Below are 57,096 nucleotides of genomic sequence, written 5' to 3' on the forward strand. Positions count from 1 at the left end.
CGTTCGGTCCCGTCCGGTCGGCCGCCCGCGCTGTCCGGCCCATCGCCCGCACCCCGCGATTCCCCGGTTTCGCCGCCCTGAGGTGCGCCGTCACCGCTGTCCGTCATGCCGCCTCCTTCGACCCACAACCCCGTCCGTCGTGGCGTGAAGCGCGTACGCGGTGCGGCAGTCGCTCGCTCTGCGCACCTCGCGCGCACGCGCGACCCCTGCATCCCCCTATTCGCCTCAAGTTACACATTTCCAACCGAAGATGACCGGCCAGCGCGACAGACTGTCGGATTACGCATTCCAGCCCCGCCCCTCCCCGCTCGCCGTAAGGGAGGGCGGAGCCCAGGAACCGCAGAGACCCGGAACGGTGATACGGCCGCGGAAGGGCCCCTTACGGAACCCCGCAGGACCTCATGGGTCAGGACACCGCCCCCCGCGACGGGCCGGCACGGGCTTTCACCGCGCCTCAGGGCACGCGCCCGCGTCCGGCCGTCGACTTCCAATGACCTCGAAGCGCCGCCCAGGACCCCCGCCCCTCGCCCCACCCCTCACCTCGTCGGCATCCACGGGGACGCCGTGGGCGCCGACGACCCGCTCCGCCCCTAACGGGGCAGCGTCACCCACGACTTGGTCCCGTGATGCGGTGGCACCGCCTCCCTGGAACCCCACTCCCCGCCCCAGTCGTCCACGACGGCCGCCAGCAGCCACAGCGCCCGACGCCGCCGCGCCTCGCAGAGCGTGGCCACATGGGGCCGGTCGTGCCGTACGTGCTGGTCCCAGACCAGGAGGCGCATCGCATCCTCCCGCTGACGCAGTGACACGTAGATCTCCCGTCCCGGACTGATCCGGGCACTGACGGCCACCAGCTCATGCACCACATGCGTCGCGGGCCAGACGTACCGCCCGAGCACCATGCGCCTGGAGTGCGGCGGCGACCAGCGTGCGCCCGATGAACGGACTGCGGGAGTCGCCCGGCACCGTGAAACTCAGCCCGAGCCCGAGCCGACCCACCCCTTCCCGAAACGGTGCGGCCCGAAGGTACGGGGCCGACGCACCGACCTCCGCGACAACCGGGCAGATCGGGGCGAGAGAAGCTGCGGGCATGACTGACTCCCTTACATGAACGACAAGTTGACGTGTCTCTTCTTCACGTGGGCGCGCACGGATGGCTCACGACGACGCAGCGGCGGACGAGTGGTGGCCTTGTCTCCCCGGCACGGAACCGCCCCTCCCGGGACAGGAGGTTGCGGGCAGGACCGCGCGATGCACTTCCGACTCGACGACCTTGTGTGAGCGGTTCGTGACCTACCGTAGCGCAGCAAGGGTAAATTTACCCTCCAAGGTTGGGCGATGAACCCTTTCGTGGCAGTCGGGCGCGGATACGCGGCAGACTGCCGGTACTGCGTGCGGAAAGGAACGACATGGCAGCAAGGACATCCCCCACTGAACGCCAGAAGCGTCTCGGCACCGAGATCCGGAGAATCCGCACGTCAGCCAATGTGTCCGCCGAATCCGCCGCCAAGATGCTCGGCTTGGACCGAGGGAAGATCTCAAACGTCGAGTCCGGCACGCGCCCCATCAGCTCCGAGCGCCTGCGCACCCTGGCCCGCAATTGCGCCTGCACCGATGAGTCGTACGTCGAGGCGCTGGTCGAGATGGCCCACCCGAGCGGTCGCGGATGGTGGGAGAGATACAAGGGACTACTACCTCAAGGGCTGCTCGACATCGCGGAGCTGGAGGAGTACGCAGCGGGCATGAGGGCCGCCTACTCCTTGCACGTGCCCGGACTCCTCCAGACTTCGGAGCACGCCCTGGCTCTCTTCCGCGTCGTGATCCCCCAGCTGCCCGAGCGAGAGATCGCCCTCCGTCTGGCACATCGCATGGAACGCCAGGAAGTCCTGGAGAGGAACAGCCCGCCTCCTTACACAGCGATCGTTCACGAAGCGGCCCTCCGCATGCAGTTCGGCGGGCGCAAGGTCGCACAAGCTCAACTCGAACATCTGCTGGAAAAATCTGAGCGCCCCAACATCACGCTTCGAGTCATCCCTTTCGAAGCGGGTGCCTTCCCCGGCGCCGGACAGACCGTTCTGTACGCAGAGGGACCAGTCCCCCAACTCGACACAGCACAGATCGACAACTCGCACGGGCCCTTGTTCATCCATTCCGAGGAGCAACTCGCCAAATACCGAGCGCACTTGAACTGGATGGAAAACATTGCGCTGCCCCCGAACGAGTCGCGGGCCTTCATTCACGCCATCGCAAGCCACCTCTGAGGAGATGACGGATGCCAGACGTCAACTGGGAAGACGCCTTCTGTGGCGAGGGGAACTCCTGCTACCGAATAGGCACCGACTCACAGGGCAGCAGCTACATCGCCATCAACGGTGCGGAGGACCACTACCTCACCGACACCCGCGAAGCTCTGAGGCAGATGATCCTCGACATCAAGGCCGGCAAGGCCGACCACCTCCTGTAGACGGAACACCGCGGCGGCCCCGGGGCAGCCCGCCCCGTCAGTGCTGGAGCAGCCAGAACACGCGGTCGTAGGCGGCCAGGTGATAGAGCACCAGCACGCCGAGGAACCAGTGGGCGGCCCGGCGCATGCCGGAGTGGCGCAGGGCCGCCCACGCCCCGCCGAAAACGGCCAGCTCCAGCAGCAGGCGCAGCGGGCCGGGGATGTCGAAGGTCGTTTCGCCCGAGCGGGCCGCGTCGCCCGCCGTGGCGAAGTCGCCCCACGCGAACGCCACGGCCAGGGGTATCGCGATCACCGCGAGGTACCGCATCCTGCTGGGCACCTTGCTCCAGCCCCACAGCCCGAAACAGGCCAGTGCGGAGACTTCGAGCAGGAAGCGCAGCCCCAGAAAGAGTGGGTTGTAGGCCAGGGCCAGGTCCATCGCGCCCACGGTCCGTCCCTCCACAGTCCTCGGTGCGCGGGTCGTTCGTGGGGAGCCACGGGCGTCGGCCGGGGCGGCCACGGAGAACTCCGCCCGCCCCGCCCGACCCCGCCGTCAGCGCGTGAACGCGGCCGCCCCCACCCGCCATGCCTCGTCCAGATCCGCGCCGCCCGGGAACCGCCCGTCCAGCTCCAGCGCCACCATCCCGTGCGCGAAGGCCCACGCCGCACGTCCCGTGTGCTCGTCCATGCCGAGTTCGCGGAAGAGCGGCGCGGCGGCCCGATCCTCCAGGCCCGGCGGCAGCGACTCACGGGGGAGCGGCTTCTGCGTGGCCAGGCGGTAGAGGCCGGGGTGGTCGAGGGCGTAGCGGCGGTACGCCTCGAAGAGCGCCCGCAGCGAACCGGGCACCGCTGCTTCCGCCTCCTCCAGCACGGCGGCGAGCTCGGCGAGCATCAGCGCCATGAGCTGCGCTTCCACCGCCGCCTTGTCCGGGAAGTGCTTGTAGAGGGAGGGGGCCTTGATCCCGACGCTGTCCGCGATGCGGCGCATCGTCAGCGCTTCCGCTCCCTCGCTCTCCAACAGGTCGCGGGCGGCGGCGACGATCTGCTGGGCACGGGGGCCGAGTCGCCCGGTGGCCGGGTCAGTCACGCTGGAGTCCTTCCTTCGTCCGCAGACCGTAGCCGAGGGCGCGGTCCAGCGAGATATGGGCCGTCCAGCCGCACAGGCCCGCGAAGAGCGGCGCCCAGGAATCCGGAGTGACGACGCACACCACCATCAGCACGACCGGGACGAGGGCCCGGTGGGCGGCGTTGTAGTACGGCACCGCACGTGCGGGCAGCTGACCGGGCCGGGTGGCGTGTGCGTCGCGGGCGGCGACGAGGAACGTCAGGTCCGGGGCGATGAAGAACGCGACGGCGAAGAGGCCAGCGACCACGCCGTGGTTGACCGCCTCCAGCGCCGCGAAGGCACCCCAGAAAACGGCACCCGCGGCCCACCCGAGACGGACGGCGCGCCTGATGCCCTTGCGGGCAATGGGGCGGGTCCCGGCATCCATGACCGTCATCTCGTCCTCCTGGATCGCGCTCGGCTAACGGCGTTCGCCGAACGTATGGCTAACACCGCTAGCCGTCAAGGGCCGGAAACGCGGCGATGCCCACCTCCGCGTGGGAGGTGGGCATCGCTCGGGTTTCTCGGTAATGCCTGGACTTCTCAGGAAGAGGCACCGCGCGGGAAGGAGACCTCCACACGCCGGTTCTTCTTCCGGCCTTCCTCGGTGCTGTTGTCGGCGATCGGGTACTGCTCGCCGTAACCGCGGATCTCGAAGCTGATGCCCGGCAGATCCTTGGCCAGTACCGCGTGCACGGCGTTGGCGCGCTGCTTGGACAGCACGTCGCCGTGGGCCGACGAACCGAGGTTGTCGGTGAAGCCGAAGACGCGCACCTTGGTGGCGTTCTGCTTCTTGACCTCGGCCGCGATGGCCGCGATACGGGAGTTGGCCGCGGAGCTCAGCTTGGCGCTGTCCTTGCCGAAGAGGACTTCGGCCTGGAGCGCGAACTTGACGTTCGCGTTGCTGTCCTCGCGACGCTCCTCACCGCCCATGTCCTCGACGACCTGGACGATGTCGAGGACCCGCGCGGGGGCGAGCGTGGCACCGTCGACCATCTTGAGGTCGGGATCCTTGCCGTCCACCGGGACGGGTGGCGTCTCGGACGCCTCGGTGCCCGGCGGCACACTCGGACCGTCGTCCGCCAAGGCGGACGACGCCCCCATGATGGATGTCCCGGCCATCAGCACGACAGCCGCGACCGCCATGCCCGTCAGTTGAATCGGACCGCGTCGCTTGCTGGTGTTGGTCATCGCGACGTCACCCGGAGATCTTCAGCGACGTCGTGGCGAACGTCGGCAGGTTGAAGTCGACCTCGGTCGTCGCGGCCGGCGGTGCCGGGAACTGCATGAATACCGGTACGGACGCGCCAGGTTGGACGGCGGACATGCCAGTCGTGCACAGGCAACGACCGTCGGTGTCCCGCAGGATGTAGTAGCGCTTCTTGCCGACCTTGTCGACGAGCGTCGCACCACCGACGGAGTTGAGGTTCTTGCTGGTGATGACCGGCTCGCTGCCGGCCCAGGCAGAAGGGTTGACCGGGGCCTGACCCTGGTTCTTCAACTCCGCCTGGACCGTAACGAAACCACCCGCGTCCCTCTTCACCTGGTTCACGACGAGGAGCATGCCCTTGTCGCCCCTGGCTTCTGCGAGTTTCACATTCGGGTCCACGTTCTCCCCGGCCGCAGTGTCCTCCTGCTTCTCCCCCTTGTCCCCTTCGGAGGGCTTGGGAGACGCGTCGGAGGACGGCGCTGCGGGGTCCTTCGCCCCTCCGCCGTCATCAGCACCACAGCCGGTGACGACCAGGGCCAGGGCCGCCGCCAATGAGGCGGCTGCCACTGCCCTTCGGGACTTGATGGAGCGCCGAATGCTCATCGCTTCTGATTCCTTTACTCGTCGTTCACTGTCAGCGGTCGACCAGATGCACGTCAAAGAGGATCTTGCTCACCCTCGGCCAGTCCAAGGGCCCCTCGGTGGCGATCGTGAGCATCTCGCCACCTCGGCACGTGAAGTAGTACATGTCCTGAATGCCGTCGTCGGTGTAGTCGACGGACTTCCAACTAGGACAGCGCCACTCAAGGACGGCAGTCGCGTGGCCGTTGGAGAATGTGCGGTCCATGCCGGGAACCACGGACGCGCCCACGGGCTTGAGGGACTTGACGTCGACGCTGATCTCGTCCCGACCACCTCCGGACGAAACCTGGCAACCGCCGATGAGTTCCGCCTCATTGGCCGCGGCGAACGAGTGGGCGGCAGGGCATCCGAGAACCGGGTGCTTCTGGGAGAACATGTCCACCGTGTCGACGGGCAACGAAGCGCGGAAGGCGGCTTCGAGCATCTCGCGGGACTGCTGAGCAGCGGCCAGCGCGGCGGAGTCCGCCGCGCCCTGGGCGCCATTGCGCAAGGCGGATGCCTTGCCGACGGTAAAGAAGGCAAACGCGAGGAAGAGCAGGCCCGCCACCATCACTACATAGATGGGGAAAGCCTGCCCTGCCTCGCCGCGAAGCTTCGCGGTCATTAGCCGGCCTTGATCTGCGAAACCAGGTCGGAGATCTTGCCCGAGATCGAGCCACCGATGCCCGAGGCCGCGATCGCACCGATGATCGCCACGACGACCAGGATGATGCCCAGGTACTCGAACGCCGTCTGGCCGCGATCCTTGTTCTCGAAGCGCTTCTGGATGGCGCTGACCGTCGTGTTGGCCCAGCCGTTGACGCGAACGGCGGTCTTCAGGGTGATGTTCGACATGGGGTTCCCCTCCGGGTTCGGCCGACCGGTAGCCGGCCGACTCGCAAGTTTCTTGGGTGTCGCCCGCGGAACCGGCTTCCTCCTGGCCGGTGCCGCTGGCGACATGAGAAACATACGGCGACGTGCCCCGCCCACCTGAGGGTCCCAGGGCCCATTCCCGGGCCCAAAGCGTCAGTTGGGTCTGCGGCCCCGCTCCGCGCCGCCAGGGCCCACGCCCGGCCGCCGACCCGTTCCCACTCCTGTTCCCGCGCTGCCGCTGCTCAGCCACGACGACCACCGGTCCCGTGTGCCCCGTTGCCCGTGATGGGCGCCGTGCCGAGCCAGCGGGCGATGGCCTCGCTGCGGCTGGTGCTGTGCAGCTTGGTGAAGATGCGGTTGATGTGGTTCTTGACCGTCTTCTCGCTGATGAAGCAGGTGGCGGCGATCTGCTGATTGCTCATGCCGGACGCGATCAGCTCCATGACCTCCACCTCCCGTGAACTCAGCCCGTACTGCTGCCTGTTGGCCGAGGCATCCGTTTTCCCGGCCAGGGAAGACTGTGCCACAACTGGTTGCATCTGCGAAAGACCTTGCGGTGTACGGGCCGGTCGCGGCGCAGGTGGCACCGGTTCGGGCCGGAGCGTGTGCGCCGGCGCGGAATGTTGCTGAACGGAACTCGGGGCGTGGCCGTCGTAGCCGGGTATCTGGTACGGAACGCCGGTGCTCAGCGCCGTTCCGAGCCCTTCGGGCAGAGGTCCCGAAGTCGCTCCGGGCCCTTGGCGCATATGGGCGAGGAGGGCGTTGGCCGCGGTGGCGGTGAAGTGGGCCCGGCCGTCCCTGGTGTCGCGTACGGCCTGCACCAGCTGGTCGGCGGTGAACTCGCCGTGGACGAGGTAGCCGCTCGCGCCGAGCCGGAGCGCCTCATGGACGATCTCGTTCTCACGGCTGTAGGTCAGCATCATCACGGGTGCAACCTGCACCAGGTGCGGAAGTGCCGATATGCCGTCGACGCCCGGCATGCGGACGTCGAGCAGGACGACGTCCGGGCGGTGCCGGACGGCCATGTCGTAGGCCTGCCGGCCGTCCATGGCCTCCGCGACGACCTCGATGTCCTCGCGGCCGGAGAGCAGAACGCCGAGACCGGCCCGGACCACGGGGTTGTCGTCCGCGACGACGACCCGCAGGGCGCTCGGGCCCGCCGGGGGCGCGGCCGTGGGGAAGGGAGGCAGGGACTGGGATGCCGCGGACTGCTGGGGAACGGGGAAGGACGGGGAGCTGGGCTCCGAGGTGGGTGGTGTGACGTGCGAGGACGTGTGCTGGGACGCGTGGTGCGGTGCGGTCCAGTTCTGGCCCGAGGCGCGGGAGACGTCGTCCGGCATCTGCGACCTCCTCTCAGGGGTCTGTGGGTCTATGGGGGGTGAGTGCGGAATGCGGACGGTTCACTGGGGTGGCTCAGCTCCGGAGGGCGCGAGCAGAGCGGCGATCGGGAGTTCCAGGCGGACCTCGGTGCCCTTGGCCGCCTGGCCCTTGCCGATACGGATACGGGCGCCGATGGAGGCGGCGCGCTCGACCATGCCGACGAGGCCGAAGTGCCCGGCGTGCCGGAGGTCGTCGAGGGTCGTGCCCGGGGGCAGTCCGCGCCCGTCGTCGTAGACGCTGACGCGCAGCACGTCGCCCTTCACGCCGACGAGTGCGACGAGGTAGGTGGGGTGGGCGTGGCGGTGGGCGTTCTCCATGGCCTCGGAGGCGATGGTGAGCAGTTGACGGGCGACGACCTGGGGTACGGGCGGGATCGGTACGTCGTTGAGGAGACGGAAGGTGGCGGCGAGGTCGTGGCGCTTGGTGAAGTCCTTGACCCGGGCGCGAAGTTCGCCGACGACGTCGACGCCGCCGTCCAGTCCGGACTCGCGGCGCAGGTCGGAGAGGAGTTCGCGGGATTCCGCCGCGGCGCGGCGGGCGGAGCGGGCGACCAGTTCCGCCTGCTGCTTGACGGTGAGCGGGTCCATCCGGTCGGAGGAGGCCGCCAGTCCGTCGGCGGCCAGGGCCAGCCCGTGCAGCGTCTTGGCCACCGAGTCGTGCATCTCCCGGGCCAGGCGGGCCCGTTCGCCCTCCACGGCCTCGCTGACGGCGAGCCGGGCCCGCGTCTCGGTGAGGGCCTGGCTGGCGGAGCCGAAGCGGAGGAGCAGGTTGCGCAGGGTGACGCCGACCGCTCCTGCGATCACGCAGAAGCCGGGGAGGAGGTACGCCGTCGCGTTTCCGGCCTCCAGTTTCGGGTCGGTCCCGTACACGCCGAGGACGATCGCGGTCTGGAGCGCCGCGAAGACGGCGGCGCCCCGCCAGCCGTATACCAGGCCGGCCAGCAGCGGCGTACAGACCGTGACATACGCGAGGGTGGACTCGGGACCGGCCGTGACCAGCAGCAGCGCGCCGAAGAAGGCGTCTATGCCGAGCAGCCAGGGGTGGCGGAGCAGGACCGGGCCGAAACGTTCCCAGTCGCGGAAGAGGACGTAGCTGCCCATGAACGTGACGAGTACGGCGGCGCCGATCAGCCAGGTGGCAAGACCCGAGGCCGTGTGGTTGATCGCGAACGGCGTCGCCATGGCGATCATGGCGAGCCGGAAGCCGAAGACCTGGCGGCACATCGCCTGGAGCGCGTTCAGCTGGATCGCGAACGCCGGGCGGGCGCCGGGGTCCGCGATCGCCTGGCGCACCTGTGCGTTCAGTCCGGCGTGGATGCTGCCGAGCTGGAAAGACACGGGTCTGTCACCTCCCTCCCATGGACCTGCCACCGCCCGCCACGTTCACGTCATCCGCCGATGAGGGTGCTGAAGTCGACGTTGACGCCGTAGACGAAGCCGACCGTCAGCATCACGAGCGTGCCGGGGAGCAGGAACGTGGTGACCGCGAAGGTCGCCTTGGGCACTGCCCTGGCCGCCTTCCGGCGGGCGTTCTGGGCGTCGGTGCGCCGCATGTCGTTGGCGATCTGGATCAGCGTCTCGACGATCGGGGCGCCGAGTTCCTCGCCCTGCTGGAGCGTGGTGACGAACATCGCGACCTGCTCCGAGTCGTTGCGCTTGCGCAGCTGGTCGAAGGCCTCGCGTCGGCTGACACCCATGTCCATCTGGCGCAGCGTGATGCGCAGCTCGTCGGCCCAGGGCCCTTCGTACTTGTCGGCGACCCTTGCCAGCGCCTGGCGGAAGCCGAGCCCGGCGGAGACGACGACGGCGAGCACGTCGAGGAAGTCCGGAAGGGTCCGGTCGATGTGGTCGCGGCGGATACGGACCGCGGACCAGAGCCCGGCCTCGACCCAGAACAGTCCGAAGGCGATCAGTACCAGAGCGAGGATGACCTGGCCGCGCATGAGCATCGTGAGTGCGCCGAGCGCGCCGAGGCCGCCGTAGACGGCGCGGCGGGCGGCGTAGCGGTCGATGGTCAGACCGCCCGGGTTACCGGCCATGTCGATCTGCCGGCGCTTCTTGTTGACGGCCTTGGGGCCCATCATCCGAAGCACCGACGGGGCCCAGCGCATACCGAGCCGGTCGATGCCGGAGCCCACCGCGCTGGTGCGGGTGGAGCCGACTTCCAGCGCGATCGCGAGGTCGCCGGGAAGCTTCGCATCGGCCCGGTACATGCGGATTCCCGCGATGGCTCCGAAGACCGCGAGACCGATGACACCTGCCAACAACAGATTCATGTGCGCGTCGCCCTTCAGACGTCGATCTTGGAGAGGCGGCGGATCACGATGAATCCGATCGCGTACAGGCCCAGGGAGACGATCACCGCGATCTGGCCGATGAGCGCACCGGTCATGCGGTCGAGCGCACCAGGCATGACCCCGTTCATCAGGAGCATGGCGCCCAGGCCGAAGGCCGGAACGGCGTAGGCGGTGACGGTGACCTGGGACAGCTGGGTCTTGACCTCGCGCCGGGTCTCCTTGCGCTCCTCCAGCGTCTCGGTGAGGTTGCGCAGCGAGCTGACGACCGTACCGCCGGCCCGGTTGGACAGGACGAGCGTGGTGACGAGTACGACGAGTTCGCGGGAGGGGAGCCGGTCGGTCAGCTCGCTCATCGCGTCCTCCAGCGGCTCACCGACGGCGAGGCGCCGGGAGACCCGGGCCAGTTCCTCGCCGGCCGGGTTCTCCATCTCGTCGGCCGCCATGCCGATGGAGGTGCGCAGTGCCAGGCCCGCCTGGGTGGCGTTGGCGAGGATGCGGGCGAGTTCGGGGAGTTGGTTGATGAAGTGCTCGGTGCGTTTGGTCCGCTGCCAGTTGAGGAAGGCGTTGGTTCCCCAGAGGCCGATCAGCGCGGCGACCGGGCCGAAGAAGCTGGCGAGCATGGACGACGCGATCATCCACAGGCCCGCCATGGCGATGATGGAGTAGACGAAGAACTCGCCGGGGGTGATCTCCAGACCGGTGGCGGCCAGTTTCAGTTCGAGTTTCCGGCCCAGGCCGGTCTTGCGCAGTCTGCGGTCCAACGCGCGGAACCGGCGTCGGCGGCCGGTCTCCGGTATGTGCCCGGTGTGCGAGAGGCGGTCCACCAGGGCGTCGCGGTCGGCCTTGCCGCCGCTGTAGGCGTGCAGGCCCGCGACGCCGGTGACACCGGCGAGCAGCGTCACACCGATGGTGAGGAGGGGGAGATTGGTCATGGCTCGGTACCTAGTTGGCCTCTCGGGTGGCGAGCTGTTCGGCGGATTCGGCGACCCCGAAGGCCTGCGGGACGGGCTGGCTGGCCATGTAGAGGCGCTCGGCGATCTTGCGTGGGAGCGGGAGGTACGAGAACTCGCCGTTGATCCGCCCCTCGGCGTCCATCGGCCGGGCGTTGAACTTCGCGACGGTGACGATGCGGTAGGGGTCGCGCCCGTGCGAGTCGAGGACGGCGATCTCGGTGATCTTTCGGGAACCGTCGGCGTGCCGGGTGAGCTGGACGATCACGTCGACGGCGCTGTTGATCTGGTCGTGCAGGGCTTCGAAGGGGATCTCGATCTCGGACATCGAGGCGAGGGTCTGCAGACGCATCAGCGCGTCCTCGGCGTTGTTGGCGTGGACGGTCGCGAGCGATCCGTCGTGACCGGTGGACATCGCCTGGAGCATGTCGAGCGACTCGCCGCCACGGACCTCACCGACGACGATGCGGTCAGGACGCATACGCAGGGAGTTGCGGACCAGGTCACGGATGGTGATCTGGCCCTTGCCCTCGACGTTCGCCGGGCGGGACTCCAGCCGGATGACGTGGCTCTGCTGGAGCTGGAGTTCGGCGGAGTCCTCGATGGTGACGATGCGCTCACTGTTGGGGATGAGGCCCGAGAGCGCGTTGAGGAGCGTGGTCTTCCCGGTGCCGGTGGCGCCGGAGACGATGATGTTGAGCTTGGCCTGGACGAGTCCGGACAGCAGGATCAGCATCTGGTCGTCGAGCGAACCGACGTTGATCATTTCCTGGAGCGTGAAGGCCCGGGGGAACCGTCGGATGGTGAGCGTCGCGCCGGTCAGGGAGAGCGGCGGGATGATCACGTTGACACGTTCACCACTGGGTAGACGCGCGTCGACCATCGGGTTCGACTCGTCGACGCGGCGGTTGACCGTCGACACGATGCGCTCGATGGTCTGCATCAGCTGCTCGTGCGAGCTGAACCGCATCGGCAGCTGCTCGACCCGTCCGCTGCGCTCCACGAAGATCTGGTCGGGTCCGTTCACCATGATCTCGGTGATGGACGCGTCCTCCAGGAGCGGTTCCAGGATGCCGAGCCCGAGGGCCTCGTCGACGACCCGGCGGATCAGCTGGGTGCGTTCGACGGTGGAGAGGACGGGCCCCTCGCGGCTGATGATGTGGCTGAGTACGCGCTCCAGCCTCGCCCGCCGGTCTGCGGCGGCGAGCGAGGACATCTCGGCCAGGTCGATCTCTTCGAGCAGCTTGGCGCGGTAGACGGCCACCATGTGGCTGTCCTCCCGCGCCCCGCCGTTCTTCTCGGGGGCGGTCATGCGTGCCCGCAGACTCATTGCGTAACTCCTCGTTCAGAAAGGCGGTGGTGCCCGGATCGTGCGGTGCGGGCGCCGATCAGCCTCTCGGCATGGTGGAACTGCGCTCGGCCCAGCCCCAGTCGTCGATCCCGGGCACGACGGAGGGAATCCTCACGCGGGTGGTGTACGTGACTTCGCCGTACCCGCCGCTGCTCCTGAACCTCGAGTTCTTGTGGCTGCCCAGCCAGTCGCTCATCGCGTCGCGGCCCGCCCGCTCGGAGTCCCCGCGCGGTACGTCCTGGGTGGCGGTGCGGGCCGCCGCGCGGGCACCGGTGCCCGCCTGGTTGGCGGCGTACGCGGCGACGCCCAGCTGAATCGCGAAGAGGCCCACCAGAAGCAGCAGCGGGATGAAGCCCATGTACTCGATGGCGACCTGGCCGCGGTCGCGGCGGGACGCGGCGGCCCTGCCGCCCGGTGTGTGCGCGCGGAATTTCATCGGCTGGCCTCCACCGGCGACGCGGCGTTCCCTTCGATGGTCATCGGCCAGTTGAGTACCCCGGGCACCAGGACCGGCACCTTGAGTCTCACCGTGGCCTTGTACAGCGCCCCGGAGTTTTCGCACGAGGTCCGCTTCATCGACTTCCGCCAGACCGGCGGCAGGTCCTCCTGTGCGGCTTCCCGGCATGCCTGTCCCCGGTTCCAGCCCTGCGAGATGGCGCCCTTGTGGGCCGCCTGGTCAGCCGAGTTCCCCGCGAGGGAGAACGTGTAGCCGATCAGGGCGCACTGCCAGAGTGCGACCAGCAGCAGGATGATCAGCGGTGTGACGCCCAGGAACTCGATCGCGGTCTGGCCGCGGTCCCTGTCCCGGACGCGGGTGAGGAGGCGGAGGCGGGTCCCGGGGCGGGCCGGGACGGGGTCACCGTGCCGTCCGCCGGGTATCTCCGTGTCTCTTGTCTGGGTGAGTGTCATTGGTCAACTTGCCCCCTGGGTCGTCGCCCGGTTCCGGGCGCCGTCGCGGTCGCGTCGGCGTCCGATCGAGCCTCGGTCGTTCTTGAACTTCGCGGTGCTCTTCGCGCCGTTCTTCTCGGCCTTCTCAGGAACCTTGACGATGCCCAGCTCGCCCGCAAGGGCCCAGAGGGCCTGTTTGACCGTGCTCTTGGAGTCGAGTTCGTGCAGTCGACCCGCGTCGACCACGCTCTGCAGTTCCTTGAAGTTGGCGGGGATGGCCGTGTCGGCCGTGGTGGTGCCGGTGATCTTCTCGATCAGCTGCGGCTGGATCTCGGTGTTGCGGATGAAGCGGTTGACGACGGTGACCGTCTCCTCCGCCTTGCGGATCTGGAGCCGGTCCCACATCCGTACCACCCGCTTGGCCCCGCGAACCGCGATCACGTCGGGTGTGGTGACCAGCAGCGCGCTGTCGGCCATCTCGATGGCCGCGGCGTTGGCGCCGTTGAGCTGGCTGCCGCAGTCGATGACCACGACCTCGTGGCGCGAGCGCAGGGCGCTGACGATCTGGCGGGCCGAGCGGTCGCTGACCTCCTCGGCGCTCTCGCCCTCACCGGGGGCCAGCAGCAGCGCCAGGCCGGTGCCGTGGCTGAACACAGCGTCGGCCAGCACCCGGGGCGAGATGTCGGTGATCGACGACAGGTCGACGATCGAGCGGCGGAACTGCACGTCGAGGTACGAGCCGATGTCGCCGGCCTGGAGGTCCATGTCGACCAGGGCGACGGTGCGCCCGGACGCCTGGGCCGCCAGGGCCAGCTGCACGGCGGTGACGGTGGCGCCGACCCCGCCCTTGGCTCCGCTGACCGTGATGACCGTACCGCCGGGACCGGTGAAGACCTCGGTCCCGGCGGTCAGGTGGCGGCGGACCCCGAGGGACCACTGGGCCGCCGATTGAACCCTGTTGGCCAGTTCTTCGTAACTGAGGGGGAGGGTGACGACACCGCGCGCACCCGACTCCATCGCGGACGAGAACAAACCGGGGGTGACATCGGCGGTGATCAGGACGACCCCGATGGCGGGGAAGCGGAGGGAGACCTCCCGGATCAGTTCCAGCGCCGGCACCGGCCCGATCCGCTCGTGGACCAGCACGACCTCGGGCAGGTCGTCGAGCGATTCGCCGGCGAGCCGGGCGAGGGTGTCGATGAGCTGCGTCGAATCACTGACCGGTGCGGCCGGCTCCGCTTCCGGGAGCTGGCTGAGCAGGGTGGTGACGGATCTGGCCGCGTCGACATCACCGACGGCCGGGAGGATCCTCGTGGACATTCGACCCTCACTTGTCCTTGTCGAGCGTGTAGGTGCGGTCGCCCGGACGGATGGTGCTGTCGCTGCCGGAGGCCAGCAGCGCGAGGCGCACGTGCTCGGCGAAGGACTCGGCGTAGGCGATGCGCTGGGTGTCGAGCGTGTTGAGCGCGAAGGTGATCGGGACGGCCTCGGTGCCCATGTTGGACTTGCCGTCCTGGCGGGGCTCCAGGGCGGTCAGCTTGCCGACGTCCAGGACCTTGGCGTTGGAGACGATGACCTTCGACTGGGACGCCTCGCCGTCGCGCTCGCCGGCGAAGGTGGCGTAGATGTTGACGGTGGCACCGGGGGTGATCTTGCCCGCGACACCGGTCGCGGCGTCGATCATGATCGCGATCTCCTGCTCACCGGGCTGGAGCTCGGGGCGGCGCTGCATCATGTCGGACTGGAGCAGGGAGCCCTTGCGCAGCTGGGTGACGGCGATCTTGCCGTTCACCTCGGAGAGGTCGGTGACGGCGTTGCGGGAGAGCCAGCGCTTGGGCATCGAGACCTTCTCGAACTGCCCGGCGGACAGGGCGGTGTAGGGCGCCACGTCGGACTTGAGCTGATAGGCCCCGACCTCGGGGCCGACCTTGGAATTGACGTCACTGATCACCGAGAGCACGCCGGCGAAGGCGCCGAAGGCGCACAGAACCGACAAAAGCAGGAGTATCACGCCGCGGCGCTGACGGGAGTTCATGGGCCGGACAACCTCGTTCGATTCGGATGCATGGGGCAGCGGACGGAAGGGCGTCTACGGAGGAAAGCGAAAGCGCTAGGAGTGCGGAGGAACGAGCGCTTCATGGCTGAGGACACCGGCGGAGTTGTTTCGGTTCTCGGTCGCGGGAAGCGGGGAGGAGCAGAACCCGCAAAGATCACCGATGAGTTCCATTCCGCACCAGTGGCAGCCCTCCCGACGTACGGAGGCCACCAATTGGTACAGGACGGAGAGGTCTGGCAGATAGGCGGCGAATTCCACCAATTTCCCGGTTCCCCACCATGCCGGGGACTGGGACGGGAGGGCGGACTCCTGAATGGCCTGGACCTGCCATGCGGGTGCGAGGGTTTCCTTCACCCACTCGGACTGCGACTGGCCTTTGGCGGTCACGAGGTGGGTGCCGAATTCGGGTCCGGCCGGCGGGCCGTCCTTCGGGCCGATCTTGACCAGCCGCGGATCGGGGCTCGCGACGGCGACGAACTGGGAGCCCGGCACCCAGGACTTGGCATGGGTTTTGAGGTCGACCGGGATGCGGTCGAACTTGGTGACCGAGTGGAGCAGGGCGCCCGCGTGGATGTAGTGCGTCAGCAGCCGGGCGGCGGAGGCGACCACCCCGGGGCTGAAGTCACAGATCGACAGCTGGCGCAACTGCCTGACGAGGACGGCGACACCCAGCGGCGGCAGATCCACCTTGACCAGGGCGATGCGGTCGCTCTCCAGGACCGAGCGCACGGAGTAGAGCCGGCGCTCGTGGGCGGGCGCGATGCTGGACGGGTAGACCGCGACGACGTAGCCGTGCTGCTCCAGCAGTACGTGCATGTCACCGATGGCCATGTCCAGCGCCTGGGCGTCCGGAGCCTGCAACAGGGCAGCCGTCGGTGTCTGCTGATCGGTAGGAGGAAGTACCAGATCAGCACTGGTCACTGCTATTGCGGTCGGCACGCTGTTCCCCGTTTCGGCTCCGGCCGGACGCCGCTCATGGCGTCGGCCGCAATCGCTCCTGCTCCGCGGTCTGGTTCAGCACTTTATCCACGTCCTACCTGGCAGAGAACACTTTTCGAGGGGCATTCCGACAACAGTCACGGGGCGCCCGTGTAACACCCCTGTGCTAAATCGGAGCAAATCGAAAATCGTCAAATTCTGTACGACTGCGGAGGGTTACCGCCCCGCCTTCCCGCCGTCCGGTCCGGACCTTCATCGATGCACGTCAACACGGATCCGGAACCGGCGGGTCCTCCCGCATGGCCCCCACCGAAGGGCCGGACGCTCACTGTCCGAGCACCCCCGCAGGATCACCCGAACACGGTTCCGGGAGGTCAACAAAACGTCAATGCACGGCTACGGGAACGTGACTTCGGGCCCGCGCGACGGGCGCCGCGGGCCCTAAACGGAGCGGGCGCGGTTCGGCCGCGGCGCGGAGCCGGGAGCCGTTCGCGACGGGCCGCGGGAGAGGCTTCCGCTGCCAGAGGTCTTGACAACTCTATTGGTCTGGACCAGTTTTGTCGGCCAGCGGTGGCCACCGTTCCCTCGACTCCACATCCCCGTCTTCCCCCCGTCACCTGTCGTCCGTCCCGGGCGGCGCCGGTCCACCCCGCCGGCCCGCCCGGCCGCCCCGGCAGGCATCACCGACTCCCCACGGAGGCAGCAAGTGGAACGTTCTCCCCTCGGCGCCCACAGAGTCCGCGGACGCCGGATCCGGCGCGGCGCCGTCACGGCCGTCCTCGCGGCCGCCGCGCTGACCGCCACGGGCCTGGTCTCCAGCGCCCAGGCCGCCGACATCAACGTCGCCAAGAACGCGGGCTTCGAGTCCGGGCTCGCCAACTGGACCTGCACCAACGGCAGCGGCGCCACCGTCTCCTCGCCCGTGCACGGCGGCTCCGCCGCCCTCAGGGCGACCCCGGCCGGCCAGGACACCGCACGCTGCTCCCAGACCGTGGCCGTGAAGCCCAACTCGACGTACTCGCTCAGCTCCTGGGTGCAGGGCGGTTACGCGTACCTCGGCGCGAGCGGCACCGGCACCACCGACGTGTCGACCTGGTCGCCCGGCTCCTCCGCCTGGACCCAGCTCAACACCAGCTTCAAGACCGGCCCCAGCACCACCTCCGTGGAGATCTACACGCACGGCTGGTACGGGCAGGCCGCCTATCTCGTCGACGACGTCTCGGTGAACGGCCCCGACGGCGGGGGCGGTTCCGACCCCGACCCGACCGTCCCGGCCGCCCCCGCCGGACTCTCGGTCGGCGCGACCACCACCAGCTCCGTCCGGCTCTCCTGGAACGCGGTCTCCGGCGCGACCGGCTACACCGTCTACCGGGACGGCCAGAAGGCCACCACGGCCACCGGCAGCTCCGCGACCGTCACCGGTCTCACCGCCGACACGGCGTACCAGTTCGCGGTGACGGCGACCAACGCGGCCGGCGAGTCCGTCAAGTCCGCCGCGGTGAGCGCCCGTACGGCCAAGGAGGGCGGCGGCAACCCGAACCCGGGCACCTCCGTGCCGAAGCACGCGGTCACCGGCTACTGGCAGAACTTCAACAACGGCGCGACCGTCCAGAAGCTCAGCGACGTGCCCGCGAACTACGACATCATCGCGGTCTCCTTCGCCGACGCCACCAGCACTCCGGGCGCGGTCACCTTCAACCTGGACTCCGCCGGGCTGAACGGCTACACCGTCGACCAGTTCAAGGCCGACATCAAGGCGAAGCAGGCGGCCGGGAAGAACGTCATCATCTCGGTCGGCGGCGAGAAGGGCACCGTCTCCGTCAACAGCGACGCCTCGGCGACCAACTTCGCCAACTCCCTCTACTCGCTCATCCAGGAGTACGGCTTCAACGGCGTCGACATCGACCTGGAGAACGGCCTCAACTCCACGTACATGACGAAGGCGCTGCGCTCCCTGTCGCAGAAGGTGGGCTCCGGCCTCGTCATCACCATGGCCCCGCAGACCATCGACATGCAGTCGACCGGCGGCGAGTACTTCAAGACGGCGCTCAACATCAAGGACATCCTGACCGTCGTCAACATGCAGTACTACAACAGCGGTGCGATGCTCGGCTGCGACGGCAAGGTCTACTCGCAGGGCTCGGTGGACTTCCTCACCGCGCTCGCCTGCATCCAGCTGGAGGGCGGCCTCGCCCCGTCGCAGGTCGGACTCGGCGTGCCCGCCTCCACCAGCGCGGCGGGCGGCGGCTACGTCTCCCCCTCGGTCGTGAACGCGGCCCTGGACTGCCTGGCCTCCGGCACCAACTGCGGTTCCTTCAAGCCCTCGAAGACGTACCCGGGCATCCGGGGCGCGATGACCTGGTCGACCGCCTGGGACGCCAAGTCGGGCAACGCCTGGTCCAACGCGGTGGCTCCGCACGTGCACGGCCTGCCGTAACCCACGGCCGGTCACCCCGACCGGCAGCGCCGCCGCTCCCCCGGCGGCGCTGCCGCATGTGCAGGACATGTCCCGGACAGGCAACAGAGTGCCCGGACGGCCCGCCCTCCATGGCCGTCCGGGCGTGCTCATGGCACCGTTGTGGGGCTCGACGGTGGTGTGACAGGGGGGCGGGGACATGGCCGGGGCACGGATTCAGAGGCTGAGCGAGGACGATCCCGCGACGCTCGGGCCGTACCGTCTGATCGGGCGGCTGGCGTCCGGCGGCATGGGGCGGATCTACCTGGCGCGGGCCGGTGCCCGGGGCGGCGGGCAGGGGCTCGTCGCGGTGAAGACCCTGCTGGCCGAGGGGGAGGTCGGCGCGGTCGACCGGCGGCGCTTCGCCCGTGAGGTGGCGCTGGCGCAGCGGGTCGACAGCGCGTACACGGCGCGGGTGCGGGACGCCGACGCGGACGCCGAGCGGCCGTGGATGGCCATCGACTACATCGCCGCCCCCTCGCTCGCCGAACTGGCCCGGGGCTGCGGGGTGCTGCCCGCCTCGGCCGTGCGGTGGATCGCCGCCGGGACCGCGCAGGCCCTGGTCACCCTGCACGGGGTGGGCATCGTGCACCGGGACGTGAAGCCGCAGAACGTGCTGCTCCCGCTGGACGGCCCCCGGGTCATCGACTTCGGCATCTCGCACGCCAGTGACCTCACCCTGACCGGGCTCACCCTCGGCACCATCGCCTTCACCTCGCCCGAGCAGGCGCGCGGCGAGGCGTCCACGGCCGCCTCCGACGTCTACTCGCTCGGCGCGACGCTCTTCCTGCTCGCCACCGGCCGCCCGCCCTACATCGACGACGGCAACACGCTGCGGCTGCTGGCCCGCGTCCAGCGCGGCGAGCTCGACCTCACCGGACTGCCCAAGGAGCTCGTCGGGACGGTCCGGCCGTGTCTGGACCTCGACCCGGACCGGCGCCCCGAACCCGCCGAACTCCTCGCCCGGTTCCGCCGGGCCCAGGCCGGGATGCCCGCGACGCGGAGCGGCGCGCGCTGGCTGCCGCCCCGGTGGACGACGCTGATCGGGCAGTACGCGGACCAGGGCCGGGAACTGGCGGACGGGCGGCGGTCCGGTCCGGCGGCCCCGACCGCCGGGCGGGGCGCCTCCGAGCAGCGCACCCGGGTGGTGGAGCCGCCCCGGCCGACGCTGATCTACTCGCCCGAGCGGCAGGCCCGCGCGGACCGCGACCGGGCCCGCCGCCGCGACCGCACCCGGCGGGAGATGGCGGCCCTCCTGGAGCTGGCGGAACGGCAGCGGGCGGAGCAGGCCGAGCGGGAGCGCGAGGAGCTCGAACAGGCCGAACACGCCGAGCGGGAACGGGCGGAACGGGCCGAGCGGGCGGAGCGGGAACGCGCGGAGCGGGCCGAACGGGCCGAGCGCGAACGGGCGGAACGGGAGCGGGCCAAGCAGGAGCAGGCGGAGCGGCAGCGGGCCGAACGGGCCCGCCGGATCCAGCGCGAGCGCGCGGAACGGGAACGCAAGGAACGGGAGCGGGCGGAACGGGCCGACCGGGCGCGGGCAGCCACCGCCACCCCGTCCTCCTCGTCCTCCTCGTCCTCCTCGAACTGGGGCTGGCTGGTCGCCCTGATCGTCGTCGGTCTGCTGATCTGGCAGCCCTGGGACGCCTCGAAGCCGTCCGGCGGCTCGGGCTCCTCCGGCGTTTCGGCCGGTGCCGGTTCCGTCGCGGGCACCGGCCCGGGCTCCCGTACGCACGACACCGCGACCTACGGTTCCGGCAGCGGTTCCGGCACCGACGACTCCGGCGACGACGAGCCGACGCCGACCCCGACCCCCACGCCGACCCCCACACCCACGCCCACCCCGGACGCCACCGATCTGGCCTTCGCCGCGGTGCGCGCCGGTGACTGCCTGGACGTGTACAACGACGGTCACGGCACCATGAGCGCCACCCGCCCGGTCCGGGTGGGCTGCCGGGCGGCCAACGCGTACATGCACGTCAGCCGGGTGAGCACCGCCGCCGGGGCGTCCGCTTCCTGCGACAGCGGGGCGGGCTACACCTGGTGGCGGAAGACCGGCGCGGACGGGGTGGTGCGCACACTCTGCCTGGACCGGGTGTACCAGGTGGGCCAGTGCTTCCCGGCGAAGGTCCAGGGGACCACCAACGCCGACCTGACGGTGGTCTGGAACTGCAACGCCTCGACCGTGCCGGTGGCCGGGCAGTCGATCCTGCGGATCACCGGCTACTACCGGGCCCCCGCGCCCGGCACCAGCTGGACCTGCCCGTCCGGGGGCGAGCGGTTCTGGTACTGGCCGGTGGATCACGGCAAGAGCGTCATCTGCGCATCGGCGGCCTGACCACGGCGCCGCGCGTGCCCCGGCGTCACCGGCTGCTCCGGGGCCGTCCGGCCGGACCGTGCCCGGCCGGACCACCCGGGCCGGTGGTTCAGCCGAGGACCGCGAGGGCGTCGATCTCGATCAGCAGGCCCTTGGGGAGGCCGACGTAGACCGTCGTGCGGGCGGCCGGGGGCGCCGTGAGGTTCTGCTCGGCGAAGTAGGCGTTGTAGATCTCGTTCATCTCGGCGAAGTGGTCGACGTCCGTGAGGTAGACGCGCATCATCATCACGTCGTCCCAGCTCGCGCCGCCCTCCTCCAGGATCGCCTTGACGTTGGCGAAGGTCTGGAGGGTCTGCTCGCGCAGGGTCGGTCCGGCCGGGGTCGGGGCCTGGCCGGCCACGGCGGGCAGGAAGCCGACCTGTCCGGCGACCTGGAGGATGTTCCCCTTCCTCACCCCGTGCGAGAACTTCGCGGGGGGCGTGGTGTGGGTGCTCGGGGTGAGGGCGGTCTTCTCGGTCATGGCAGTTCAGGCCTTCTTGGGTCGGGGGGTGCCGGAGTACTCCCGGCTGATGGACTCGGCGGTGCGGCGCACCAGTGGGAGCAGGGTGAGGAGTTCCTCCGCCGTGACGACGACGTTGGGCGCCGAGACCGACATCGCGGCGACGACCCGTCCGTCCGCGCCCCGGATGGGGGCGCCGACGCAGTTGATGGACTCCTCGTGGCCACCGAGGTCGGTGGCCCAGCCCTGTTCGCGGACGACGGCCAGTTCCTTGAGGAACGCGCCGGCGTTCGGGGTCGAACGGGGCGTGTACATGGGGTAGTCGAGCCGTTCGGCGATGGTGCGCCGCTCGGGCTCGGGGAGGTCGGCGAGGAGCAGTTTCGCGACGGCGGCGACGGTGATCGCGACGGGCTTGCCGATCCGCGAGTACATCCTGACCGGGTAGCGGCTCTCCACCTTGTCGATGTAGAGGACCTCCTGCTCCTCGTGGACCGCGAGATGCACGGTGTGGCCGCAGCTCTCGTTGAGTTCGACGAGGTAGGGGTGGGCGATCTCGCGTACGTCGAGGTTCTCGACGGCCTCCTGGGCGAGGGAGAAGAGGCGGGCGCCCAGGCGGTAGCGCTGGTCCTGCTGGCGGTGGACGAGGCCGTGCTCGTGGAGCGTACGGAGCAGGCGCAGCGCGGTGGACTTGTGGACGCCGAGCCGCTCGGCGACCTGGCCGAGGTCGGCGGGCCCCTGGGCCAGCAGGGGCAGGATGCTCAGCGCCCGGTCGACGGTCTGGCTCATGTCGTACGTACCTCCTGGTCGTCCCCCGTCCAGCCGGGGCCGAGACGAAGTCTCCCCCAGGCGGCGTCGTCCAGTGCGGCAAGGGCGTCGGCGTGCGCGCGGGCGGGGGGTCCGGTGAGGTCGCCGGGGACGGTGAGGACGGCGGCGGCCATCAGGTGGCCGTGGCGGGCGCGGTCGCGGACCGGGAGGCCGCGCAGGGTGGCGGAGAGGAATCCGGCGGCGAAGGCGTCGCCCGCGCCGACGGGGGCGACGACGTCCACGTGGAGGGCGGGGACGGTGGTGACGGTGCCGGGGCCGGTCCCGGTGCCCGAGAAGACCGTCACGCCGTCCGCGCCGTGCTTCACGACCAGGACCGACGGTTCCGGCAGGGCGGCCCGGACCGCCTCCGCGCCGTCCACCCCCCAGGCTTCCCGCGCCTCGTCCTCGCCGACGAAGACCAGGTCGGCGCGGCGGGCCAGGTCGAGGAGGACGCGGGGGGAGGCGTCGGTGCCGCGCCACAGGCCGGGGCGGTGGTTGACGTCGAAGGAGACGGCCGGGCGGCCGGGTCGGTCCTCGGTCAGGTGGTGGAGCAGGGCCAGGCAGCCGGTGGAGAGCGCGGCGGTGATCCCGGACAGGTGGAGCATCCGGGCGGGGGGCAGCGCCGCGCGGGGGACGGTGTCGGGGGACATCGCGGAGGCGGCGGAACCGGCCCGGTAGTAGGCGACCTCGTGGATGTCGGTGGCCCGGTCGGTGGCGGTGCGGAAGTAGACGCCGGTGGGCCGGGAGGGGTCGCGGCGCACCCCGGAGGTGTCGACCCCGTACCGCGTGATCGTCTCGACGAGGTGGTCACCGAAGCCGTCCGCCCCGACCCGGCTGACCCAGGCCGCCCGGTGCCCGGCGGCGGCCAGGGCGCAGGCGACGTTGGACTCGGCGCCGCCGATGCCGCGGTCGAAGGAGGGGACGTCGGCGAGGCGTCCGGGACGCGACGGCAGGAACGTCACCATGGACTCGCCGAGGCACACGACGTCGGTGGCGGCGGCCGTGTCGGCGGCGGTCCTGGCCGGGGTTCCGGACACGCGGGGCTCCTCGCAGGTCTGGCGGACGGGGGTCCGGGATACGGAACGGACGCACGCGGCGGACCACGGGCGTCGGCTCGGATGGTAGACAGGGACGAGCGGTATACGCAATGATCGTTGCACAAGATGCAACGCATGAGTGATCGAGGAGGATCCTCTTGGCCACCCAGCACTCCCCCGAGCAGGTCGACCGGTCCGCGACGGCCCTCGCTGGCGAACGCGTCGGCGGACTCGCCGCCGAGGTGGTCGACCACCGGTTCAAGGCGCTGCCGCCCGACGCGCAGGGTCTGACCGTCGGTGCCCTCGCCGCCCAGCGGCGCAACCTCCACACCGGCGGCTTCACCACCCCGGTGCTCGCCCTGTCCGCCGAAGCGGTCGAGCACAACCTCGTCCTGTTGCGCACGTACGCCGAGCGCCACGGGCTGGCCTTCGCCCCGCACGGCAAGACGTCCATGTCCCCGCAGCTCTTCGCCCGCCAGCTGGAGCACGGTGCCTGGGGCATCACCGCCGCCGTGCCGCACCAGGCGCGGGTCTACCGGGCGTTCGGCATCCGGCGGATCTTCCTCGCCAACCAGCTGGTGGACGCGGCGGCGCTGCGCTGGCTCGCCGGGGAGCTGGACGCCGACCCGGAGTTCCGCTTCGTCTGCTACGTCGACTCGGTGCGCGGCGTCGAGCTGATGGACGCGGCGCTGCGGGAGGCGGGCGCCGCCCGGGCCGTGGACGTCGTCGTGGAGCTGGGCGCGGGCGAGGGCGCCCGCACCGGGGCCCGTACGGAGGCGGAGTGCGCGGCGGTGGCCGACGCGGTCGCGGCGACCGGGACGCTGCGGCTGGTGGGCGTGGCCGGTTACGAGGGCGAGGTGCCGGACGCGACCGGTGAGCGGGTGCGCGACTGGCTGCACCGGCTCGTGGCGCTCGCCGTCGACCTGGACCGCGCGGGCCGCTTCGCGCCCGGCGAGCCGATCGTGGTCAGCGCGGGCGGCAGCGCCTGGTTCGACGCGGTGGCGGACGTGTTCGCGCGGATCCCGGAGCTCTCCGCGCCGGTGCTGAAGCTGCTGCGCTCGGGGGCGTACGTCTCGCACGACGACATCCACTACCGCCACCTCACCCCGTTCAACCGGGTGCCCGAGGAGGGCTCGCTGCGGCCCGCGTTCCGGCTGTGGGCGCAGGTCGTCTCCCGCCCCACGGACGCACAGGCCTTCCTCAACGCGGGCAAGCGGGACGCCGCCTACGACCTCGACCTCCCCGAGGCCCAGCTGGTGCGCTCCGGCCGGGACGGCGAGGTCCGCCCCGCGACGGACATCACGGTCGACCGCCTCTCCGACCAGCACACCTGGCTGCGCACCGGGCCGGACGCGCGGCTGGAGGTGGGCGACTGGGTGGGGCTCGGCCTCTCCCACCCGTGCACCGTCTTCGACAAGTGGCAGCTGATCCCGCTCGTCACCGAGGACGGCACGGTCACGGACTACGTCCGCACCTTCTTCTGATCCGCCCGGCCGCTCCCCCGAAAGGCACCACCCCATGGACCTGGTCATCCGCAACGCGTACGTCGTCGACGGCACCGGCGCCCCGGGCCGCCGGGCCGACGTGGGCGTCCGGGACGGCCGGATCGCCGAGATCCGGCCGGAGGGCGCGGCGGGCCCCCGCCCCTCCGGCCGCCGGACCCTGGACGCCGACGGGCTGGCCCTCACACCCGGCTTCGTCGACATGCACGCGCACAGCGACCTCGCACTGCTCCGCGACCCCGACCACAGCGCCAAGGCCGCGCAGGGCGTCACCCTCGAAGTGCTCGGCCAGGACGGCCTGTCGTACGCCCCGGTCGACGACCGGACCCTCGCCGAGGTGCGCCGCTCCATCTCCGGCTGGAACGGCGGCGCGCCCGAGGAGACGGACGTCGACTTCGACTGGCGCACCGTCGGCGAGTACCTGGACCGGTTGGACCGCAATTTCGGCGGGCGGGGCATCGCCGTCAACGCCGCCTACCTGATCCCGCAGGGCACCGTCCGGATGTACGCGATGGGCTGGGAGGACCGCCCCGCCTCCCCCGCCGAGCTGGACCGGATGAAGGAGCTCGTCGCCCGGGGCATGGCGGAGGGCGCGGTCGGCATGTCCTCCGGCCTCACCTACACCCCGGGCATGTACGCGGACGACGCCGAACTCACCGAGCTGTGCCGGGTGGTGGCCGCGCACGGCGGCTACTACTGCCCGCACCACCGCTCGTACGGGGCGGGGGCGCTCGACGCGTACGCGGAGATGGTGCGGCTCACCCGGGCCGCCGACTGCCCCCTCCATCTCGCCCACGCCACCATGAACTTCGGCGTCAACGAGGGCCGGGCGCCCGAGCTGCTCGCCCTGCTCGACGAGGCGCTCGACGCGGGCGCCGACATCTCCCTCGACACGTACCCGTACACCCCCGGCTGCACCACCCTCTTCGCGATGCTGCCGAGCTGGGCGGGCGAGGGCGGCCCCGGGGCGGTGCTGGAACGGCTCGCCGACGACGCCACGGCCGAGCGGATCCGCCACCATCTGGAGGAGCTGGGCTCGGACGGCTGCCACGGGGTGCCGATCGAGTGGGACACCATCGAGATCTCCGGGGTGGGCACGCCCGCCCTCGCCGACCACGTCGGCCGCACCGTGGCCGAGTCGGCCCGGCTGCGCGGCGAGACGCCCTGGACGACCGCGCGCCGGCTGCTGGTCGAGGACCGGCTCGGCCCCACGATCCTCCAGCACGTGGGCCACGAGGAGAACGTGCGCCGCATCATGCGCCACCGGGTGCACACCGGCGGCAGCGACGGCATCCTCCAGGGCGAGAAGCCGCACCCCCGCGCCTACGGCACCTTCCCGCACTATCTCGGCCGTTACGTCAGGGAGTTGGGCGTCCTCTCGCTGGAGGAGTGCGTCGCCCACCTCACCTCGCGCCCGGCGAGGCGGCTGCGCCTGCCCGACCGGGGGTACGTCCGCGAGGGCTACCGCGCCGACCTCGTCCTCCTCGACCCGCTCACGGTGGCCGCGGGCGCCACCTTCGAGGCGCCCCGCACGCTGCCGACGGGCATCCCGCACGTCCTGATCGACGGCCGCTTCGTCATCGAGGACGGCCGCCGCACCCAGACCCTCGCGGGCCGGTCCGTCCGCGGCCGGGGAACGCGGTAGGCGACGCGCGGGGGCGGCCGTCAGAAGCCGCCCTGTTCCTTCGCCCAGGCCAGGTCCTCCTCGGTCGGGGCGTCGTCCTGGGTGAGGCTGCGCCGCCAGTACCCGGCGAACTCCACGGCCGCCCGGTCCATCCCGCGCTCCTCGACCAGGTGGCGGCGGAGCGCCCGTACGGTGCCCGCCTCGCCCGCCAGCCACGCGGCCCCGGCCCCCTCGGGCAGCCGGGCCGCCCGCACCGCGTCCAGCAGCGAGCCGCCCCGGTCCCGGTGCACCCACTCCACGGACACCTCCGCCGCCGAGGGCAGCGGGCGCTCCTCCGCCGCGTCGGCGACCTCGGCCCGGACGAGCGCCCGCGCCCCGGCGGGCAGGGACTCCAGCAGGGTGCCGATCGCGGGGAGCGCGGTCTCGTCCCCGGCGAACAGCAGCCAGTCGGCGGCGGGCAGCGGCCGGGCGTACAGCGACGAGGGCCCGACCATGCCGAGCACGTCGCCGGGGCGCGCCCGGCGGCCGAAGCGGGCGGCGGGCCCGTCGTCGCCGTGGAGCACGAAGTCGACCGTCATCACCCCGGCCGCCCGGTCGTGGCCGCGCACGGTGAAGCCGCGCAGCAGCGGCCGCTCGGCCTCCGGGATCGCCAGGTACGCCTCGTACCACCGCATGCCGTACGTGTCGTCGGCGGCCGGCTCCGGCAGCCGGGGCAGGTCCTGGCCCGGCCGCGGGAAGCAGAGCTTCATCTGCTGGTCGGGCCGGTCCTCCAGCAGCTCGGCCAGCGCCTCCCCGGTGAAGGCGATCCGCGCCGTGCGCGGCGTGATCCGCTCCACGCCGACGACCCGTACGTACGACACGGCCAGTGCCTGTCCCATCGCGGCCCCACCTCCCCGCCGGGGACGGATCCCCGACTGATACTTTACAGCGTAAGGAATTGCTCGGGAGAAGTTACTTTACGGCGTAAGGAGTCGCAAGTGGTGGTCTTTGCCGGACAGGGCGACGCCCGGCGCTCGATGTCCCTGCTGTGGCGCGGCGCGCGGCCGGAACCGCCGGAGCGGCGCCCCGGCCCCGGCCCGAGGCCCGCGCTGAGCGTCGACGCGATCGTGGCGGCCGCGATCGGGCTGGCGGACGCCGAGGGGATGGCCGCGCTGTCGATGCGCGCGGTGGGCGAGCGGCTCGGCCGCACGGCGATGGCGCTCTACACCTACGTCCCCGGCAAGAGCGAGCTGCTGGACCTGATGTACGACCAGGTCCACGCCGAACTGCCCGCCGACTACCCGGACGACGGCGACTGGCGGGCCGGGCTCACCGCCTGGGCCCACGACGGCCTGGAGTTCCACCTGCGCCACCCGTGGGTGCTCCAGGTCTCCCAGGCCCGCCCGGTGCTCGGCCCGCACGAGTACGCGGGGCTGGACACCCTGGTGCGGCTGCTGACCGCGACGGGGCTCGACGCGTCCCTGCTGCGGCGGCTGATCGGCGCCCTGTCCCATTTCGTGCGCGGCTGCGCCGGGACGGTCGCCGAGGCGCGGCAGGCCGCGGCGGCGACGGGCGAGCCGGACGAGCGGTGGTGGTTCGCGCGCTCGGCGCTGCTGGCCGAGGTGGCGCCCGATTTCGCGGCGCGGTATCCGGATCTGGCCGCGCTGGAGGGGGCGAGCGCGCCCCGGGACGTCGCGCCGGGCGAGGAGTCGGTGCCGTTCCTGGAACGGGAGGCGCGGGCGACCTTCGAGGCCGGGCTCGACGTGCTGCTCGACGGGATCGCCGCGGCGGTCGACCGTGCGGGGAGAGAGTGACGGACGACGTGCCGCCGCCGCGGCACCCGGAGGAGAGCGGGCGCCGCGGCGGCGGACGGGGTCACCCGGTCACGGCTTGGGCAGGACGCACCCGGCGCGGTTCAGGTCGAACTGGTTGCCGGGGCCGATGCACGGCACGATGCCGTACGTCTCCTGGGCGTAGTTGATGCCCTGACGCACCGTCACGTTGCCGCTCTCGTCGACCTCGCACGGGTTGTTGTCCGTGCAGCGCTGGCCGTCCTCGTTGCCGGTGTTGTTGACGGCGACGACCTTGCCGGTCGCGTTGTCGATCACCGGGGAGCCGGACGTGCCGCCGATGGTCTGGCAGGCGGAGGTGTAGCGGACCGAGTCCTTCCAGGTCCACGAGCCTTCCTTGAGGCGGTAGACGAAGCCGTCGATGTTGCAGGCGTACGTCCGCTTCCAGTAGCCCGACACGACCGTGATGGCGGTGCCCTGGACCGGGTGCGCGGTGTTGAGCTCCAGCGCCTTGATGCCGTAGGTGCTCTCGATCTGGGCGTAGGTGCTGGTGAGCTGGTAGACCGAGATGTCGGTGTCGGTCATCGTCCCGTACGCGATCTTGCTGGCGCGCAGGGTGCCGACGCCGGCGCCCGAGGCGTTCAGCAGGGTGAAGCTCCGGGTGGACGGCTGGTTGCGGACGACCTGGCCGGGGCCGGGGAACCCGGTCTCCATGCAGTGCCCGTTGGAGAGCACCAGCGCGGGGTCGCCCGGCTGGGAGCTGGGAGTGCGCACGACGGAGCCGGAACAGTTGCTCAGCGCCACGGTCCCGGCGAAATTGACCGCCTTCACCCCGGGCTTGGCCTTCACCGTGGCGGCGGGCGCCGTCGCGTCGCCGGCCGGAGCGGTCGCGGCGGTCGCGGGCGCGACACCCGCCCCGAGGAGTGCGACGGCGAACACCGCACCGACGAGAGGCTTCTTCATGTGGGGGTCCTCTCAAGTGACCCGGGCAGGAGCCCGACGGCCCCGCCCGCGAAGTCCTGTCCAAATTGACATGCGCATGTTGGCGTACAACAGGACCCCCCACAAGGGGCGGTTTCCAGCCGCCCCCGGGTCCGGAACCGCTCCGGTCCCGGACCCGCCTCTGGACGTCGGACCGAAGGACCGGCCCGCCTCCGCCCCGAGCCGGAGGCGTCCGGCCGCGCCACCGCGTTAGCGTCAAGGACATGACTTCCGACCGCGCCCGCCCGCTCGACCTCGACGCCTACCTCACCCGGATCGGCCTCCCCGGGGAGCACCGGCCGACCGCGGAGGTGCTGCGCGCCGTGCACCGCGCCCACGCCCTGGCCATCCCCTTCGAGAACCTGGATCCGGTCCTCGGCAGCGCGCCCTCGCTCGCCCTCGCCGACCTGGAGGCGAAGCTCGTCCGCGGCCGGCGCGGCGGCTACTGCTTCGAGCACAACACCCTGTTCGCCGCCGCACTGACCGCGCTCGGATTCCGGGTCACCACGCTGGGCGCGCGGGTCGTGCTGGGGGCCGCACCCGGTGCCGTCCGGCCGCGCACCCACATGCTGATGACCGTGGCGGTGCCGGGCGGGTCGACGCCGTACCTGGCGGACGTGGGCTTCGGTTCCAGCAACGGGCTGCTGGAACCGATTCCGCTGGTCGCGGGCGCCGAGGCGCACGCCGGCCCGCACCGCCACCGGCTCGTGACCACCCCTCACGACGGCCCGCTGGAGCGGTGGGAGCTCCGGGCGTACACCGCCGAGGGGACGTGGGAGTCCTTGTACGCGTTCACCCTGGAGCCCTTCGAGGTACCGGATTTCGAGGTCATGAACTGGTACATCGCAACCCACCCGCGCTCCCCGTTCAGGACCGGGGTCCATGTCCAGCGGACCGTCCCGGGCGCCCATCTGTCGCTGGCCGGACGCACCCTCACGGTGACGGCGGACGACGGCGGCCGCGAGGTGCGGGAGCTGGCCGACGGCGACGAGGTCCTGCGGGTGCTGGCCGCCGAGTTCGACATCCACCTGCCGTCGGACACCTGGCTGCCCGGGTAACGGGCCGGGACGGGACGGGCCGTGGCGCATCTCACCCGTCCGGGCCCGTCCCGCCCGCCCTCCGGTGCATTCGAAGCCGCGGCGGCGCTCCCGCCCGGCGTTCCCACGGCACGGGGCGGCGGGCGCATGGCGATGGAAGTCGGGGCCGGACGGGACGGGCGGGGCGGTGGGGGCGTTTGTGGACGAATACCCCGGCGCCGGGCGCGGACGGCCGTAAGCTCCCGGGCATGCAGGTCATCCAGTCCACGAAGCTCGCCAACGTCTGCTACGAGATCCGGGGTCCGGTGCTGGAGGAGGCGATGCGGCTGGAAGCGGCCGGTCACCGCATCCTCAAACTGAACACCGGCAACCCGGCCGCGTTCGGTTTCGAGTGCCCGCCCGAAATCCTGGAGGACATCCTGCGCAACGTCGCCGGGGCGCACGGCTACGGGGACGCGAAGGGGCTGCCGTCCGCACGGCGGGCGGTGGTGCAGCACTACCAGACCAAGGGCGTCGAGCTCGACGTCGAGGACGTCTACCTGGGCAACGGCGTCTCCGAGCTGATCCAGATGTCGATGCAGGCGCTGCTCGACGACGGCGACGAGGTGCTCGTACCGGCCCCGGACTATCCGCTGTGGACGGCCTCGGTGTCGCTGGCCGGGGGCAGGGCGGTGCACTACCGGTGCGACGAACAGGCCGACTGGATGCCGGACCTCGCCGACATCGAGCGGCGGATCACCGACCGCACCAAGGCCCTGGTGATCATCAACCCGAACAACCCGACCGGCGCGGTGTACGACGAGGAGATGCTGCGCGGGCTCACCGAGATCGCCCGCCGCCACAACCTGGTGGTCTGCTCCGACGAGATCTACGACCGGATCCTGTACGACGGCGCGACCCACACCCCGACCGCCACGATCGCCCCCGACCTGCTGGTCCTCACCTTCAACGGGCTCTCCAAGAACTACCGGGTGGCCGGCTACCGCTCGGGCTGGCTGGCGGTCTGCGGCCCGAAGGCCCACGCCTCCTCGTACATCGAGGGGCTGACGATCCTGGCCAACATGCGGCTCTGCGCCAACATGCCCGCGCAGCACGCCGTGGCGACCGCGCTCGGCGGCCGGCAGTCGATCGACGACCTGGTGCTGCCCGGCGGGCGCATCCGGGAGCAGCGGGACACCGCGTACGAACTGCTGACCCGGATCCCCGGCGTGACCTGCGTGAAGCCGAAGGGGGCGCTGTACCTCTTCCCGCGTCTGGACCCCAAGGTCTATCCGATCAAGGACGACCGGCAGATGGTGCTCGATCTGCTGCGGGCCGAGAAGATCATGGTCGTGCACGGCACCGGATTCAACTGGCCGGAACCCGACCATTTCCGGGTGGTCACCCTGCCGACGACCGAGGACCTGGCCGACGCGGTGACCCGGATCGCGCACTTCCTGGACGGATACGGCCAGCCCTGAGCGCCCACCCCCGCTTCGATCGCGGTCAACTTTAGATTGAATCCAATGTAGGATGGTCGCACGCACCCCCCAGGAGGCCATCCATGTACGAACCGATCCGCACCAAGTCGGTCCACACACCGGTTGACCACGACGACTTCCCGGGCCGCTCCCGCGAGGAGGAGCTGGACATCCAGCTCGCCGGGCACCTGGCGGCGCTCCTCGCGGTGACCGACGAACTGGGCCTCGGCACGGCGGGCGACGCCATCGCCACCCAGGTCGCCCGGCTGCGCGGCGCACCGCCCGCCCGCCACGCCGGCCGGACCGGCGCCCCCGAGGCCGCGCTGCACCGCCGCGCCCACGCCCTCGCGGGCCGCGCGCTGGTGGTCGCCGCGTCGCGCGCCGACACGGCCGCGGCGATCCTGGCGGCCGAGCGCATGGACGCCCACACCGCGGCGCTGGCCGCCCCCGCACCGGCCTGCCTGGCCGGCGCCCGCTGACGGCCCCGGTCCGCGTGCCGTCGAGGCGCGCGGACCGGGCGCCCCTCACCCGAGCTCCCCCGCGCCGTTTCCACCCCCGTACCGCCCTCGTCGCGTACTGGGATCAGCGCTTCACCTCCCGTCCACCCGGCCCGACCCGGAATGTGGGTTTCCGCGAGCAGGCTTCGGCTGTGAGACGCATCGTGGGCATCGTTCTGGCGGTGCTGCTGATCGGCGGGGTGGCCATAGCCGTCGCAGCGGGCCGCGACAGCAAGGACCCGGGCACGGCGACGCAGACCGTGCGGGGCGTGATCGGGTCGGAGAAGGCCGAGTTCTTCGCCGACCCCGGCGTGGTGAAGGCCCTCGCCGGGCGGGGGATCACCGTCAAGGCGGAGACCTCCGGTTCCTGGGCCATGGACCGGCTCTCCCTGAAGGGGTACGACTTCGCCTTCCCGGGCTCGAAGGCCCCGGCCGACGACCTCCAGCGCCGGTCGGCCGTCACCGGCGGGCCGCTCCGGCCCTTCTACTCCCCGCTGGTCGTCGTGGCGCACCGGGCCGCCGCCCAGGTCCTGGCCGCCAACGGCCTCGCCGTACTGCACGGGCGGACCAGCGGCAAGCTGCTGATGGGCCCCTACCTCCGGGCCGCCCGCGACGACCGGACCTGGCAGCAGCTCAAGGGGGCCGACGGCCGCGCCGAGTTGACCGGCACGGTGTTCATCACCAGCACCGACCCCGTCTCGTCCAACTCCGGCGCCCTCTACCTCGCCGCCGCGTCCTATGTCGCCGACGGCGGCCGGGTCGCCGCCGACAGCGCCGCGATCGACCGCACCGCCCCGCTCCTGAGGAAGCTGATCCGCGTCCAGGGCGCCCAGCAGACCAGCAGCGACGCCCCGTTCCGGGACTTCATCAGCGGGGTGGGCAACCCCCTGGTGCTGGTCTACGAGTCCCAGGTGGCCGCGCTGCTGATGCAGCACCAGGACGCCGGTGACCTGGTCCTCCTCTACCCCGACACCACCGTCTCCAGCGACCACACCCTCGTACCTCTCACCGCCGCGGGCCGCCGACTGGGCGAACTCCTCTCCACCGACCCGGAGTTGCGCAGACTCGCGGTGCGCCACGGCTTCCGGCCGCAGGGCGCGGCCGCCGAGTTCACCGCGGCCACCGCCGGTCACACCGACTACATCGACCAGAAGCTGACCGGGGTCCGTCAGGCGCCCGTGCCCACCGCGACGGTGCTGCGCGCGATGGCCCGGCGGACCCGCGGCTGACACCCCACGCCTCCCGGGAGAACCCCGCCATGAACGAAGAGCCCCGGCCGACGACGTACCACCCCGGAAGACGGCCCGGCGCGCCCCGGCGCCGGGCGCCGCGCCCGCTCGCCGCCCTGCTGTCCGCCGCCGTACTCGCCCTGCTCGCCGCCTGCTCGGGCCCGGGCGGCGACGGCTCCCCGGACGGGCCCGGGGAGAGCGGCCACGCACGGCGCCCCGGCACCCTGCGCATCCTGGCCTCCAGCGAACTCAGCGACATGAAGCCCCTGTTGGAGGAGGCGAGGGAGGCGACCGGGATCACCGTCCAACCCACCTGGACCGGCACCCTCGACGCCGTCGAACAACTCGGCTCCGGCACGGCGGACCGGGCGTACGACGCGGTCTGGCTCTCCTCAAACGACTATCTGCGGCTGCACCCGGACGCCGCCGCGCACCTCACCTCGGAGACCCCGCTGATGACGTCGCCGGTGGCCCTCGGGGTCCGTGCGTCGACGGTGCGCCGGCTGGGCTGGCGGCCCTCGGAGGTGACCTGGTCGCAGGTGCACCGGGCGGTCGCCGAGGGCCGGCTGACGTACGGGATGACCGACCCGGCCCGCTCCAACTCCGGTTTCTCCGCGCTGGTCTCGGTCGCCTCCGGGCTCTCGGGCGCCCAGGCCGCGCTGACCGACGCCGATGTGCGCGGGGCGAGCGGGAAGCTGAAGGAGTTCTTCGCCGGGCAGCGGCTGACCTCAGGCTCCTCGGGCTGGCTGGCCACCGCGTACGCCCGGCGCGGCACGGTGGACGCGCTGATCAACTACGAGTCGGTGCTGCTCTCGCTGAACCGCGACAGCCACACCGGGCTGACCGTGATCCGCCCCCGCGACGGCGTGCTGACGGCGGACTACCCGCTCAGCGCGCTCACCTCCGCCACGCCCGGGGCCAAGGACGCGGTCCGCGCGCTCACCGCGTACCTCCGCACCCCCGACGCGCAGCGGAAGCTGACCCGGGACACCTTCCGCCGCCCGGTCGTCCCCTCGGTGCGGCCCGCCCCGCCGCTCGCCGCCGGCACCCGCCGCGAACTGCCCTTCCCCGGCTCCCGGTCCGTCGCCGACGGGCTGCTGCACGCCTACGAGAACAAGCTGCGCCGCCCCTCGCGGACCGTGTACGTGCTCGACACCTCGGGCTCGATGGCCGGGGAGAGGCTGGCGGCGCTGAAGGCGGCGCTGACCGGGCTGACCGGGGACTTCCGGGAGCGGGAGGAGGTCACCCTGCTGCCGTTCGGCTCGTCGGTGAAGCAGGTCCGCACCCATACCGTCGACCCGGCCGACCCGCGCCGGGGCCCGGCCGCGCTGCGCGCCGACACCGCCGGGCTGAGCGCCGGGGGCGAGACGGCGATCTACTCCAGCCTGCGGTCGGCGTACGAGCGGATCGGCGCGGACACCGTGTCCGCGTTCACCTCGATCGTGCTGATGACGGACGGCGAGAACACCGTCGGCGACACCGCCCGCGACTTCACCGCCTACTACCGCGCCCTGCCCGACGAGCGCCGGGCCACCCCGGTCTTCCCGGTCGTCTTCGGCGACTCGGACCGGGCCGAGCTGGACCGGATCGCCGCCCTGACCGGCGGACGGCTCTTCGACGCGACGAAGGAGCGGGGGCCGGGTTCGCTGGACGGCGCCTTCGAGGAGATCCGTGGGTACCAGTAGGAACGGGGCGGCCCCGGGCGGCGGCGCCCCGGGCCGGGTGGCGGCGTACCTGGGGTCGCGGAAGAACATCGCCGGGTGTGTCGGCGGGCTGACCGGCCTCGCCCTCACCTTCACCCACCTCGCCGGGACGTACTGGCCGGCGGTGGTGGCCGCGCTGTACGCGGCGGGCGCGCTGATCGCCCCGCCCGAGCGCACGCCCGCGCCGGGGTTCCCGGCCCTCCCGGACGCGTCGTCGCGGCTGGACGCGGTGCGGGAGGGCTTCGGGACGCTGCGGGAGTACCTGGACACGGTGGAGCTGCCGCCCGCCGCGTCGGGCCGGCTCACCGAGCTGATGGAGCTGCTCGACGGGCTCCTCGCCCCCGGCTGGGCGTCCGGGGCCCTGACCACCGACCCGGAGGGCGTCCACGCCCTGTCCCGCACCGTGCACCAGGACATCCCGGAGGCGGTCGACACCTTCGTACGTACCCGCTGGTGGACCCGGGTCGCTCCCGGCGCGGAACCGCCCGAGCGCCAGCTGGAGCACCAGTTGTCCCTGCTGTACCGCGAGGCCACGGCCCTGGCGGCCGCCCTGCGCGAGACGGAGGCCCGCCGCCAGAAGTCCCATACCCGCCACCTGGAGGACAGGGGGCGCGGCGGATAGAGGGACGTGTCCCCGACGTGCCGACGTGCCGACGCCCGGCCTTCCGGCGGGGCGTCGGCACGTCGGGGCAGGCCCCGGCAGGGTCCCGCGCGTCAGTTGCGGACGCGCACCGTCGCCGTGGCCGTCGAGCCGGCGTGCAGCTCGTCCCCGGCGTAGCCGATCTCGTACGTCACCTGCCCGGCGGCCCGGGGCAGGTCGTTGACGGTGAAGGTGCCGTCGGCGGCGACGGCGGCCGAGGTGAGGGTGCCGGTGCCCTTCCGGTCGGTGCGCACCACGGAGACGGTGATCCCGGCGGGGAGCGCCCGGCCCTGTCCGGTGAGGGTGCCGGTGATCGTGAGGCCCTCGCTCTTGACCGCCTCCGCCGGGGCCCGCAGGGTGAGCGCGGTCGGGGCCTTGGCCACCGTGACGGCGAGGCCGACGTCCTCGGCGGGGCGGTGGGTGACGTCACCGGTGAAGGAGACGGTGTAGGTGGCGTCCCCGACCAGCGTCGGCACGTCGAGGACGGTGAACGAACCGTCGCTGTCCACGTCCACGGCGGCGAGCTTCCGGTCGCCGTTCGCGTCGTGCCGTACCGCCGTCACCCTGACCGGTTCGGCGGGGGCGGGCCCGTCCAGCTCCAGCCGGCCCCTGATCCCGACCGGTTCGCCGACGACCGGCTGCCCCGGTGTGGTGGAGAGCCCGCCGGTGAACCGGGAGTCGTACTGGGCGGCCGGGGGCTTGATGATGTGCAGCCAGTACTCGGTGGCCGACTGGTTGGTGGTGACGGCGAACAACCGTGATCCGTCCGCCGACCAGCCCAGCCCGCGCGGCGCGACCCGGTCCCCGTCGAGCGCGCCCTCGAAGACGAACTCCAGCGGGGCCCGGCCGGACGCCGGGTCGGCGGGCTGCACCAGCAGGTCGGGCGTGCTCCCGGTCGCGCTGGCGCCCCGGGCGACGTACCTGCCGTCGCCGCTGAACGCCACCGCCGACGCCTTGGCCCCCTCGGGCAGCGGCTGGTACGGGACGGGCGCGTCGGACAGGTCGGCCGCGTCCAGGAGCCGGGTGCCGTACGCGGCGTCGGCGACCGCGATCCGGCGCCCGTCCGGGGACTGCGCCACGTCCTTCATGTCGAGGCCGCCCTGCCCCTGGGCGTCGGCGAAGCGGCGCTCCGGGCCGCGCACGAGGGTGTCGCCGCTCGCGTCGAAGTAGGTGACGAAGGGGTTGGTCTCGGTGGCGGTGCGGGTCTGCGCCATCAGCAGCCGGTCCGGGACCTCGGGGTCGCTCTCCAGCCGCAGTCGGCTCGCCGCGTTCCACCCGGTGTTGACCGACGCGTTGCCCGCCGACCCGTAGAGCGTGCTCCGGAAGGCGGCGCAGTCCGTTCCGTTGTACGGCGTCTCGGCGTGCCACTCCTTGCCCCCGGCGAAGGCGACGTCGCGCGGGCAGGTCGGAGCGGTCGCGGTGGAGACGCCGCCGGTGCGCTCCCAGGTCTCGGTGGAGAAGGCCAGGACGGCCGAGGACTGCGAGACGTAGAGCGTCCCGCCGTCCGCGCTCAGCGCCATCCCGGACGGGACGGTGCCGACGGCGACCGATCCGGTTCTTTGGCCCTGGAAGTTGTAGATGTGGACCTCGTTGTTCGTGGTGCGGTCCCGGCCGTCCGTCACGTAGACGCGCTCGTGCACCGAGTCGACGACCATCGCCGCGAACGAGGACATCGGCAGCTTGGCCACCGTGTCGCCAGGTGCGGAGGCGGGCCCGGAGCCGTCCGCGGCGTGGGCGGAGGGCGGCGCGAGCGCGGTGAGTCCCGCGGTGCCGAGGGTCAGCGCGGCGAGCGTCGCCGCGATGCGTACGGAGTGCCTTTTCCTGCTCAACTGGATCCCCCACAGACTCTGTTGCCCCGGCCGACCGCGCCGGAGCCGATGTGAAGGATCATCGAAGCGTTGTGAAGGTCCGGTGCACAAGCCCTGGGCGGACTTCGGGCGATCCTCGGGCGTTCACCGCGAAACGCCGGAATGGCCGGAAAGGGAACGACCCCCGGAACCGTGAGGGGGTTCCGGGGGTCGTCGTACCGCGGCGGGCTGTCGGCCCCACAGGTCAGGGCGGATGTCCGGGGCCCGGCCGCGGGGGTGTGCGGGCGCGTCCCGCGCGGGGCGCGCCCGGGGAGCGTCAGCCCAGGCGCTCGACCAGCGCGTGGTACTCGTCCCACAGCTCCTTGGGCGTGTGGTCGCCGAAGGTGTTGAGGTGGCCGGGGACCAGCGCCGCCTCCTCGCGCCAGACCTCCTTGTCGACGTCGAGCAGGAAGTCCAGGTCGTCCTCGGAGAGGTCCAGGCCCTCGGTGTCGAGGGAGCCCTTGGCCGGCAGGACGCCGATCGGGGACTCGACGCCCTCGGCGCGGCCGTCGAGACGGTCGACGATCCACTTCAGGACGCGGCTGTTCTCGCCGAAGCCGGGCCACACGAACTTGCCCGCGTCGTTCTTGCGGAACCAGTTCACGTAGTAGATCTTCGGGAGCTTGGACTGGTCCTTGTCCGCGCCGACCTTGATCCAGTGGTTCATGTAGTCGCCCATGTTGTAGCCGCAGAACGGCAGCATGGCGAACGGGTCGCGGCGCAGCTCGCCGACCTTGCCCTCGGCGGCGGCGGTCTTCTCGGAGGCCACGTTGGCCCCGAGGAAGACGCCGTGCTGCCAGGTGAAGGACTCGGTGACCAGCGGGACGGCGGAGGCGCGGCGGCCGCCGAAGAGGATGGCCGAGATCGGCACGCCCTTCGGGTCCTCCCACTCCGGCGCGATGATCGGGCACTGCCCGGCCGGGACGGTGAAGCGGGCGTTCGGGTGGGCGGCGGGCGTGTCGGACGCGGGCGTCCAGTCGTTGCCCTTCCAGTCGGTGAGGTGGGCCGGAGCGGTCTCCGTCATGCCCTCCCACCAGACGTCGCCGTCGTCGGTGAGCGCGACGTTGGTGAAGACGGAGTTGCCCCACATCGTCTTCATGGCGTTGGCGTTGGTGTGCTCGCCGGTGCCGGGCGCGACGCCGAAGAAGCCGGCCTCGGGGTTGATCGCGTAGAGGCGGCCGTCCTCGCCGAAGCGCATCCAGGCGATGTCGTCGCCGATGGTCTCCACGGTCCAGCCGGGGATCGTCGGCTCCAGCATGGCGAGGTTGGTCTTGCCGCAGGCCGACGGGAACGCGGCCGCGACGTACTTCGCCTCACCCTGCGGCGGGGTGAGCTTGAGGATGAGCATGTGCTCGGCGAGCCAGCCCTCGTCACGCGCCATGACGGAGGCGATGCGCAGCGCGTAGCACTTCTTGCCGAGCAGGGCGTTGCCGCCGTAGCCGGAGCCGTAGGACCAGATCTCGCGGTCCTCGGGGAAGTGCGAGATGTACTTGGTGGAGTTGCACGGCCACGGAACGTCCTCCTGGCCCTCCTCCAGCGGGGCGCCCAGGGTGTGGACGGCCTTGACGAAGAAGCCGTCGGTGCCGAGCTCGTCCAGCACCGCCTGGCCCATGCGCGTCATGGTGCGCATCGAGACGGCGACGTAGGCGGAGTCGGTGATCTCGACGCCGATCGCGGAGAGCGGGGAGCCGACCGGGCCCATGCAGAACGGGACGACGTACATCGTGCGACCGCGCATCGAGCCGCGGAAGACGCCCTTGTCACCGGTGAAGATCTCCCGCATCTCGGCGGGGGCCTTCCAGTGGTTCGTCGGACCGGCGTCCTCCTCCTTCTCGGAGCAGATGAACGTGCGGTCCTCCACCCGGGCGACATCGCTCGGGTCGGACGCGGCGTAGTAGGAGTTCGGGCGCTTGCTCTCGTCCAGCTTGGTGAACGTGCCCTTGGCGACGAGCTCCCCGCACAGGCGCTCGTACTCGGCCTCGGAGCCGTCGCACCAAACCACCCGGTCCGGTTCGGTTATCTCGGCGATCTCGTTCACCCAGGAGACGAGCTCCTGGTGGTCGGTGGGAAGAGTGGGGGGAGCCGCGATGTCGCGCGCCACGATCGCTCCTTGTTGAGGGTGTCTGCTTGGTAGTTGCCCCGTGGGGGCTGCGACCCGGATGCTTCTACCCCTTCGAATCCCGTTGGCGCTCATCCGGTGCCGACCGCACTCATTTGATCATCCGCCCGTTCCGCCCATATGTCCAGGGGGCCGCACACGTGAGCATCGCCACTTGTATCGGTTACCTACGGTTGCGTAGGTACGATGCGGGGATGACTGCTGCCGCTGCCGCACCCGCGCCCACCGGGCCGGAATCAGCCGAGTCCGACGTCCTTCCCGTGAAGCCGCGGCTGCGCGGCTGGCTGCATGCCGGGATGTTCCCCGCCGTGATCGTCGCCGGGGTGGCGCTGATCGCGTTCACCGACAGCTCCCGGGGCCGGATCGCCTGCGGGATCTACACCCTGACCGCCTGTCTGCTCTTCGGCGTGAGCGCGCTCTACCACCGGGGCACCTGGGGTCCGCGCGGCGAGGCGGTGCTGCGCCGCCTCGACCACGCCAACATCTTTCTGATCATCGCGGGCACGTACACCCCGCTGACCCTGCTGCTGCTCCCCGAGTCCACCGGGACGCCGCTGCTCTGGGCGGTCTGGGCGGCGGCCGCGGCGGGGATCGCCTTCCGGGTGTTCTGGGTCGGCGCCCCGCGCTGGCTGTACACCCCGTGCTACCTGGCGATGGGCTGGGCGGCGGTCTTCTTCCTGCCCGACTTCATGCGGACCGGCGGGATCGCCGTCCTGGTGCTGGTGGTCGTCGGCGGGCTGCTCTACAGCGCCGGCGGGGTCATCTACGGCATCAAGCGCCCCAACCCCTCGCCGCGCTGGTTCGGCTTCCACGAGGTGTTCCACTCGCTGACCCTGGCGGCCTTCGTCGTCCACTACGTCGGCATCTCGCTGGTCGCCTACAACCACCGCTGACCCGTCCCGCGCGGGCGCACCGCCCCCTCCTGGGGGGCCGGTGCGCCCGCGTACTCGTTCCGCGACAGGGCCGGCCGGCCGAGAGCGGAGGCGCTTCCCCGCCCGCTTCCCCGCTCCGCTACCGTCGCGCCCCGACCTTCCGGGCCAGCTCGGCCGCGTCCGTCGTCGGCGCGTCGCACACGAAGTGCCGGCAGACGTACGCCGTCGGCACCCCGCCCACCATCGGCCGGTCCGCCAGCAGCGGGAACTCCGCCCCACCGGTCTCCCCCGCCGCGACCACCGCCCCCGGCGCCGTACCCAGCAGCGCCGTACGGTGCAGCTCGCCGCCGACCGGCCCGGCGACCGCGATCTCCCGCACCCCGTCGAGCTGCGCCTCGGCGGCCGCGAGCCCCCAGCCGACGAACCGGGGCGCCCGGGGCCCCAGCGCCTTCACCACGCCGAGCGCCCGCTCGGCCGCGGTCCGGTGCGGTTCGGAACCGGTGTGCGCGGCGTACGAGAGCAGCGCCCCGGCCGCCGCCGTCCAGCCGGCCGGGACCGCGTTGTCGGTGGGGTCCTGGGGGCGGCGGATGAGCTGCTCGGCGTCGTCGGCGGTGTCGTACAGCTCGCCGCCCTCGCCGGTGAAGTGCACGAGCACGATGTCGAGGAGGAACCCGGCGAACTCCAGCCAGGCCCCCTCCCCGGTGACCGCCGCCAACGCGAGGAAGCCCTCGGCGACGTCGGCGTAGTCCTCCAGCACCCCGGCGTTGTCACCCGACCGGCCGTCCTTCGAGGTACGGGTCAGCCGCGCGGTGTCCCCCATGTGGACCCGTACCAGCAGGTCGGCCGCCTCGGTGGCGCGCTCCACCAGGTCGGGCCGGTCGAAGTAGGCCCCGGTCTCGGCGAGCGCGGCGACGGCCAGCCCGTTCCAGGCGGCCACCACCTTGTCGTCCCGGCCGGGGCGCGGGCGCGCCTCGCGGGCGGCCAGCAGCCGGGCCCGGACCCCGGCGACCCGCTCCGCGTCCGCCACCCCGCCCCCCGCGAGCCGGAGCACGGAGGCCCCCTCCTCGAAGGTGCCCTCATCGGTCACCCCGAAGTACTCGGCGGCGAAGGCGGCGTCCGCCTCGCCGAGCACCTCCCGCAGCTGTTCGGGCGTCCACACGTAGTACGCGCCCTCGGTGTGCCGGCCGGCCGCGTCCTCGCTGTCGGCGTCCAGCGCGGAGGCGAACCCGCCCTCGGCGGTGCGCAGTTCACGCACCATGAAGTCGGCGGTCTCCAGGGCGATCCGCCGGGCCTGCTCCGAACCGGTGGCCCGCCACAGATGCGCGTACACCCGGCAGAGCAGCGCGTTGTCGTAGAGCATCTTCTCGAAGTGCGGCACGACCCACTCCCGGTCCACCGCGTACCGGGCGAACCCGCCGCCGAGCTGGTCGTAGATCCCGCCCTCGGCCATCGCCCGGCAGGTGTCGGCGGCCATCTGGAGGGCGCCCTCGGCGCCGGTGCGGGCATGGTGGCGCAGCAGGAACTCGACGGTCATCGACGGCGGGAACTTGGGCGCCCCGCCGAATCCGCCGTACCTCTCGTCGTAGTCGCGGGTCAGCCCGAGCAACGCCTGCGACAGCTCCTGCTCCCCGGGCAGCCCGTCCCCGCCGCCGACCAGCGAGCGCCCGCCCAGGTCCCGCACGATCCGCGCGGCGACCTCGGTGACCTCCCCCCGCCGCCCGCCCCAGGCGGCCGCCACCCCTTCGAGCACCTGCCGGAAGGACGGACTCCCGTGCCGCGGCTCGGGCGGGAAGTACGTACCGAAGTAGAACGGCTCCCCGTCCGCCGTCATGAACACGGACATCGGCCACCCTCCCTGCCCGGTCGCCGCCTGCACCGCCTCCATGTACACCGCGTCCACATCGGGCCGCTCCTCGCGGTCCACCTTGACGCAGACGAAGTGCTCGTTCAGGTACGCGGCGGTGGCCCCGTCCTCGAAGGACTCGTGCGCCATGACATGGCACCAGTGGCACGAGCTGTACCCCACACTCAGAAACACCGGCACATCCCGCCGCCGCGCCTCCGCAAAGGCCCCCTCCGACCACGGCCACCAGTCGACGGGGTTGTCGGCGTGCTGAAGCAGATAAGGCGAGGTCGTACCAGCCAACCGGTTCATACGCCCCAGCCTCTCACAGCGTCTGGCACCACAGACGAATCCCTGACGCGCCCGCCTCACATGGCCGAATCGCACGTGTAAGCCATCGCGTGGTGGGCGACTCCTGCCCCTTCACCGCCGGGCGAACCGGCATCTCGGAACAGTAGGCTGGGCTCAGCGGAACCGGATCTGCCGAGGCTCCTCGAAGCTCGAAGGAGGTACACCATGTCCGCCGAGATGGTGGCGCCCGCGTGGATGCATACGCAGATCAGCGCGGAGCAGTACGACTCCTGGTCCGAGGAGCAGTGCGCCGGCATCGAGATCGTGGACGGGATGGTCGTCGTGAGCCCGAGCGCCTCCAAGCGCCACAACCGGCTGGCCCGCATCCTGGCCAACGCCCTGGACGCCGCCGCGGGCCCGGACTGGAACGCCGACACGGACTTCGACGTCCGCCTGCAGGACGTTCCGCTCACCAACCGCCGTCCGGACGTCGTCGTCTACCGCGCAGAGACCATCGACCTCACGCCCACCCGCCCCGAGCACGTACTCCTGGTGGTCGAGGTCGTGTCGCCGGGCTCGGAGACCACTGACCGGATCGTGAAGGTCGACCAGTACGCCCAGGCTGGCATCCCCTTCTACTGGCGGATCGAGCAGGCTGCCACTGGCGTCCCCATCATCTACACCTACGTCCTCGACCCCGCCACCAAGGCATACCGGGACGGCGAGATGTTCACCGGCACGGTGAAAACTGCCGTGCCATTCCCTGTCGCCGTGGACCTGGGAATCATCTGACAACACTGAGCATTTTCAGCATTTCCTCACCAGGGTGAGAACGGCTTTCGTGCTGACTCATGCGGTCGGGGCTGATCCGGGATCTGCGGAAGGCCGCACAGGGAAGGCACTCTCAGATCGATGCAGACGTGTGCACTCGTCCCGATGGAATCTGCAATGGACAGAGCACGCTCCGGATGAAGCCTGCCAGCCTGAGATGACACGAGACAGAACGCTTCACCCGAAGCACATCTGCGAATTCCGAACGCTGCAACCTGTGAGCGCACCGGAGGGGGCACCTCGTGACAGCGGAAGGGACCGTCGCTGACGCGCGAACCACCGAAATGAGAGAGGCGCTGCAAAACGCTCTAGCCATCTCCGAGCGTGCCGTTCAGCGGCGCTCACCTGCTGGTACAGGAGGTACTCAAATACCTCATCAAGCTGACGATGGCTGCGCTAGCGAAGCCGCACCGACCGTGTCGCTCATTCTCGAATGCAGACGACTCTGCTTTGCTGTCTGCAGCGAAGCGAGATCGCTTACAGGAGGGAGGCAGATGAGCCAGCCACGGAAGAAGAAGGAACAAAGCGCGTCGCGCCACCAGCTCCCCACGGTGCGCACGCGCACCGCTGATCAGCTACAAGTTGCGCTCGCTGTCGGACGCCACATGGGCGTCTTCACTAGTCGGCAGTTGGAGGTACCAGGCGTTTCCGATCACCGAAAGGGACTGGTGATCGCATTTCTGCATTCTTGCGGTCTGCTGGTGCGCGGCGGCGGACGGGGCATCTACCGTGCTACGCCAGCAGCACGCAAGATCGCGGAAGCGTGGGGACACAGCGAGGCTCTCGGACGCCGCGAACTGGCGATCTTGCTGGCCGGCACTTGGTTCGGCAAAATCGCCCGCGAGGCACTCGGGGAGTGTGGCGGTCAGCGCGTCGCTCTGGCAAATCGCTTGCTGGCTGCCGCGCGCGCGCCGGAGGATCGACGCGGCGAGGCGGAGATCCTCATCATGTGGCTGCTGGAAGCCCGGCTGCTCCTTCCACTGCGCGAGGGATATGTCCGCTGGAATACCGACGCCCACGCCGCTCCGCCGGCTAAAGCGGCAGAAACAGCGATGGCAGTGGAGCTCAAGGAAGACGCAAGGGACGCCTGTGATAGCGAGCAGCACCTCGACGATTCCTCGGGCGACAAGCTCCCAGGAACATCGCAGCAGGTGGATCCCCAGTCTGCCAATACCAAGTGCAACTCACACGATGCGGGCGCTAGTCGAATGCTTGCAGCAGATCCGGTTGCCGCCTCCATCCCTGGCCCCACCCAGCCTGATCCAAATGGCCAGCCGGACACCGCCACCCTGTCTGAGGGAACCGCGCCAGAATCTCTTCCTGAATGCACCTCCACCACGGTCAGCCGAGCCGGGATCGCCGAGAACGAGATGCTCGACAGTCAAGACGCCTCGGACGCCTGGCCGACGCCGGATGACGCATCCGCCTTGCAAGGCGAAGTGATCCCGCTGCAGACAGCCAGGAGCGTTGGCGGCCAACCAGCCCACCCGTCGTCGCAGCTGGCGGAGCTCGCTCACCTCGGCGAACTCGCCGGGCGACCCATCATGCTGCACGAATTGCTTCAACTCAGCGAAGAAGAGCTGCTCTCCGTGTATCGAGGACTGCGCCACTTCGTCGACGTCACTACAGGCGCCAGCAGAGGCGGCGACACCAAGCTCTAGTCCTCGCTAGCGACCGCCCCGAGAAGAAGAAGCCCCGAAAGCGGGATCCTGGCGGAGAAGAGCTCCAATTCTACCCCCGCCAGGATCCTCCCATTCACCACCAACAGGGATACAGTCCCAGAAGGGGGCTTCAGAATGCCCTCATCCAAATCGAGAGCCATCCACCACGCTAGTAAAAAACGACTCCAAAACCAAGACGACTCACGTTATCGAGCACTCCTTTCGCACCCTCTACTGAGCGGCTCGCCTGCTGCTCATAGCGCGGGCAGCAGAGAAGGAGCGATGCACCGAGGAACATTCGCGGGTTGGGCTGTCTGCGCCATCCTGGTCGACTCTCGGACTCGAAGCTGTCGACGCCTGTCGCAGCCCCGGCATGCCCCCTCGGCGGCCACCGGCCGACCAAGGCTCAGAAGTAAAAGCTCACTTCGATGTTCACCCTCTTGGAACCTCTCTTGCCCGACAGCCCCTACGCCGCCGCCCCCGGATGGGTTGAATGCTCCGCGAGCCTGCGCCAGGTGGTCGACAGCCGAGGAAGCGCGGCTCCTGAGCACGGGCACTGCGCGGAAGACCACAACAACACGTTCGCGCCCCCATCACGTTCTCGAGGTTGGAAGGTGCCGGGCGAGCTCATTTCCCGCACCAACCTGTCGTCCACGCGGCCCGGACCGGCCAAGTCCCTATCGCCTCCGCCGCTCCGGGAGAAAGCACCCCAAGGCTGATTGCCTCGCCCAGAATCACACGGGCACTTGGGTGCTGCCATGGATGTCGGTCGCCGGGCTCCTCTCCGTTTTGACCGGTCTGCTCGCATACGCGTTTGTCAGCCGTTCCGCTGTTCCGGAAGCAACTGCGTGGCTCGCAGGTATCTCCGCTTCCGCGGCGGCTGCCAAGATCCTCCTCACTGTGCCCGGGGCAATCAAGGCGTTGAAGGACCTGCGGCCCTGACATCCCTCGTCGCCGCATGAGCAGACACAGCCTCTGCGGCCGAGACGACGGCGAGGCCCGTTCGCTCTCCGGACGGGCCTCGCCTGGCCTGTTGTCAAGCGGCAGGGTAACAACCACCGGCACAACCTCTTCATGGTCAAGAACTGCAAGTCTGCAGAGACGCGCGCTCCTCAGCACTGACCGGAGAGTGCAGGTACATTGATGACGCAACGTCGGTGATTCACCGCCATGCCTGCCCTATGTGTTCACGCTCTCCCATCACTGCGCCGGGGGGGACCAACGCTGGATACCCCAGAGGCGGCCAAAGCGCCGGTAACTGCGGCTACTTGCGATGGCCATCGATCTTCACGCACAAATCTTACTTTCAGTGCCTATCACTGCACCGTAGGACATCGCACCTGTTCGACGCTTACAGGTTCAGCAAGTGCACTGGCACCAGTGGCACGAGCTGTACCCCACACTCAGAAACACCGGCACATCCCGCCGCCGCGCCTCCGCGAAGGCCCCCTCCGACCACGGCCACCAGTCGACGGGGTTGTGGGCATGCTGCAACAGATACGGTGACTGCGCTTCGGCAAGGTGGTTCATGCGGCCACCCTCGCACGATCCCGATCTGTCGACCCAGCCCGCAGGGGCGGGTCCCGGAGTCGGTCCGCCGAAAAGGGCAGTCACCCGCGTCTACTCCCCCGCCCGTAGCGGCGCGATGGTCAGCAGCCCGCACCCGTACGCCCGCCCTTTTCCGACGCCACCGGTCATCGCGGCTCGCAGCGCATCGGGATCGACGATCTCCGCGGTGCCTTCGAAGCGGACCCGGTGATGACGCACCTTTTGGGCGCCGCTGCCCTTTCCACGGCGGCCAACAGCCGCGTCCAGCGAGTGGGAGAGGTGTGTGTGAATCTTGAGACCGGCGATCTCTGCCCGCCGGTGCCACCAGTCGTCGGCATGGCGGCCTTGGAGGGCAACGACCGAAGGCAGGTTCGTGTACAGCTCCCGCGTGGTGCTGCTGGGGCGACGGATGGGGTTGGCGTCGCAGCGGTAGGACAGGAGGCGGCCGTGCGCAAGGGCGTCCAGAAGCGGCTCGATGCTGCGGGAGGCCACGCCGACCGCGTACCCGCCCGGAAGCCGTTCCGGGGCGATCTCCTTTTTGCTCTGGACCAGGAGCACGGCCTTTCGCTCGGTCCGTTCGACCCGGTGCAGTACGCCGAAATGTCTGCGTGGCTCTTCGAGTTCGGGGAGGTCGGGGAAGAGAGACATCACGCGCCGGTGCATGGCCACGGCGTTGCGCAGTTCCTCGCGTACGTCGGTCCGGGACGTGTCGAGAACGAGGCGGGCGAGCCAGGTGGTCATACGGCGGCCTCCGGACCGTCGGGCGAGGGCACGGTGGCGGGGTTCAGATACCGGGCGAGCTCTTCCAGGTAGTCGACGCCGAGCTTGTTGGTGTACAGCTGCTCGGGCGGGTGCCAGGAGCCCCGGTAGAGCCGACGGGTGCGGAAAGCACGCCGGTGCGAAGCGGTGTCGACCGGTTCGTCCTGTACCTCGGAGCTGGGGCGGGAGCCGTCGTCGGTGTCCTCGGGATGGCGTGGGAGCCAGCCGAGGGGGCGGTCGGCGAGCAGCGTCACGGCAGCAGAGGTCCGGGACCGCGCGGGCAGGGGAAGCCGCAGGAGGCCGCCGAGGACGTCCGCACTGCGGTCGAGCAGAACGGGGCCCTCGGGCGGGCAGCCGCGGCGGCCCAGGTACAGGGGCCAGCGCGGAGTGGTCAGCGCGTCGGCGCAGCGGTCGAGAACCGCCTCTTCCGGGCAGGTGAGCGCACAGACGAAGGCGGCGTCGGCAAGGTAGAGGCGGTGGCCGTAGAGAGTGGATCTGTTCTCGCCGCGGTTGCCGCCCTTGGCTGTTCGGACGGTGTCCTTGGGGGCCAGGCCGCCACCGACGGTGTGCAGGTCGCGCAGCACGTAGCCGGGCCGGTCGATGCGCACGGTGAGTCCCAGTCGGCGCAGGTCGCTGTTGTCCTGCCCGCGGGATCGGCCCAGCGCGCAGGACAGCAGGCCGAGCACGCCCGACTTGGTGGGGAAGGAGGCGGTGTCACGCTCTTCGGTGAAGTGGCTGCGCTCTCCCCAGGATTGCAACGGCGCCGCGAGGCGCAGCAGCAACCCGGGCTCCCGAGGTGGCTGTGGCACGGTCACGCTCCGCTCCCCAACGGGGCGAACGCGGCTCCGACGCCGGCTTCGACCAGCGCGTCGAAGGAGTCGAGGCGCGCCCCCAGTCCCTCGATGTCCTGGCCGGTACCGGCCCAGTGGGCGGAGAGAATGCGGTTACTGCCCATGAGAGTGGTGGCGGTCCGTGCGTACGCGACGAGCTGGTCGCGGGACGCGGCTCCGTGTCCGCCGCCCTGCGCGAAGCGCACCGGGGTTTCGAAGGCTGCGGCGAAGGAGAGCGGGCGGTCGCTGCGGACGCTGATGTGAACGAGGTCCGGTGCGGTGTGCGGTGCGGTGGAGTTCTTCTTGGCCTGCGGCAGGGAGCGGATGAAGGCGGAGAGGAAGGCCCCGGCGATGTTACGGGCATCCTCGGAGGCGTCGCGGGGGCCTCCGGAGGTGTGGACCTTGCCCATGTTGGCGATGAGTTCGCGCAGGTCGATGGTGGCGAAGCGGTAGAAGGTCCCGGCGGAGAACTCGGCCTCGTTGAGGTGGCCGCTGCCGGTCTCGCCCCATGCGGAGGTCAGGTCGTCGACGGCGGTGAAGTAGTCGACCTGGACGTCGCTGCGGTGAGTGGTGAAGGCATGGGCGACCTGGACCGCCCCGTCGACATCGGCGCCATCGACCTCGGCGAGCATGCGGCCGAAGGTGTGGATGACGGCGTTGCCCCGACGGATGATGCTCTGAATCTCGGCTGCGGGGAGCTGCGACTTGTCGGTCGCCTTCTCGATCTTCTTTTTCTTGATCTTGTCCGGGTGCTCGGCGGCGAGGTCGGCGAGTTCCTCGATCGACTCGGAGGACAGATAGACGAGTCCGTTGGTGACGGCCTTGTAGTTCTCCTGGTCCGGTTTCCCGTCGATGGCGAACTTGATCCCGGAGGCCGCCACGACGTGAGCACCGGCCCGACGTGCTTCGTGGTGGTCCCAGCCGTGCTTCTCCGTGAGGACGTCGGCGACGGCCTTGTCGATCCGGCGGGTCCGGGTGGCGTACTGTCCGATCTCCTTCTGGAACTCCTCGCGCAGCGCCCTCTTCCATGACTGGCTGCTGACACGCGTGCGCCGCACACCGCCGTAGTCCACCGTCTTGACGGCGTTGAGGTCATCGCGGTTCAGCGTGGACACGGGGACGCTCTGGAGGACGTGCACATCGACGAAGCAGGCGGGCAGGTGCGCGGTCGCCACGGAGGGCTCCTTCTGGAGTGGTGTGCGGGTACGGCGGTCGGACTGTGGGTGCTCAGGCTTCCGGGACGGCCTGGGCTACGTCGGACTGGTCCTTCTTCCCCCACTCGTCGCGGTGGAGGGTACGGAAGTAGTCCTGCTGCCACCGGCTCCCGATCTCCGCGGCGTTCCACGGCCAGCGGGTCAGATCGCTCAGCAGCTGGGCCCAGTCGGGTTCGGTCTCGTACTGGCGCAGGAGGCGGGTGGTCTGGGGGAGGTAGCGGTGCAGCCCGGTGGGGCTCTGGCGGACGAGGAGGTCCAGACGCCTGCGGGTGTTGTCCCGGCGGCGTGAGCGTTCCTGTGCGGGAGCCTTGAGAACGGACTCGGCGAGGGTGTGGCCGAAGCTGGCACCGTAGACACGGTTCGGCTGCTCCGTCTTCGGTTCCTCCACCGGCCGGTCGCGAACGACGTGGCGGGGCTGATCGGCGATGAGCGCGGCGACCGCGTAGTAGGCGCGGTCCCGCTCCCGGTTCCGCTTCTCGGGGAGCCAGTGTGCGATGTACTCCTGCATCCCGGATGCCTGGTCGATGTCCTTGCCCAGACCTCGGCGCAGGCGCGCGTGCGCCCCGGGGTTTTCCGCGCACAGCTGCCGGATCTCCCGTACGAAACGCAGGTTCTCGGCGCGGCGCTCCTGCACCGTGACTCTGCGGTCTTCTGCCATGGGGCACCTTCCGGTCGGCGTGATGACTACTTGTTCTTGCGCACGGGGCGCGTAGCCCACAGCAGGCCATGGGCTTCGATCACGGCCTGGTTCCCGCGGGTGGAACGGGTGAGCGGTTCGGTCGCGTGCTTGTAAGCCTCTTGGGCGAGTCGCAGGAAGGCGTCGCGCGCCCCGCGGATGTCCAGGCCGCCGTCGGGGTCCTCGCGAGTACGGTCGAGGCAGTCGAAACGGGACCAGAACTCGCGCTCGGCAGCCGGCCAGTACAGGGCCTCGGCCTGCGGGACGAGTTTGCCCGCCTGCTTGGGATCGCCCCTCGTGTACAGCTCCCAGGCCTTGCGCACCGCTCCGACGAGGTTCTCCCCGTACCGTTCGCCCAGCCTGCGCAGTCGTCCGACCGCGACCTGGGCTTCGGGGACCCGATCGGTCAGATGGCCCACGGTCGAGGGGGTGAGTCCGCTGACGAACTGGATGTTCTTGGACTTGTTCTGGTCCAGGCCGAGTGCCCTGATGCGCAGTCGCTCGGTGAGTTCGGCCGCCGTCGCGAACAGTCTGGGACGCTCCACCGTGGTCGCCTCACCGTCGGCCTCCGGGGGCTGATGGCCCAGCAGGCCGTCCAGATCCCTCCACAGGGCCCTGCTCGCCTTGGCCGGTCGGGCGGAGCGGATGTCCTCGTTCTTGACGGTCCTGTGCTCCCAGACGAGGTACGGGTCGTCGAACCCTCCCGGAAGGCGGTACGCCCAGGTGATGCGGGCGTCCGTGACGTGCTCCCCGCGGTCGTCGGGCTGGAGCAGGAGAGCGTGCCGCGAGATGTCCGTCCACCAGCCGCAGGGGCCGAGCGGAACGGGGGGAGCGCCCGCCGGGTCCGTCGGCTCGTCCCGCTCCCAGGAGCAGAGGTCTTCCGCGCGCCGTACGTCCGCCCCGGGGCGCACAAGCCCGGCGAGAAGGGTGACCAGCAGCGATTCCCCTTCCGGGTGGTAGGAGAGCGATCCGTGCAGGGGCCCGCGCCTGGCTTCGGAGATCCGCTCTCCGTGGAGCAGTCGGGGAGTGCATTTGCCGGGGGCCCCGTAGTAGTGCCACATCAGCAGGTACAGCACCGCCGTGGCCGCGGAGGGCGGGTGCGGGGCGTCGTCGCGGACGTGACCGAACCAGGAGTGGTTGTTGCCCGAAGGCCGGGTCACCACCAGTTTGTTGACGCCGCTCGACTCGATGCACTCCTCCGCCAGGCGCGGGTCCTGCAGCCACGGACGGCCGGTCGGACCAGCGTCGAAGAGGAAGAAGCGGTGGTGCCACTGATCGACGTACCTCGCGATGCGACACTCCGGCAGTGCTCCGCTTTCGAGGACTTCCTGACGTCGGCGCAGCCAGTCGGTGTCCAGGGCCTCGTCGTCCTGCTCCTCGTCGAGCCTGGTGACCCGTGCGGTGAGCGCGTACAGCACCCGCAGGAGTGCCGAGTGGGCGGCGGCGAGCGGGATGTCCAGGGCTTCGATGTCCTGGCAGCACCGAAGAAGTTCCTGGAGGCCCACGGATTCCGGGCCGTCCCGGCCGGGGAGCCAACGCACCGGGATCCACGGTTCGTCGAAGAGATTCATCGCCCGTGACGGTTCCATTGTTCCCCCGGTCTCCCGCGTTCTCTTCCGCCCCGGAGACCCGTATGGCAGCCCTACCCCGGCAAGGCCGCGCACTCACCGTGCCCACGACGGGACTTTACGTAGCCCCGGGTTGTCGGTGAGCGTAGACGATCACCATGTGCAGTGCGCCCTTTTCGGAGAATCAGGCGATCAACCGTGCCTGAACAGGCCGGTCCTGGTGTACCCGACCCGCATGGCCCCGAGGAGACCGGTGTCGGGGTCGCCGTCCGCGCCGAGCACCACGGGATACACCTGATTCAGCCACGTCCGCTTTCTCCAATATGTGTAATTGAGGTTCTTGAGGCGGGGGAACCGCTCACGGCCCATCTGCTCCGACAGCCCTCCCGCAGGCGCCCACTGCGGCGGAACCGGAATCGCGTGCCGGGCCAGAGCGGCCACGGCCGAGCCGCCGCCCTCCTTGAGGCGCGGCACCTCCTCCTTCCCCTCGGGATCCAGGAAGGGAACCTCGCCCCGGAGGTGGATGAACAGCACGTATGCCTCCTCGATGCCCATCGTGGCTGCGAGGCGCTCCTTCGTGAGGCCGTGCTCGGTCCGGGTCAGCTCGTACAGATCGCCGTGGACGTCCGCTGGACCGCGGATGCCGGCGCGCCGGGCTTCGTGCAGCAGCCATGCCTCGTGTCCTTCGGCCGCGGCGGCCAGAAGGTGCCCCTTCCGCCTGGCTCTGATGTCCTCGAAAGCGGCCAGATAGCTGTCCGAGTCATAGACCTGGCGGATCAACCGAACTGCGTCACCGGGGAGTCGAAGCTGCGGTCCGTGCGCTCGTAGCACTTGGACCGCGTGCTGCCGCAAGGCCCGGTCCATCGGCGAGCCGGCCCGCTCCTCGCCTTCCAGGATGGTCAGGCATCGGCCGTGGGAAGCGCGGGCCAACAGCGACGGCAGCGGGGCGGAACGAGTGACAACACGTTCGAAACGGAACGGGAGGTATTCGGCAAAGGCGGGGGTGGTGACGAGCACCGAGCCGTCCTGCGCCGCATTCTTGTGGGCTGCCGCGCATTCCTCCATCAGCTCGCGGAAGTGGTGTCGGCGGAAGCGCTGGTGCAGCAACCGGACCTCGCCGGGTGTCGCGTGCAGGCGACGGTGCTGTTCGATCGCGGTGAAGGTCCGCTGGGCCTCCTCCACACTGTCGCAGCACACAAGGGTTGAGCCGGCGCCCCCGGACCGGTCCGTGACGGCGTCCACGTACGGGTCCGCGCCCCCGGGCCTCGACCGGGCTTCGAGCAGGGAAACAGGCAGGACCGAATCCTCCGGAGCGCCGTCGGCGACTGCGGTGACCGACCCGTCCCGCCCGTCGACGTACAGCCAGCCCGGCTTCGGCAGCTCCGCCGACGGCGACGCACCGTTCTCCCGGGTTTTCGGCCCCCGGGCCACTCGCACGCCCCTCCGGTATGCCGTCACCAGACGGTCGGCGCTCTCCCCGGCCAGGGTGTCGGTCAGCAGGACCACGGACGTCCCGAGGGCAGCCAGCCACTCCACCAGCAGGCACAGGAGCTGATGGAGCGCCGGCTCCTGTGGGCGCACGTCGTCCACCACGAAGACCTTCTCGCTGAGCCCGAAAAGTCGCACCGCGTTGTCCGGCACGGGCAGGACGGCCAACAGGAACTGGTCGAGCACGCCCACCCCGAGCGGGGCCAGCAACCCACGGCGCTGCTGGCTGAGCCACTTCTTCGCGACGGCCTGGTCCTCCGGGGCGAGGCTGAGTTCGGGGATGTCCTCGAAGGCGGTCTCCGGCCCGACGTCGAAGGACATCGTGTGAAGGCGGACGAGCCCGCCGGAGCCCTCCAGAAGCGTGCCGGCCAACGACGCCAGCTCCTTCGACGCATCATCGAGGTGCATCTCGTCCGGTAGCGCGAGAGCGATGCCTCGGGCCTTGGACGCGCGGCCCAGCTTCGAGGCCGCCACCATCCCCAGCCGTCGGCGGGCAGGCCCTGCGGGAGCACTCACCAGGAGCATGCCGCCCTGCGCGGGCCCGGCCTCCGTGAGGAGGCGTCGCGCGAGTCGGCCGTGCACGGAGCCGTCCGGGAACCCGGCGGCCCGCAGCAGTTCCTCCTCCGGCGAGGCAGCGAATCCACACCGCCCCAGAGCCTGTTTCCCCACTCGCTCACGGGCTGTCTCCCGGACACGCTCCCAGTGCTGCCGAAGGGCTTCGTCGCAGCAGCACGCCTCGTCCGCGAGACAGCGCACCGACTCGATCGATTTCGTGTCGCTGGCCATCCAGTCCGCCACCATCACCACGCCCAGCACCACGACCGCGAGCTCGACCGGGAGCATGCCTGTCGGTACCGGGCCGTCGTCCGTGATCAGCGTCCGAACCATGCGGGCGTGGCGGAAACGTTGCTCCGGCCATGCTCCCAGCCCGAGCTGCGGCAGGAATGTTGCCGGGCTTCTCAGCTGCTGCCCCTCCATCCGCGGGTAGAACGACCCGTGGTGCCCGCCCAGCAATTGCCCGACGGCATGACCGATGAGATCGCGGGCCTGCCCGCCGGGAGCGTCCGCCGAGTAGCCCAGGTGCTCAAAGATCCCGGGCAGGGCCCAGTGGGTGATCCTGTCGTGCGGCGCCGTTCTGTTGTTGGTGCCGCCCCTGCCGTGCCGGTAGCGACCGTCAGCGAGTAGTTGTTCGAAGTGCTCCGGGTAGTCCTTACACGCTTCCGTGGAGAGGAAATGCTGGTAGGACGGAGAAATCTTCCCCAGATCGTGCAGCGCGGCCCAGAAGGCCAACTCCCGTGCGGCGTCAGGCTCCGACAGCCCAAGCTCCAGGGCGACACGGGCGCGCAGGGACGGCCCGACGGTCAACTCCCACAGCTCCGCGAAGTAGGCGCCGGTGTCGACGAGATGGCAGACCACCGGGTACGGCTTCGTCAGTCCCCTGTCCTTGCCCCGTAGGCGGGCGTCCAGGAATCGGGTACGGCCGTGGTGACAGAGGGGGCTCTCGCCGCTGGACCCGGTTTCGGCGCTGCTCTCCATATGAGTGTTCTAGCAGGGCCTCCAAGACATCTACCCTCAAACGGACTTCATGTGGCGTACAGTCGGGGGCGGGTCAAGGAGATCCAGCGACTGCACGACAGGGGATGCGTCCCCACGGCTCAGTGACACTGCCCAGCGGGTCCCGAGCCTGGTATCCGTGTAGCCGCCGATCTCCAAGGTGTCACTACATGAACAAGTCCGAGAACCGCTGCAGTGGGTTCTTCAAGTCGCTCGCCGGCTCCTTCGTCGGCAAGTTGCTTGCGAGGATCCTGCTGGATTGGTGGTCAGGACAGTAGTCCCGACCCATGGCCCGGACTTCGGTCCGGGCCTCTTCTTGTTCCTGGCCCCATGCCGGCTCTGGTCGTCACGGCCGCGCCCCCGCCCTCCCCCGAAGCACCTCCCCCAGGGACTTCTCCCTCCACCGGGCAAGGAGTTCGTGGAAGGCGACGGCGCCGTGCGGGTAGGCGGTGGGGCCGTTGGGGCGGCCTCGGCCTTCGCGGTTGTAGTAGCCGGGGGTGCATTCGGCGTGGAACCACTCGTGGTCGGGGGCGCCTTCGGCCAGGAGGGCGAGCCAGGCGTCCTCGGTCCCGGTGGAGGGTTCGATGAGGGCGTTGGCGGCTTCGGCGGCGGCGACGAGGGCGGCGGCGTGGCGGGCCTGTTCGTCGAGGATGTGGGTGAAGTTGACGCTGCTGGCGTTCTGGAGGGAGCCCAGCTGGATGAGGTTCGGGAAGCCGTTGCTGGTGAAGCCGTGGAGGGTGCGCGGGCCCCGGCGCGCCCATCTGTCCAGGAGCTCGACGCCGTTCCGGCCGCGGACGGGGAGCCTGCCGGAGTGGATGCCGGAGGCGCCGACATCGAACCCGGTGGCGAAGATCAGGCAGTCGAGCGCGTACGGGGTGCCGCCGACCACGACGCCGTCCTCGGTGACGCGCTCGATGCCGTGGGTGTCCGCGGTGTCGACGAGGGTGACGTTGTCGCGGTTGAACGCCGGGTAGTACAGGTCGGAGAAGGTGGGGCGCTTGCAGGCGTAGCGGTACCAGGGCTTGAGCTTGCGGGCCGTCTCCGGGTCGGTGACGGTCTCGTCGACGCGGGCGCGGAGTTCGTTCATCTTGGCGGCGTCGGCGGTCTCGTAGGCGGCTTCGAACGCCTCGCGGTCGCCGTGGCGCCGGAAGCTGGGCAGGAGTTTCTCCAGCAGGCCGGCCGACGCGGTCCACCGGTCCGCCACCAGGTCCTCCTCGGCGGGCTCGCCGGAGACGATGCGCAGGTAGTTCTCCCTGCGTTCGCGGGCCCAGCCCTCGTGGTCGGCGCCGACGTCCCGGGCGGTGGTGCGGCGGTTGGCGCGGACGTCCACGGTGGAGGGGGTGCGCTGGAAGACGTAGAGGTGGGCGGCGTCCTCGGCCAGCATGGGGACGGCCTGGACGGCGGTGGCGCCGGTGCCGACGATGCCCACCCGCTTGTCGGCGAGTCCGGTCATGCCCCCGCCGGGGGTGCCGCCGGTGTAGCCGTAGTCCCATCGCGAGGTGTGGAACGTGTGCCCCGTGAACGTCTCGATCCCCGGGATCCCGGGCAGCTTCGGGTCGGTGAGGGTGCCGGTGGCGGTGATGACGTACGTGGCCCGGAAGGCGTCGCCGCGGTCCGTGGCCACGATCCAGGTCTCCGAGGCTTCGTCCCAGGTCAGGGCCGTGACGGCGGTGGAGAACAAGGCGTCCGCGTAGAGGTCGGCGTGGTGCGCGATCCGTACCGCGTGGCGGCGGATCTCGTCGCCGGGGGCGTACTTCCACTCCGGCACGTAGCCGGTCTCGTCGAGCATCGGCAGGTACACGTGGGACTCGATGTCGCAGTGGACGCCCGGGTACCGGTTCCAGTACCAGGTGCCCCCGAAGTCGCCGCCCTTCTCGACGATCCGGACGGACCGGACGCCGTGGCTCCGCAGGTGCGCCCCGGCGAGGATGCCGCCGAACCCGCCGCCGATGACGGCGACGTCGACGGTGTCGCGGTGGGGCTCCCGCTCGTCCGGCCCGGTGGTGTACGGGTCGGCCGCGTAGTAGCCGAAACCGGCATCCGCGGTGCGGTACTGGGCGGTGCCGTCGGGGCGGACGCGCCGCTCGCGTTCGAGCCGGTAGCGCCGCCGCAGCGCCGTCAGTTCGTCGGGGTCGGGAAGCTGATGCACCGTCACGTTAAGTCCGTTCATGGGCTGTTGGGGGGCGCGGGGCGGGTGTGGTCGGCTACGGTAGCAAGTACCGGACAACACTGTCCGGTTATGGTTCGACGGCACGGCGGTATTCGGCCACACAACACACCGCCCCGTTGGCGCGTACACGCTCCGGAGCAGCGGAAACCTCGCGACGAA

Annotated in this window: 50 protein-coding genes and 1 pseudogene (1 of these 51 cut by a window edge); 16 read left to right on the plus strand and 35 right to left on the minus strand. The window is 70.6% G+C overall.

Features of this window, described 5'->3' with window-relative positions; translation table 11 throughout:
• Positions 1–212, minus strand: the beginning of a protein-coding gene (locus ACWC97_RS07100; RefSeq protein WP_352273386.1) for a DUF2690 domain-containing protein. The gene continues 592 nt to the left of window position 1, outside the view; only the first 212 of its 804 coding nucleotides appear in the window; it begins with the start codon at positions 210–212; its stop codon lies off the left edge, out of view.
• Between the two features lie 378 nt (positions 213–590).
• Positions 591–902 carry a hypothetical protein gene (locus ACWC97_RS07105; RefSeq protein WP_450647885.1) on the minus strand — a complete coding sequence of 104 codons (312 nt, stop codon included), beginning with the start codon at positions 900–902 and terminating at the stop codon, positions 591–593.
• A 507-nt stretch (positions 903–1,409) separates the two neighbouring features.
• Here ACWC97_RS07105 and ACWC97_RS07110 point away from each other — a divergent pair.
• Positions 1,410–2,261 (plus strand): helix-turn-helix domain-containing protein, encoded by an 852-nt coding sequence (locus ACWC97_RS07110; protein ID WP_352273388.1) that lies wholly within the window; start codon positions 1,410–1,412, stop codon positions 2,259–2,261.
• A gap of 11 nt (positions 2,262–2,272) precedes the next feature.
• On the plus strand, positions 2,273–2,464 hold the full coding sequence (locus tag ACWC97_RS07115; protein WP_352273389.1) for a hypothetical protein: 192 nt from the start codon (positions 2,273–2,275) through the stop codon (positions 2,462–2,464).
• Positions 2,465–2,501: 37 nt separating this feature from the next.
• Here ACWC97_RS07115 and ACWC97_RS07120 read toward each other — a convergent pair whose 3' ends face one another.
• The 17 genes from ACWC97_RS07120 to ACWC97_RS07200 all read right to left on the minus strand — a co-directional run bounded on the left by ACWC97_RS07120 (position 2,502) and on the right by ACWC97_RS07200 (position 16,094).
• A complete protein-coding gene (locus ACWC97_RS07120; protein WP_450647888.1) occupies positions 2,502–2,882 on the minus strand; it encodes a YrdB family protein in 381 nt (126 codons plus the stop codon).
• Positions 2,883–2,996: 114 nt separating this feature from the next.
• Positions 2,997–3,530: a TetR/AcrR family transcriptional regulator gene (locus tag ACWC97_RS07125; protein ID WP_352273390.1), complete on the minus strand. Its 534-nt coding sequence runs from the start codon at positions 3,528–3,530 to the stop codon at positions 2,997–2,999.
• The gene (locus tag ACWC97_RS07130) at positions 3,523–3,945 is read right to left on the minus strand and encodes a DUF4260 family protein (RefSeq protein ID WP_450647890.1); all 423 of its coding nucleotides are present in this window, start codon (positions 3,943–3,945) and stop codon (positions 3,523–3,525) included. Before ACWC97_RS07130 ends, ACWC97_RS07125 begins: the two co-directional genes overlap by 8 nt.
• Positions 3,946–4,091: 146 nt before the next feature.
• Complete coding sequence (locus tag ACWC97_RS07135) at positions 4,092–4,694, minus strand: OmpA family protein (RefSeq protein ID WP_450647892.1); 603 nt, start codon at positions 4,692–4,694, stop codon at positions 4,092–4,094.
• A 52-nt stretch (positions 4,695–4,746) separates the two neighbouring features.
• The gene (locus ACWC97_RS07140; RefSeq protein ID WP_385214332.1) at positions 4,747–5,361 is read right to left on the minus strand and encodes a hypothetical protein; all 615 of its coding nucleotides are present in this window, start codon (positions 5,359–5,361) and stop codon (positions 4,747–4,749) included.
• A gap of 31 nt (positions 5,362–5,392) precedes the next feature.
• Entirely contained in the window at positions 5,393–6,004 is a 612-nt protein-coding gene (locus tag ACWC97_RS07145; RefSeq protein WP_385214336.1) for a pilus assembly protein TadG-related protein, read from the minus strand.
• Positions 6,004–6,234, minus strand: a complete 231-nt coding sequence (locus tag ACWC97_RS07150) for a Flp family type IVb pilin (protein WP_385214339.1) — start codon at positions 6,232–6,234, stop codon at positions 6,004–6,006. Before ACWC97_RS07150 ends, ACWC97_RS07145 begins: the two co-directional genes overlap by 1 nt.
• Before the next feature lie 260 nt (positions 6,235–6,494).
• Entirely contained in the window at positions 6,495–7,592 is a 1,098-nt protein-coding gene (locus ACWC97_RS07155; RefSeq protein WP_450647895.1) for a response regulator, read from the minus strand.
• A gap of 60 nt (positions 7,593–7,652) precedes the next feature.
• Positions 7,653–8,969 carry a sensor histidine kinase gene (locus ACWC97_RS07160; RefSeq protein ID WP_450647897.1) on the minus strand — a complete coding sequence of 439 codons (1,317 nt, stop codon included), beginning with the start codon at positions 8,967–8,969 and terminating at the stop codon, positions 7,653–7,655.
• 50 nt (positions 8,970–9,019) lie between these two features.
• Positions 9,020–9,907, minus strand: coding sequence for a DUF5936 domain-containing protein (locus tag ACWC97_RS07165; protein WP_385214348.1), 888 nt, complete (start codon positions 9,905–9,907; stop codon positions 9,020–9,022).
• Positions 9,908–9,921: 14 nt separating this feature from the next.
• Positions 9,922–10,860 (minus strand): type II secretion system F family protein, encoded by a 939-nt coding sequence (locus ACWC97_RS07170; RefSeq protein WP_450647899.1) that lies wholly within the window; start codon positions 10,858–10,860, stop codon positions 9,922–9,924.
• A gap of 10 nt (positions 10,861–10,870) precedes the next feature.
• Positions 10,871–12,208 carry a CpaF family protein gene (locus ACWC97_RS07175; protein ID WP_385214352.1) on the minus strand — a complete coding sequence of 446 codons (1,338 nt, stop codon included), beginning with the start codon at positions 12,206–12,208 and terminating at the stop codon, positions 10,871–10,873.
• A gap of 58 nt (positions 12,209–12,266) precedes the next feature.
• Positions 12,267–12,665 carry a TadE family protein gene (locus tag ACWC97_RS07180; RefSeq protein ID WP_450647902.1) on the minus strand — a complete coding sequence of 133 codons (399 nt, stop codon included), beginning with the start codon at positions 12,663–12,665 and terminating at the stop codon, positions 12,267–12,269.
• Entirely contained in the window at positions 12,662–13,138 is a 477-nt protein-coding gene (locus ACWC97_RS07185; protein WP_385214359.1) for a TadE family protein, read from the minus strand. The genes ACWC97_RS07180 and ACWC97_RS07185 overlap by 4 nt, the downstream gene beginning before the upstream one ends.
• Positions 13,139–13,141: 3 nt before the next feature.
• The gene (locus tag ACWC97_RS07190) at positions 13,142–14,437 is read right to left on the minus strand and encodes an AAA family ATPase (protein WP_450647904.1); all 1,296 of its coding nucleotides are present in this window, start codon (positions 14,435–14,437) and stop codon (positions 13,142–13,144) included.
• A gap of 7 nt (positions 14,438–14,444) precedes the next feature.
• Positions 14,445–15,152: a Flp pilus assembly protein CpaB gene (cpaB, locus tag ACWC97_RS07195; RefSeq protein ID WP_352273402.1), complete on the minus strand. Its 708-nt coding sequence runs from the start codon at positions 15,150–15,152 to the stop codon at positions 14,445–14,447.
• 75 nt (positions 15,153–15,227) lie between these two features.
• Positions 15,228–16,094: a hypothetical protein gene (locus ACWC97_RS07200; RefSeq protein WP_450647906.1), complete on the minus strand. Its 867-nt coding sequence runs from the start codon at positions 16,092–16,094 to the stop codon at positions 15,228–15,230.
• Between the two features lie 724 nt (positions 16,095–16,818).
• On the opposite strand from ACWC97_RS07200, the gene ACWC97_RS07205 reads away from it, so the two are divergent.
• Both ACWC97_RS07205 and ACWC97_RS07210 read left to right on the plus strand, forming a co-directional pair.
• Complete coding sequence (locus tag ACWC97_RS07205) at positions 16,819–18,549, plus strand: chitinase (protein WP_450647908.1); 1,731 nt, start codon at positions 16,819–16,821, stop codon at positions 18,547–18,549.
• 178 nt (positions 18,550–18,727) lie between these two features.
• Positions 18,728–20,905 (plus strand): serine/threonine-protein kinase, encoded by a 2,178-nt coding sequence (locus tag ACWC97_RS07210; protein WP_450647910.1) that lies wholly within the window; start codon positions 18,728–18,730, stop codon positions 20,903–20,905.
• Positions 20,906–20,993: 88 nt separating this feature from the next.
• Here ACWC97_RS07210 and ACWC97_RS07215 read toward each other — a convergent pair whose 3' ends face one another.
• Genes ACWC97_RS07215 through ACWC97_RS07225 form a run of 3 tightly spaced genes read right to left on the minus strand, consistent with a single transcriptional unit; the run spans position 20,994 to position 23,224 of the window.
• Positions 20,994–21,404, minus strand: a complete 411-nt coding sequence (locus tag ACWC97_RS07215) for a RidA family protein (RefSeq protein ID WP_352273406.1) — start codon at positions 21,402–21,404, stop codon at positions 20,994–20,996.
• Positions 21,405–21,410: 6 nt separating this feature from the next.
• The gene (locus tag ACWC97_RS07220; RefSeq protein WP_385214368.1) at positions 21,411–22,169 is read right to left on the minus strand and encodes an IclR family transcriptional regulator; all 759 of its coding nucleotides are present in this window, start codon (positions 22,167–22,169) and stop codon (positions 21,411–21,413) included.
• A complete protein-coding gene (locus ACWC97_RS07225; RefSeq protein ID WP_450647913.1) occupies positions 22,166–23,224 on the minus strand; it encodes a sugar kinase in 1,059 nt (352 codons plus the stop codon). The genes ACWC97_RS07220 and ACWC97_RS07225 overlap by 4 nt, the downstream gene beginning before the upstream one ends.
• 242 nt (positions 23,225–23,466) lie before the next feature.
• Between ACWC97_RS07225 and ACWC97_RS07230 the strand changes: the two genes are divergently transcribed.
• Both ACWC97_RS07230 and ACWC97_RS07235 read left to right on the plus strand, forming a co-directional pair.
• Positions 23,467–24,708: an alanine racemase gene (locus ACWC97_RS07230; protein WP_352273626.1), complete on the plus strand. Its 1,242-nt coding sequence runs from the start codon at positions 23,467–23,469 to the stop codon at positions 24,706–24,708.
• Between the two features lie 34 nt (positions 24,709–24,742).
• Positions 24,743–26,371, plus strand: a complete 1,629-nt coding sequence (locus ACWC97_RS07235; protein ID WP_352273409.1) for an N-acyl-D-amino-acid deacylase family protein — start codon at positions 24,743–24,745, stop codon at positions 26,369–26,371.
• Between the two features lie 20 nt (positions 26,372–26,391).
• On the opposite strand, the gene ACWC97_RS07240 is transcribed toward ACWC97_RS07235, so the two are convergent.
• Positions 26,392–27,228 (minus strand): siderophore-interacting protein, encoded by an 837-nt coding sequence (locus tag ACWC97_RS07240; RefSeq protein ID WP_450647916.1) that lies wholly within the window; start codon positions 27,226–27,228, stop codon positions 26,392–26,394.
• Between the two features lie 99 nt (positions 27,229–27,327).
• On the opposite strand from ACWC97_RS07240, the gene ACWC97_RS07245 reads away from it, so the two are divergent.
• Complete coding sequence (locus tag ACWC97_RS07245) at positions 27,328–28,143, plus strand: TetR/AcrR family transcriptional regulator C-terminal domain-containing protein (RefSeq protein WP_450647918.1); 816 nt, start codon at positions 27,328–27,330, stop codon at positions 28,141–28,143.
• A 69-nt stretch (positions 28,144–28,212) separates the two neighbouring features.
• On the opposite strand, the gene ACWC97_RS07250 is transcribed toward ACWC97_RS07245, so the two are convergent.
• Complete coding sequence (locus tag ACWC97_RS07250) at positions 28,213–29,082, minus strand: S1 family peptidase (RefSeq protein ID WP_450647920.1); 870 nt, start codon at positions 29,080–29,082, stop codon at positions 28,213–28,215.
• A 242-nt stretch (positions 29,083–29,324) separates the two neighbouring features.
• Here ACWC97_RS07250 and ACWC97_RS07255 point away from each other — a divergent pair, with 242 nt between their 5' ends.
• The 6 genes from ACWC97_RS07255 (at position 29,325) to ACWC97_RS07280 (ending at position 35,648) form a co-directional block, all read left to right on the plus strand.
• Positions 29,325–30,158, plus strand: a complete 834-nt coding sequence (locus ACWC97_RS07255; protein WP_450647922.1) for an arylamine N-acetyltransferase family protein — start codon at positions 29,325–29,327, stop codon at positions 30,156–30,158.
• Between the two features lie 227 nt (positions 30,159–30,385).
• Positions 30,386–31,597 carry a pyridoxal phosphate-dependent aminotransferase gene (locus ACWC97_RS07260; RefSeq protein ID WP_352273414.1) on the plus strand — a complete coding sequence of 404 codons (1,212 nt, stop codon included), beginning with the start codon at positions 30,386–30,388 and terminating at the stop codon, positions 31,595–31,597.
• Positions 31,598–31,680: 83 nt separating this feature from the next.
• Positions 31,681–32,076 carry an SCO4983 family protein gene (locus ACWC97_RS07265; protein ID WP_352273415.1) on the plus strand — a complete coding sequence of 132 codons (396 nt, stop codon included), beginning with the start codon at positions 31,681–31,683 and terminating at the stop codon, positions 32,074–32,076.
• Between the two features lie 143 nt (positions 32,077–32,219).
• Positions 32,220–33,323 (plus strand): substrate-binding domain-containing protein, encoded by a 1,104-nt coding sequence (locus ACWC97_RS07270; protein WP_352273416.1) that lies wholly within the window; start codon positions 32,220–32,222, stop codon positions 33,321–33,323.
• 29 nt (positions 33,324–33,352) lie between these two features.
• The gene (locus ACWC97_RS07275; protein ID WP_450647925.1) at positions 33,353–35,008 is read left to right on the plus strand and encodes a substrate-binding and vWA domain-containing protein; all 1,656 of its coding nucleotides are present in this window, start codon (positions 33,353–33,355) and stop codon (positions 35,006–35,008) included.
• Entirely contained in the window at positions 34,995–35,648 is a 654-nt protein-coding gene (locus tag ACWC97_RS07280; protein ID WP_450647927.1) for a hypothetical protein, read from the plus strand. Before ACWC97_RS07275 ends, ACWC97_RS07280 begins: the two co-directional genes overlap by 14 nt.
• 92 nt (positions 35,649–35,740) lie before the next feature.
• Here the strand turns inward: ACWC97_RS07280 and ACWC97_RS07285 are convergent, their stop codons facing one another.
• Together ACWC97_RS07285 and ACWC97_RS07290 are read right to left on the minus strand one after the other, a co-directional pair.
• Entirely contained in the window at positions 35,741–37,495 is a 1,755-nt protein-coding gene (locus tag ACWC97_RS07285; RefSeq protein WP_450647929.1) for an Ig-like domain repeat protein, read from the minus strand.
• A gap of 295 nt (positions 37,496–37,790) precedes the next feature.
• Positions 37,791–39,614, minus strand: coding sequence for a phosphoenolpyruvate carboxykinase (GTP) (locus ACWC97_RS07290; RefSeq protein ID WP_450647931.1), 1,824 nt, complete (start codon positions 39,612–39,614; stop codon positions 37,791–37,793).
• Between the two features lie 212 nt (positions 39,615–39,826).
• Between ACWC97_RS07290 and trhA the strand changes: the two genes are divergently transcribed.
• On the plus strand, positions 39,827–40,525 hold the full coding sequence (gene trhA, locus ACWC97_RS07295; RefSeq protein WP_450647933.1) for a PAQR family membrane homeostasis protein TrhA: 699 nt from the start codon (positions 39,827–39,829) through the stop codon (positions 40,523–40,525).
• 118 nt (positions 40,526–40,643) lie between these two features.
• On the opposite strand, the gene ACWC97_RS07300 is transcribed toward trhA, so the two are convergent.
• Positions 40,644–42,659: a thioredoxin domain-containing protein gene (locus ACWC97_RS07300; RefSeq protein WP_450647935.1), complete on the minus strand. Its 2,016-nt coding sequence runs from the start codon at positions 42,657–42,659 to the stop codon at positions 40,644–40,646.
• Positions 42,660–42,863: 204 nt separating this feature from the next.
• On the opposite strand from ACWC97_RS07300, the gene ACWC97_RS07305 reads away from it, so the two are divergent.
• Both ACWC97_RS07305 and ACWC97_RS07310 read left to right on the plus strand, forming a co-directional pair.
• Positions 42,864–43,430 carry a Uma2 family endonuclease gene (locus ACWC97_RS07305; RefSeq protein ID WP_450647937.1) on the plus strand — a complete coding sequence of 189 codons (567 nt, stop codon included), beginning with the start codon at positions 42,864–42,866 and terminating at the stop codon, positions 43,428–43,430.
• Positions 43,431–43,963: 533 nt separating this feature from the next.
• Positions 43,964–45,130 (plus strand): hypothetical protein, encoded by a 1,167-nt coding sequence (locus tag ACWC97_RS07310; RefSeq protein ID WP_450647938.1) that lies wholly within the window; start codon positions 43,964–43,966, stop codon positions 45,128–45,130.
• 1,374 nt (positions 45,131–46,504) lie between these two features.
• On the opposite strand, the pseudogene ACWC97_RS07315 reads toward ACWC97_RS07310, so the two are convergent.
• The 8 genes and pseudogenes from ACWC97_RS07315 to ACWC97_RS07350 form a co-directional block, all read right to left on the minus strand.
• Positions 46,505–46,660 (minus strand): annotated as a pseudogene (locus ACWC97_RS07315) (DUF255 domain-containing protein); the annotation flags it as partial.
• Positions 46,661–46,750: 90 nt separating this feature from the next.
• Complete coding sequence (gene cas6e, locus ACWC97_RS07320; RefSeq protein ID WP_450647939.1) at positions 46,751–47,419, minus strand: type I-E CRISPR-associated protein Cas6/Cse3/CasE; 669 nt, start codon at positions 47,417–47,419, stop codon at positions 46,751–46,753.
• A complete protein-coding gene (gene cas5e / locus ACWC97_RS07325) occupies positions 47,416–48,246 on the minus strand; it encodes a type I-E CRISPR-associated protein Cas5/CasD (RefSeq protein WP_352273424.1) in 831 nt (276 codons plus the stop codon). Before cas5e ends, cas6e begins: the two co-directional genes overlap by 4 nt.
• Before the next feature lie 2 nt (positions 48,247–48,248).
• Positions 48,249–49,442, minus strand: coding sequence for a type I-E CRISPR-associated protein Cas7/Cse4/CasC (cas7e, locus tag ACWC97_RS07330; protein WP_450647941.1), 1,194 nt, complete (start codon positions 49,440–49,442; stop codon positions 48,249–48,251).
• A gap of 52 nt (positions 49,443–49,494) precedes the next feature.
• Entirely contained in the window at positions 49,495–50,139 is a 645-nt protein-coding gene (casB, locus tag ACWC97_RS07335) for a type I-E CRISPR-associated protein Cse2/CasB (protein ID WP_450647943.1), read from the minus strand.
• Positions 50,140–50,165: 26 nt separating this feature from the next.
• The gene (gene casA / locus ACWC97_RS07340; RefSeq protein ID WP_450647945.1) at positions 50,166–51,728 is read right to left on the minus strand and encodes a type I-E CRISPR-associated protein Cse1/CasA; all 1,563 of its coding nucleotides are present in this window, start codon (positions 51,726–51,728) and stop codon (positions 50,166–50,168) included.
• A 189-nt stretch (positions 51,729–51,917) separates the two neighbouring features.
• Positions 51,918–54,749: a CRISPR-associated endonuclease Cas3'' gene (locus ACWC97_RS07345; protein ID WP_450647947.1), complete on the minus strand. Its 2,832-nt coding sequence runs from the start codon at positions 54,747–54,749 to the stop codon at positions 51,918–51,920.
• A 364-nt stretch (positions 54,750–55,113) separates the two neighbouring features.
• Complete coding sequence (locus ACWC97_RS07350) at positions 55,114–56,937, minus strand: flavin-containing monooxygenase (protein ID WP_450647949.1); 1,824 nt, start codon at positions 56,935–56,937, stop codon at positions 55,114–55,116.
• Between the last annotated feature and the right edge of the window lie 159 nt (positions 56,938–57,096).

The sequence above is a fragment of the Streptomyces sp. NPDC001108 genome (assembly GCF_053598535.1).

Coding starts and splice junctions, on each gene's coding strand:
- trhA (WP_450647933.1), top strand. CDS start 39,827: ATGACTGCTGCCGCTGCCGCACCCGCGCCCACCGGGCCGGAATCAGCC.
- ACWC97_RS07180 (WP_450647902.1), bottom strand. CDS start 12,665: ATGAAATTCCGCGCGCACACACCGGGCGGCAGGGCCGCCGCGTCCCGC.
- ACWC97_RS07105 (WP_450647885.1), bottom strand. CDS start 902: ATGGTGCTCGGGCGGTACGTCTGGCCCGCGACGCATGTGGTGCATGAG.
- cas6e (WP_450647939.1), bottom strand. CDS start 47,419: ATGACCACCTGGCTCGCCCGCCTCGTTCTCGACACGTCCCGGACCGAC.
- ACWC97_RS07300 (WP_450647935.1), bottom strand. CDS start 42,659: ATGAACCGGTTGGCTGGTACGACCTCGCCTTATCTGCTTCAGCACGCC.
- cpaB (WP_352273402.1), bottom strand. CDS start 15,152: ATGAACTCCCGTCAGCGCCGCGGCGTGATACTCCTGCTTTTGTCGGTT.
- ACWC97_RS07350 (WP_450647949.1), bottom strand. CDS start 56,937: ATGAACGGACTTAACGTGACGGTGCATCAGCTTCCCGACCCCGACGAA.
- ACWC97_RS07115 (WP_352273389.1), top strand. CDS start 2,273: ATGCCAGACGTCAACTGGGAAGACGCCTTCTGTGGCGAGGGGAACTCC.
- ACWC97_RS07345 (WP_450647947.1), bottom strand. CDS start 54,749: ATGGAGAGCAGCGCCGAAACCGGGTCCAGCGGCGAGAGCCCCCTCTGT.
- ACWC97_RS07150 (WP_385214339.1), bottom strand. CDS start 6,234: ATGTCGAACATCACCCTGAAGACCGCCGTTCGCGTCAACGGCTGGGCC.
- ACWC97_RS07305 (WP_450647937.1), top strand. CDS start 42,864: ATGTCCGCCGAGATGGTGGCGCCCGCGTGGATGCATACGCAGATCAGC.
- ACWC97_RS07265 (WP_352273415.1), top strand. CDS start 31,681: ATGTACGAACCGATCCGCACCAAGTCGGTCCACACACCGGTTGACCAC.
- ACWC97_RS07110 (WP_352273388.1), top strand. CDS start 1,410: ATGGCAGCAAGGACATCCCCCACTGAACGCCAGAAGCGTCTCGGCACC.
- ACWC97_RS07140 (WP_385214332.1), bottom strand. CDS start 5,361: ATGAGCATTCGGCGCTCCATCAAGTCCCGAAGGGCAGTGGCAGCCGCC.
- ACWC97_RS07120 (WP_450647888.1), bottom strand. CDS start 2,882: ATGGACCTGGCCCTGGCCTACAACCCACTCTTTCTGGGGCTGCGCTTC.
- ACWC97_RS07175 (WP_385214352.1), bottom strand. CDS start 12,208: ATGAGTCTGCGGGCACGCATGACCGCCCCCGAGAAGAACGGCGGGGCG.
- ACWC97_RS07310 (WP_450647938.1), top strand. CDS start 43,964: ATGAGCCAGCCACGGAAGAAGAAGGAACAAAGCGCGTCGCGCCACCAG.
- ACWC97_RS07240 (WP_450647916.1), bottom strand. CDS start 27,228: ATGGGACAGGCACTGGCCGTGTCGTACGTACGGGTCGTCGGCGTGGAG.
- ACWC97_RS07190 (WP_450647904.1), bottom strand. CDS start 14,437: ATGTCCACGAGGATCCTCCCGGCCGTCGGTGATGTCGACGCGGCCAGA.
- ACWC97_RS07215 (WP_352273406.1), bottom strand. CDS start 21,404: ATGACCGAGAAGACCGCCCTCACCCCGAGCACCCACACCACGCCCCCC.
- casB (WP_450647943.1), bottom strand. CDS start 50,139: ATGGCAGAAGACCGCAGAGTCACGGTGCAGGAGCGCCGCGCCGAGAAC.
- casA (WP_450647945.1), bottom strand. CDS start 51,728: ATGAATCTCTTCGACGAACCGTGGATCCCGGTGCGTTGGCTCCCCGGC.
- ACWC97_RS07210 (WP_450647910.1), top strand. CDS start 18,728: ATGGCCGGGGCACGGATTCAGAGGCTGAGCGAGGACGATCCCGCGACG.
- ACWC97_RS07185 (WP_385214359.1), bottom strand. CDS start 13,138: ATGACACTCACCCAGACAAGAGACACGGAGATACCCGGCGGACGGCAC.
- ACWC97_RS07170 (WP_450647899.1), bottom strand. CDS start 10,860: ATGACCAATCTCCCCCTCCTCACCATCGGTGTGACGCTGCTCGCCGGT.
- ACWC97_RS07130 (WP_450647890.1), bottom strand. CDS start 3,945: ATGACGGTCATGGATGCCGGGACCCGCCCCATTGCCCGCAAGGGCATC.
- ACWC97_RS07165 (WP_385214348.1), bottom strand. CDS start 9,907: ATGAATCTGTTGTTGGCAGGTGTCATCGGTCTCGCGGTCTTCGGAGCC.
- ACWC97_RS07235 (WP_352273409.1), top strand. CDS start 24,743: ATGGACCTGGTCATCCGCAACGCGTACGTCGTCGACGGCACCGGCGCC.
- ACWC97_RS07255 (WP_450647922.1), top strand. CDS start 29,325: ATGACTTCCGACCGCGCCCGCCCGCTCGACCTCGACGCCTACCTCACC.
- ACWC97_RS07145 (WP_385214336.1), bottom strand. CDS start 6,004: ATGACCGCGAAGCTTCGCGGCGAGGCAGGGCAGGCTTTCCCCATCTAT.
- ACWC97_RS07260 (WP_352273414.1), top strand. CDS start 30,386: ATGCAGGTCATCCAGTCCACGAAGCTCGCCAACGTCTGCTACGAGATC.
- ACWC97_RS07250 (WP_450647920.1), bottom strand. CDS start 29,082: ATGAAGAAGCCTCTCGTCGGTGCGGTGTTCGCCGTCGCACTCCTCGGG.
- ACWC97_RS07275 (WP_450647925.1), top strand. CDS start 33,353: ATGAACGAAGAGCCCCGGCCGACGACGTACCACCCCGGAAGACGGCCC.
- ACWC97_RS07135 (WP_450647892.1), bottom strand. CDS start 4,694: ATGGCGGTCGCGGCTGTCGTGCTGATGGCCGGGACATCCATCATGGGG.
- ACWC97_RS07155 (WP_450647895.1), bottom strand. CDS start 7,592: ATGCCGGACGACGTCTCCCGCGCCTCGGGCCAGAACTGGACCGCACCG.
- ACWC97_RS07220 (WP_385214368.1), bottom strand. CDS start 22,169: ATGAGCCAGACCGTCGACCGGGCGCTGAGCATCCTGCCCCTGCTGGCC.